This is a genomic window from Furfurilactobacillus milii (assembly GCF_009863985.1).
GTDB lineage: Bacteria > Bacillota > Bacilli > Lactobacillales > Lactobacillaceae > Furfurilactobacillus > Furfurilactobacillus milii_A.
Window position 1 is genome coordinate 1 of record NZ_WEZT01000040.1, and the last position, 57,671, is coordinate 57,671.

The 57,671-nt window shown below is 46.0% G+C and carries 49 protein-coding genes (1 of these 49 running past the window's edge); 29 read left to right on the top strand and 20 right to left on the bottom strand.

Annotated elements, in window-relative coordinates; translation table 11 throughout:
• Positions 1–174: 174 nt before the first annotated feature.
• Positions 175–1,047 carry a LysR family transcriptional regulator gene (locus GB992_RS10925; protein ID WP_161002465.1) on the bottom strand — a complete coding sequence of 291 codons (873 nt, stop codon included), beginning with the start codon at positions 1,045–1,047 and terminating at the stop codon, positions 175–177.
• Between the two features lie 110 nt (positions 1,048–1,157).
• Here GB992_RS10925 and GB992_RS10930 point away from each other — a divergent pair, with 110 nt between their 5' ends.
• Positions 1,158–1,646, top strand: coding sequence for a GNAT family N-acetyltransferase (locus GB992_RS10930; protein WP_161002466.1), 489 nt, complete (start codon positions 1,158–1,160; stop codon positions 1,644–1,646).
• A gap of 50 nt (positions 1,647–1,696) precedes the next feature.
• Here GB992_RS10930 and GB992_RS10935 read toward each other — a convergent pair whose 3' ends face one another.
• The 3 genes from GB992_RS10935 to map all read right to left on the bottom strand — a co-directional run bounded on the left by GB992_RS10935 (position 1,697) and on the right by map (position 4,931).
• Positions 1,697–2,488: an SIR2 family NAD-dependent protein deacylase gene (locus GB992_RS10935; protein ID WP_161002467.1), complete on the bottom strand. Its 792-nt coding sequence runs from the start codon at positions 2,486–2,488 to the stop codon at positions 1,697–1,699.
• A gap of 125 nt (positions 2,489–2,613) precedes the next feature.
• Positions 2,614–3,999, bottom strand: a complete 1,386-nt coding sequence (locus GB992_RS10940; RefSeq protein ID WP_161002468.1) for a DUF2252 domain-containing protein — start codon at positions 3,997–3,999, stop codon at positions 2,614–2,616.
• Positions 4,000–4,148: 149 nt separating this feature from the next.
• Positions 4,149–4,931: a type I methionyl aminopeptidase gene (gene map / locus GB992_RS10945; protein ID WP_017261265.1), complete on the bottom strand. Its 783-nt coding sequence runs from the start codon at positions 4,929–4,931 to the stop codon at positions 4,149–4,151.
• A 164-nt stretch (positions 4,932–5,095) separates the two neighbouring features.
• Between map and GB992_RS10950 the strand changes: the two genes are divergently transcribed.
• A complete protein-coding gene (locus GB992_RS10950) occupies positions 5,096–5,971 on the top strand; it encodes an aldo/keto reductase (protein WP_161002469.1) in 876 nt (291 codons plus the stop codon).
• A gap of 480 nt (positions 5,972–6,451) precedes the next feature.
• Positions 6,452–7,192 (top strand): hypothetical protein, encoded by a 741-nt coding sequence (locus GB992_RS10955; protein ID WP_161002470.1) that lies wholly within the window; start codon positions 6,452–6,454, stop codon positions 7,190–7,192.
• Positions 7,193–7,271: 79 nt separating this feature from the next.
• Here the strand turns inward: GB992_RS10955 and GB992_RS10960 are convergent, their stop codons facing one another.
• The gene (locus GB992_RS10960) at positions 7,272–7,730 is read right to left on the bottom strand and encodes a MarR family winged helix-turn-helix transcriptional regulator (RefSeq protein WP_161002471.1); all 459 of its coding nucleotides are present in this window, start codon (positions 7,728–7,730) and stop codon (positions 7,272–7,274) included.
• 575 nt (positions 7,731–8,305) lie between these two features.
• Between GB992_RS10960 and GB992_RS10965 the strand changes: the two genes are divergently transcribed.
• The 7 genes from GB992_RS10965 (at position 8,306) to relB (ending at position 14,944) form a co-directional block, all read left to right on the top strand.
• A complete protein-coding gene (locus GB992_RS10965) occupies positions 8,306–9,253 on the top strand; it encodes an L-lactate dehydrogenase (protein ID WP_161002472.1) in 948 nt (315 codons plus the stop codon).
• Positions 9,254–9,599: 346 nt separating this feature from the next.
• Positions 9,600–10,985 carry a class II fumarate hydratase gene (locus GB992_RS10970; protein WP_017261255.1) on the top strand — a complete coding sequence of 462 codons (1,386 nt, stop codon included), beginning with the start codon at positions 9,600–9,602 and terminating at the stop codon, positions 10,983–10,985.
• A 242-nt stretch (positions 10,986–11,227) separates the two neighbouring features.
• Positions 11,228–12,646, top strand: a complete 1,419-nt coding sequence (locus GB992_RS10975) for an anion permease (RefSeq protein WP_161002473.1) — start codon at positions 11,228–11,230, stop codon at positions 12,644–12,646.
• A gap of 310 nt (positions 12,647–12,956) precedes the next feature.
• Positions 12,957–13,202 (top strand): type II toxin-antitoxin system Phd/YefM family antitoxin, encoded by a 246-nt coding sequence (locus tag GB992_RS10980; RefSeq protein WP_161002474.1) that lies wholly within the window; start codon positions 12,957–12,959, stop codon positions 13,200–13,202.
• Positions 13,195–13,521: a type II toxin-antitoxin system RelE/ParE family toxin gene (locus tag GB992_RS10985; protein ID WP_161002475.1), complete on the top strand. Its 327-nt coding sequence runs from the start codon at positions 13,195–13,197 to the stop codon at positions 13,519–13,521. The genes GB992_RS10980 and GB992_RS10985 overlap by 8 nt, the downstream gene beginning before the upstream one ends.
• 170 nt (positions 13,522–13,691) lie before the next feature.
• Entirely contained in the window at positions 13,692–14,612 is a 921-nt protein-coding gene (locus GB992_RS10990) for an aldo/keto reductase (RefSeq protein ID WP_161002476.1), read from the top strand.
• Positions 14,613–14,695: 83 nt separating this feature from the next.
• The gene (gene relB / locus GB992_RS10995) at positions 14,696–14,944 is read left to right on the top strand and encodes a type II toxin-antitoxin system RelB family antitoxin (protein WP_161002477.1); all 249 of its coding nucleotides are present in this window, start codon (positions 14,696–14,698) and stop codon (positions 14,942–14,944) included.
• A 133-nt stretch (positions 14,945–15,077) separates the two neighbouring features.
• Here relB and GB992_RS11000 read toward each other — a convergent pair whose 3' ends face one another.
• Positions 15,078–16,019: a sugar-binding transcriptional regulator gene (locus GB992_RS11000; protein ID WP_161002478.1), complete on the bottom strand. Its 942-nt coding sequence runs from the start codon at positions 16,017–16,019 to the stop codon at positions 15,078–15,080.
• A 240-nt stretch (positions 16,020–16,259) separates the two neighbouring features.
• On the opposite strand from GB992_RS11000, the gene citC reads away from it, so the two are divergent.
• The 5 genes from citC (at position 16,260) to GB992_RS11025 (ending at position 21,437) form a co-directional block, all read left to right on the top strand.
• Positions 16,260–17,318: a [citrate (pro-3S)-lyase] ligase gene (citC, locus tag GB992_RS11005; protein ID WP_161002479.1), complete on the top strand. Its 1,059-nt coding sequence runs from the start codon at positions 16,260–16,262 to the stop codon at positions 17,316–17,318.
• Positions 17,308–17,601 (top strand): citrate lyase acyl carrier protein, encoded by a 294-nt coding sequence (gene citD / locus GB992_RS11010; RefSeq protein ID WP_017260632.1) that lies wholly within the window; start codon positions 17,308–17,310, stop codon positions 17,599–17,601. Before citC ends, citD begins: the two co-directional genes overlap by 11 nt.
• 1 nt (position 17,602) lies before the next feature.
• Complete coding sequence (gene citE, locus GB992_RS11015) at positions 17,603–18,517, top strand: citrate (pro-3S)-lyase subunit beta (RefSeq protein ID WP_161002480.1); 915 nt, start codon at positions 17,603–17,605, stop codon at positions 18,515–18,517.
• Positions 18,507–20,045, top strand: coding sequence for a citrate lyase subunit alpha (citF, locus tag GB992_RS11020; RefSeq protein WP_161002481.1), 1,539 nt, complete (start codon positions 18,507–18,509; stop codon positions 20,043–20,045). The genes citE and citF overlap by 11 nt, the downstream gene beginning before the upstream one ends.
• Before the next feature lie 501 nt (positions 20,046–20,546).
• The gene (locus GB992_RS11025; RefSeq protein WP_161002482.1) at positions 20,547–21,437 is read left to right on the top strand and encodes a LysR substrate-binding domain-containing protein; all 891 of its coding nucleotides are present in this window, start codon (positions 20,547–20,549) and stop codon (positions 21,435–21,437) included.
• Positions 21,438–21,826: 389 nt separating this feature from the next.
• Here the strand turns inward: GB992_RS11025 and GB992_RS11030 are convergent, their stop codons facing one another.
• Entirely contained in the window at positions 21,827–23,677 is a 1,851-nt protein-coding gene (locus tag GB992_RS11030) for an FAD-binding protein (protein ID WP_225439141.1), read from the bottom strand.
• A 169-nt stretch (positions 23,678–23,846) separates the two neighbouring features.
• Between GB992_RS11030 and GB992_RS11035 the strand changes: the two genes are divergently transcribed.
• Positions 23,847–24,773: a LysR family transcriptional regulator gene (locus GB992_RS11035; protein WP_161002484.1), complete on the top strand. Its 927-nt coding sequence runs from the start codon at positions 23,847–23,849 to the stop codon at positions 24,771–24,773.
• Here the strand turns inward: GB992_RS11035 and GB992_RS11040 are convergent.
• On the bottom strand, positions 24,770–25,675 hold the full coding sequence (locus GB992_RS11040) for a LysR family transcriptional regulator (protein ID WP_161002485.1): 906 nt from the start codon (positions 25,673–25,675) through the stop codon (positions 24,770–24,772). The two genes, GB992_RS11035 and GB992_RS11040, sit on opposite strands and share 4 nt — an antisense overlap.
• A gap of 124 nt (positions 25,676–25,799) precedes the next feature.
• On the opposite strand from GB992_RS11040, the gene GB992_RS11045 reads away from it, so the two are divergent.
• Genes GB992_RS11045 through lpdD form a run of 3 tightly spaced genes read left to right on the top strand, consistent with a single transcriptional unit; the run spans position 25,800 to position 28,312 of the window.
• On the top strand, positions 25,800–27,275 hold the full coding sequence (locus GB992_RS11045) for a UbiD family decarboxylase (RefSeq protein ID WP_161002486.1): 1,476 nt from the start codon (positions 25,800–25,802) through the stop codon (positions 27,273–27,275).
• Positions 27,276–27,284: 9 nt separating this feature from the next.
• Positions 27,285–27,890 (top strand): UbiX family flavin prenyltransferase, encoded by a 606-nt coding sequence (locus GB992_RS11050; protein WP_487954846.1) that lies wholly within the window; start codon positions 27,285–27,287, stop codon positions 27,888–27,890.
• On the top strand, positions 27,887–28,312 hold the full coding sequence (lpdD, locus tag GB992_RS11055) for a prenylated flavin chaperone LpdD (protein ID WP_161002488.1): 426 nt from the start codon (positions 27,887–27,889) through the stop codon (positions 28,310–28,312). Before GB992_RS11050 ends, lpdD begins: the two co-directional genes overlap by 4 nt.
• 550 nt (positions 28,313–28,862) lie before the next feature.
• Here the strand turns inward: lpdD and GB992_RS11060 are convergent.
• Both GB992_RS11060 and GB992_RS11065 read right to left on the bottom strand, forming a co-directional pair.
• A complete protein-coding gene (locus GB992_RS11060) occupies positions 28,863–30,092 on the bottom strand; it encodes an ABC transporter permease (RefSeq protein WP_161002489.1) in 1,230 nt (409 codons plus the stop codon).
• Positions 30,085–30,978 carry an ABC transporter ATP-binding protein gene (locus GB992_RS11065; RefSeq protein ID WP_161002490.1) on the bottom strand — a complete coding sequence of 298 codons (894 nt, stop codon included), beginning with the start codon at positions 30,976–30,978 and terminating at the stop codon, positions 30,085–30,087. The genes GB992_RS11060 and GB992_RS11065 overlap by 8 nt, the downstream gene beginning before the upstream one ends.
• A 187-nt stretch (positions 30,979–31,165) precedes the next feature.
• Between GB992_RS11065 and GB992_RS11070 the strand changes: the two genes are divergently transcribed.
• Complete coding sequence (locus GB992_RS11070) at positions 31,166–32,014, top strand: aldo/keto reductase (RefSeq protein WP_161002491.1); 849 nt, start codon at positions 31,166–31,168, stop codon at positions 32,012–32,014.
• A 447-nt stretch (positions 32,015–32,461) separates the two neighbouring features.
• On the opposite strand, the gene GB992_RS11075 is transcribed toward GB992_RS11070, so the two are convergent.
• The 3 genes from GB992_RS11075 to GB992_RS11085 all read right to left on the bottom strand — a co-directional run bounded on the left by GB992_RS11075 (position 32,462) and on the right by GB992_RS11085 (position 35,371).
• Positions 32,462–33,103: an NAD(P)H-binding protein gene (locus GB992_RS11075; protein ID WP_161002492.1), complete on the bottom strand. Its 642-nt coding sequence runs from the start codon at positions 33,101–33,103 to the stop codon at positions 32,462–32,464.
• A gap of 82 nt (positions 33,104–33,185) precedes the next feature.
• Entirely contained in the window at positions 33,186–34,580 is a 1,395-nt protein-coding gene (locus GB992_RS11080; protein WP_161002493.1) for a DHA2 family efflux MFS transporter permease subunit, read from the bottom strand.
• Positions 34,581–34,681: 101 nt separating this feature from the next.
• Positions 34,682–35,371, bottom strand: a complete 690-nt coding sequence (locus GB992_RS11085) for a YoaK family protein (protein ID WP_161002494.1) — start codon at positions 35,369–35,371, stop codon at positions 34,682–34,684.
• Positions 35,372–35,676: 305 nt separating this feature from the next.
• On the opposite strand from GB992_RS11085, the gene GB992_RS11090 reads away from it, so the two are divergent.
• The 5 genes from GB992_RS11090 to GB992_RS11110 all read left to right on the top strand — a co-directional run bounded on the left by GB992_RS11090 (position 35,677) and on the right by GB992_RS11110 (position 45,060).
• A complete protein-coding gene (locus tag GB992_RS11090) occupies positions 35,677–39,453 on the top strand; it encodes a MucBP domain-containing protein (RefSeq protein ID WP_161002495.1) in 3,777 nt (1,258 codons plus the stop codon).
• A gap of 154 nt (positions 39,454–39,607) precedes the next feature.
• A complete protein-coding gene (locus GB992_RS11095; protein ID WP_161002496.1) occupies positions 39,608–40,957 on the top strand; it encodes an amino acid permease in 1,350 nt (449 codons plus the stop codon).
• Positions 40,958–41,199: 242 nt separating this feature from the next.
• Positions 41,200–43,827: a cation-translocating P-type ATPase gene (locus GB992_RS11100; protein ID WP_161002497.1), complete on the top strand. Its 2,628-nt coding sequence runs from the start codon at positions 41,200–41,202 to the stop codon at positions 43,825–43,827.
• Positions 43,828–43,940: 113 nt separating this feature from the next.
• Complete coding sequence (locus GB992_RS11105) at positions 43,941–44,477, top strand: phenolic acid decarboxylase (RefSeq protein ID WP_161002498.1); 537 nt, start codon at positions 43,941–43,943, stop codon at positions 44,475–44,477.
• Between the two features lie 43 nt (positions 44,478–44,520).
• A complete protein-coding gene (locus GB992_RS11110; RefSeq protein WP_161002499.1) occupies positions 44,521–45,060 on the top strand; it encodes a PadR family transcriptional regulator in 540 nt (179 codons plus the stop codon).
• A 173-nt stretch (positions 45,061–45,233) separates the two neighbouring features.
• Here GB992_RS11110 and GB992_RS11115 read toward each other — a convergent pair whose 3' ends face one another.
• Positions 45,234–45,674, bottom strand: a complete 441-nt coding sequence (locus GB992_RS11115) for a hypothetical protein (RefSeq protein WP_161002500.1) — start codon at positions 45,672–45,674, stop codon at positions 45,234–45,236.
• 90 nt (positions 45,675–45,764) lie between these two features.
• The gene (locus GB992_RS11120; protein ID WP_161002501.1) at positions 45,765–46,355 is read right to left on the bottom strand and encodes a TMEM175 family protein; all 591 of its coding nucleotides are present in this window, start codon (positions 46,353–46,355) and stop codon (positions 45,765–45,767) included.
• Between the two features lie 145 nt (positions 46,356–46,500).
• On the opposite strand from GB992_RS11120, the gene GB992_RS11125 reads away from it, so the two are divergent.
• On the top strand, positions 46,501–47,895 hold the full coding sequence (locus GB992_RS11125) for an FAD-binding oxidoreductase (RefSeq protein WP_161002502.1): 1,395 nt from the start codon (positions 46,501–46,503) through the stop codon (positions 47,893–47,895).
• Between the two features lie 583 nt (positions 47,896–48,478).
• Here GB992_RS11125 and GB992_RS11130 read toward each other — a convergent pair.
• From GB992_RS11130 to GB992_RS11140, 3 genes are all read right to left on the bottom strand, one after another.
• Complete coding sequence (locus GB992_RS11130) at positions 48,479–49,432, bottom strand: DNA/RNA non-specific endonuclease (protein WP_161002503.1); 954 nt, start codon at positions 49,430–49,432, stop codon at positions 48,479–48,481.
• A 119-nt stretch (positions 49,433–49,551) separates the two neighbouring features.
• On the bottom strand, positions 49,552–52,266 hold the full coding sequence (locus GB992_RS11135) for an HAD-IC family P-type ATPase (protein WP_161002504.1): 2,715 nt from the start codon (positions 52,264–52,266) through the stop codon (positions 49,552–49,554).
• Between the two features lie 556 nt (positions 52,267–52,822).
• On the bottom strand, positions 52,823–53,389 hold the full coding sequence (locus tag GB992_RS11140) for a TetR/AcrR family transcriptional regulator (RefSeq protein WP_161002505.1): 567 nt from the start codon (positions 53,387–53,389) through the stop codon (positions 52,823–52,825).
• A gap of 106 nt (positions 53,390–53,495) precedes the next feature.
• Here GB992_RS11140 and GB992_RS11145 point away from each other — a divergent pair, with 106 nt between their 5' ends.
• The 3 genes from GB992_RS11145 to GB992_RS11155 all read left to right on the top strand — a co-directional run bounded on the left by GB992_RS11145 (position 53,496) and on the right by GB992_RS11155 (position 56,398).
• The gene (locus GB992_RS11145) at positions 53,496–54,065 is read left to right on the top strand and encodes a YbhB/YbcL family Raf kinase inhibitor-like protein (RefSeq protein WP_161002506.1); all 570 of its coding nucleotides are present in this window, start codon (positions 53,496–53,498) and stop codon (positions 54,063–54,065) included.
• Between the two features lie 25 nt (positions 54,066–54,090).
• Positions 54,091–54,840, top strand: a complete 750-nt coding sequence (locus GB992_RS11150; RefSeq protein ID WP_161002507.1) for a sulfite exporter TauE/SafE family protein — start codon at positions 54,091–54,093, stop codon at positions 54,838–54,840.
• A gap of 187 nt (positions 54,841–55,027) precedes the next feature.
• Positions 55,028–56,398, top strand: a complete 1,371-nt coding sequence (locus GB992_RS11155) for an FAD-dependent oxidoreductase (RefSeq protein WP_161002508.1) — start codon at positions 55,028–55,030, stop codon at positions 56,396–56,398.
• Between the two features lie 77 nt (positions 56,399–56,475).
• Here the strand turns inward: GB992_RS11155 and greA are convergent, their stop codons facing one another.
• On the bottom strand, positions 56,476–56,943 hold the full coding sequence (gene greA, locus GB992_RS11160; protein WP_161002509.1) for a transcription elongation factor GreA: 468 nt from the start codon (positions 56,941–56,943) through the stop codon (positions 56,476–56,478).
• A 61-nt stretch (positions 56,944–57,004) separates the two neighbouring features.
• On the bottom strand, positions 57,005–57,671 hold the 3' portion of the coding sequence (locus GB992_RS11165) for a glycosyltransferase family 2 protein (protein WP_161002510.1). The gene runs 83 nt beyond the window's last position; 667 of the gene's 750 nt are visible here — the last part of the coding sequence; its start codon lies off the right edge, out of view — the gene reads right to left on this strand; the stop codon is at positions 57,005–57,007.

Below are 57,671 nucleotides of genomic sequence, written 5' to 3' on the forward strand. Positions count from 1 at the left end.
AATTAACCAGCGACCGCTTAAAATACTCGACTGGCAAACACCGTATCAGGTTATGCTGACAAATTTGTCCAAAAATTCGGATTAAATTTGCAATCTACCATATAACAGAATAAAATTCAAAAAAGTTGGGTAACAGTATCACCACGGGATGTGGCGGCGCTGTTACCCAACTTTTTAATTACGCCAATTGCTCAATGTGACGTTCACAAAAGCATCAATCAGTGTCTGTTGGCGTGCTTGTTTATGTGTCAGCATGTGGGCATGAATTTCGTTGTGGATTGGACTGTCAATGGCGACTAACTGACCATTTTGAAGTTCCTTTGTAATGGTTGCTGTTGGCAGATACGAGTAGCCAATGCCGCTTTCGACCATTTCTTTAATGGCGGCGATGCTCCACAGTTCCATGATTTGTGGGCGGCGATGAAAGTCACCCCATAGTGAGCGTTCAAATTGATTACGATAGCTGCAGTCGGGCTCATTGATAATAAATGGTTCATGGCGCTCACTGATGAGTTGCGCAAACGTTTTATGTTTGTCAGCGGCTGTGACCAAAGTTAGAGATTGTTCTCCCAAGTCATGTTCCACCAGTGCCGTAGTGGTTAAAGACGGCCACATCATGAAAGCAATATCGGCCTCGCCATCTTGTAGCCGCTGTTGATTATAGGAACAGGTGGCATTGGCGATTTGTAGGTCAACGTCAGGATATTGTTGACGGAAGTTTTGGATAATGGTGGGTAGGTGAGTGACAGTCAGGGATTCTGGAGCAGCGATGCGTAGTGTACCGGCAACCGATGACTGGTCGGTCAAATGTTTAACCTGTTGGAAGTCTGCTAACAATTGGTCAGCCAGTGGTCGCAAACGTTTGCCAGTATCTGTTAAGAAAAGTTGGCGTCGTTCATATTTAAAAAGACTGCCACTTAGCTCTTGCTCCAACGCTTTCACTTGAGCTGACACCGTTGATTGGGTGTAGCCGAGCGTTTTGGCAGCCTTGGTAAAACTGCCTGTATCAAGAATGGTTTTAAAAGTCGTCAGTTGGCGAATTTCCATGTTTGTTTACACGCTCCATCGTTATTTTCGATTGATAGTATTTAAAATATCAATTTTACGAATGAATAATTCACGTGTAAGCTTAAATCATCTTGAAGGGAGTCACAAGCATGAATATTGAACCGTATCATACAAACGCTCGGCTAACGGCGGGTCTAGTAGATTTGATTGAATTTTGTCAAAACGATGAAGCTCATCTTGGTATCAAAATGATTGAACAACCAGATGTTTTTGAAATTGAGCATCATTATCAGGCCAATGGCGGCAATTTTTGGGTTGCGCTAGATGGCGATAAAGTGGTCGGGTCGATCGGTTTACTGAAAGTTGGTCAACAAACAGCCGTTTTAAAGAAGCTATTCACCTATCCAGAATATCGTGGTGAACCACATCGGTTAGGGCGCAAGCTTTTCCAAACATTGCTGACGTATGCGCAGGCACAGCCTGACATCGACAAGCTGGTCCTAGACACACCAATGGGAGAGCACCGTTCGCACTTCTTTTATGAAAAGCAGGGTTTCAAACGTATTTCCCGGGAAAAGTTGACGGTTGATTATGAATTTCCTGATCGCGATTCGCTCATTTATGAACGTGAACTCTAGGCGTTAAATAGCTGTTCAATCAGTGTTAGCGATAGTAAAAATTGCAGATGTTAATTTAAATTGAGCCGCAACTGCATTGCTAAAGCGGCGAATGCTTCATCAGCTGTTGATGATATTCTGAAGTCTGCGAACTGTGTGAACCAGGTGGCATGGGGATTGATTTCGATAACATGTTGCGGCGAGCAATGGCGATAATATCCGTTTGACCCAGTCACAATTGTGAGGTCGCTTTGAGACAGCAATTCATCGGCCAATTGATCGTTTAAGGGTACGCGCCATGCGCCATCGGTCAAACGTTGGCGTACATAAGCATTGGCTTGTTTAAGGTTGGGCGGTAAGGTACCACCGAGATGACGGAATGCGGGTTCTGGGGACAAAAGGCCATGGCAAACGGGGCAACGTGGAATATCTGAATGCAGTGCCTGAAGATTAAAGACACGACCACATTGAAGACAAAAGTTAACGTTAATGCTGCCCCAAACTTCAATTACATGATAGCTACCAGCGAGTTGGTGCAAGTGATCAACGTTGGTGGTGACAACGCCGTCAATGAGATGTTGTTGTTCTAACTGAGCAATAATTCGGTGAGCTTTAGTGGGACCATATTTGTGAATCGGATCCAGCATTTCCCGATGAAAACGCTGATAAAAGGCGGCAGGGTCTTCTTCCAACCAAGTTTGGGAGAACAAACCAAACTGGTTGACGGCGGATTCCATGTCGGGAATATGGCTTGGCACAGAGATCCCAGCCCCAGTTAGGAATGTTGGGTGGTGAGCCGCAGTCAGTTGTCTTGCGAGTTGGTCGATTTGTCGATCAAATACTGTTTGTTCTGGTTCCAGCATAAGCTCACCTTCCTTACTTAGTCTCATACTGTCAGTGTAGCGAAATTATTCTGCAGAGCGAGTGAACTCGTTTAAGTCGACAAAAAAATGATATTTACGTGCAAACGCAAATATCATTAGCAACATTATTTTGTTGTGTCGATTGGTGTCTGTTCTTTGGGGTGGTTTTTTAAGAAGATAGCGTAGTCCTTTTCCACTTGTGGAATATAAGCTTCGGCCCAATCTGTCATTGCCCGGTCAAATTTCTTAGAGTCACCGATATAACCGGCAATCATTGGACCAGTTGGTGTTTGACAATGATCTACTGCCAACAAACGACCACACGATTCAGCATAGACGTGAAACTGGTCTTCATTTAGTGTGTCAAGGTCGACAGATGTTTTCATGTCTCTGAATTGGCGAACATAAAAACTGTGCTTTTTACTTTGGAAATAACCTAAAAAAGGATCAGATGCGGATTGTAGAATTTTCTGGCTGTCAATAATTCGGCGGCCTTCGTTTTCCTCAAATGTTGAGGTCAGCGCCAGTTGACGTTCGGCACCAGTCTTTCTAGTTGGCAAAGCTTCCTTGATCTGTAATACAAGATGGCTGCCATCAATACTAGTGAGCAGAACCAAATAACAACGTGAGCCAAAGCTACCGACACCCACACAGTGACGTGCGACATCAGTGACGTGATATTGCGATAATAACAATGCAATGTCGGTCCGCACGGTGGAACGATAATCGGCAAGGTAATCGATAATATTACGCGTGACATCATCATTGGTGTGACGCGTAATTTTTGCGTTATCCACGAAACGTAAACCGGCGTCGGTCGTTTGCGTGAACTTTTTAACGACTTGTTCCGAGTTCCGTTTGCCAGCTTTATCCAAGAAGTATTGAATCATGTCGGCCGTTGGATCGCCTTCTGGAACAGCCCGAAGAATGCTGGCAACATCGTTTGCTGGATAGAAACGGTCAATTGTCGACCGTTTGATACTGGCTTCAATGCCCGCCCGATAACTTTTGGCCACGTTCCGTGTGATTTTATGAATCTTTTTATCTGTGTAACCATTCTCGCGGCCAGCTAAAATAACGCTCACTAACAGTCGTTTGACGTCGCGTTCCCAGGAGTTCACGCCAGCTTCATCGAAATCGTTCAAGTCAAACACTAATCGTCGTTCGGGAGAGGCGAAGAAGCCGAAATTTCCAAGGTGTGCATCGCCTGAAATGATGACGGGAATGTGAGTACTAGCTTGGTGGTTGAGGTCAAACGCCATTAGCTCGGCAGTACCACGAAAGAACGTAAAAGCTGATACGCCCATTCGCCGATACCGTTCAGGCAGTAATTCAGGAACTAGCATATCTGAAATCCGCCGCATTAAGAGCGTTGGATCGCGTTGCGTTTGTTTGAATGTGCCGAGTGCATCAAAGGGGACCTTTTCACGTAATTTGTCGCCCATGTGCTCTAAGTCCGTTTGGCTGCTATTGACGATGATGTTATTGATGTCTAGACCGCGATTTGCCATGAAAGTTAAGGATGCCTCCTGAGTAAATATTGGTTTGATTATACTCCGTGGTTCGGTATAGAAACAAACATTGCTAAATTTCGCCACTAAAAAGGGCTATCCAACTAGTGGCGGTTGGATAGCCTCAAAACGAAATTATAAATACTTCTTTATAGATACTTAGCGTCAGCTTCATGATCCTGACTCGACAAGATCTTTGGACCATCTTTGGTAATAGCTAAGGTGTGTTCATACTGGCAGCTCAGGCTGCCATCAGCTGTACGAACAGTCCAGCCATCGTCTGCGACGGGTGCACAGCGCCAGTCACCAACGTTAACCATGGGTTCGATGGTAATGGTCATGCCATCACGTAAACGTAATCCTTTACCAGCTTCACCGTATGCAGGAACCATTGGATCTTCATGCATTGTAGGCTGAATGCCATGGCCGACGTATTCGCGAACGTCACCGTAGCCCATTTCGTCTTCAACGTAGTGTTGAATAGCATAACCGATGTCACCGATCCGGTTACCAACAACTGCTTGGTCGATACCAAGATACAAAGCCTTCTTAGTAACTTCCATCAACTTTTTAACTTCATCGCTGACATCGCCAACCGCAAAAGCCCAGCAAGAATCTGACATGTAACCATCCACACTAATAACTGTGTCGACTTTGACCAGATCACCGTTCTTTAATAACAGGTCTTTACGTGGGAAAGCGTGACAAACTTCGTCGTTAACACTGACACAAGTAGCAAAGTCATACCCTTCGAAGCCCTTTTCTTCGGGCTTGGCGTTGTGTTCTTCAAAGTAACGTACGGCAAACTTTTCGATGTCCCAGCTAGAAATACCGGGCTTGATGATGTCACGTAAACCGATGTGCATACCGGCCAACACAGCGCCAGCTTTACGCATACCCTCGATTTCACGAGGTGATTTCAATGTAATCATGACTATTTTCTCTTCCTTTTGTCTTTGATAACTATACTTATTTAGTATAACCATTTTAGGATAAAAAGAGTAGCGTCTCGCTTGAAAAGGCTTGTCGCTCTTACCTTTTGCATTTCTGTAGTGAGTTCACTATGATGAATATTGAGAGAACAAAGGAGCGAATAATGATGAGTAGTGAAATTTCAGGAATTAATGATACGACGACATTGTCAAACGGCGTTGAGATGCCACGTTTGGGATTGGGTGTCTGGCAAGCTGAGCCGAAGGATGCTGTGAATGCCGTGAGTTCGGCCATTCAAATGGGCTATCCAATGATTGATACCGCTAAGGCTTATGGCAATGAACAACAAGTTGGTGAGGGAATCAAACAGGGGTTGGCAGCCGCCGGTAAAAAGCGGGAAGACTTATTTGTAACGACCAAACTTGCCAACTCTGATCAAGGGTACGAGTCCACGTTGACTAACTTCGATGCCAGTTTGAAACGCCTAGGCTTGGATTATGTGGATTTATATCTCATTCACTGGCCAGTTGCCGGTAAGTGGGCCGAAACTTGGCGTGCGTTTGAAAAAATTTATCAAGATGGTAAGGCACGTGCCATTGGGGTCTGCAATTTTTCTGAACAGACGATGAAGTCATTGATCGCGTTAAGTGATATCACGCCAATGGTTGACCAAGTCGAATTTCATCCATGGTTGCAACAGCCGTCTCTGAAGAAGTACTTAGCTGATACAGGTATTCAACAGGAAGCATGGTCGCCACTCGGTGGGACTGGTGGTTCCTTAATGAAAGAACCAGTAATTCAGGCCATTGCTAAGAAGCACGGTAAATCAGCTGCTCAAGTGTTGATTCGTTGGGATTTACAGAATGGATTGGTGACGATTCCGAAATCTGTTCATCCAGAATACATTAAGCAAAACGCCAATGTGTATGATTTCAGTCTGGACGATGATGACATGAAACAATTGGCTGCTATGGAGCAGAACAAACGGACTAGCTACTGGCTAACCAGTTTCGATTGGTACTTTGGTGATGAAAAATAGTTTGTAGATATTACGTGCCACATTCGTTAAGCGGGTGGCGCGTTTTTGTTTGCAGTTCAAAAAAGGTATTGTGGATTTAGTACGGTGGATGCCGCTTGCGGTTGGTAACATTGACACACTTGCCGTGGGACCGGTTCAAGCCGGAAGTACGCCGTCTATCACCTCGCCGCCAAGCCTCGTGAAGACCGCGAGTCTTGGCGTCCGTTCGTGTTGTAAATCCGAGAGAACCATTCGGATTAGCAACACCTTCACGGCTCGGTGTCAATGTTGCCGCCCTCCAGCCGATGAAGTAATAGTCTCCGAGAAAGCAGTATTTATCAGTAAGTGCAGACAATGCACCTGTTATTATGGTGGTGGGTCAAGACCGCTTTTCCTTGCTATAAAGATGTGGCCAGATGATTTATTGGCTGCCGACTTGTTTACAACCACAGCAGACAGCTGTTTAATGAAAACTATCATTTCTAGGACTGGGGTTCTTTTATGTTCAAAACACGGATTGGTTTAATTAGCACGATTGATCGGCTTAGACTTCCTGCTAAACAGCTTAGTCAGGTCTTAACGATAATTGAACGAGAATTTGACAGTGCCGTTATCACGGTTACAAACACTACGAATCCGAGTGTGTTGACGCTCATTCAAGAAACTACCGTGAGCTCATTTTCGGTTCCTCGTAACGGTGCAGCCAATGGTCGTCGTTTAGCGGTTTCAAAGTTTCTCGAAGTTAGTAGGCTATCTGATAACTCATTGATTCTACATATTGATTTCGACAAGCTCGCCACAATGATTATTCGAAGACCTGATGCTTTTCACCAACTGATTAGGAAGATGCGACTTGGGGTTTCATTTGATTATGCCTGTGTTAATCGTTCATCAGAAACTATGCAAACGTATCCGAAGGCATGGACAGACACGGAAACGTGTACGAATAAGTGTGCCCAGGCATTCTTTGAGTTATCAGATTTCACCGACTTTACATCTGGTGCTGCAATTATCAGGCAGAAATTTTTATCATTTATAAGTGAAGCATCAAACGCCAAGATGATTGATGCTGAGTGGCCACTTATTGTTAAGCGGCATAATGGGGAAATAGGCAGCGTAGAAACTTCAGGTTTGCCGTTTACCCAATTGAATCGCGAGGTGACGCAAAAGCCTCTTTGGCAACGCTATGCTGACCGAATCAGGTTAGTTCAACAGATTATTGAACCGTTAACTCGAGAATAAAAAATAGACGCTTGAAATTGAGAAGTAGTTATACACTACACTCAATTTCAGGCGTCTATTTAGTTAAAATGTTGGTTAATTATTTTTTGCGATTAAACTCTGTAAAACCGTTATCTTTAGCAGTTTCGATTGTTTTGACCAATGTTGGCATAAAACCGTCACCCAGCTCTTTGTCGAGAGAGTCGATGATTTCCTTTTCGTGTTCACGAAAATCGATAACTAGCTTTTCACCCTTTGAGGTTGGCGCTAAGAAATGACGACGGCGGTCTTTAGTATCGGTCTCCGAACGTATGTGCTTTTTTTTCATCAGCCCAGTGATTGCTTGAGAAACGGCTGATTCAGAAACGTTAACACGGTCTGACAAATCAGTCAGGTTTGTTTTAATGTCAGTTACGATTGCTACTAAAACACCCAATTCACTGTTGTTTAAATCATATTTAGCTGCGTATGCACTGAAACGTTGATACAAAATACGAAAATCACGAATGACAACAGTTTCAAATTGAATGAAAGTGTCATTATTGTCTAGTTCACTCATGATATAATTTCCCTCCATTGCCGGAATCTGTAAACCACTAAAAATTTTAACGACTTTATTATATCAGGTTATCGGTGCCGTGGCAGTCTTTTTAAGACTTATTTGACATACTTTCTCTACCAAGTGATTTTTATCCAGAATTCAGGTCGATTTGAGGAAGATTTGTGAGACTAATTTTAAACAATTAGCACCAAGAAAAAGGTTAAGGGCAGTCATTCTTTCCAACAATAAATAGCGTAAATGTATGATCGTTAAATAAATCAACTAATATCAAAATACCGAGTGGTTTATTGCAATGATCAGCTAACTAAAGCACACTTCAAAAAGTGCATCACCTCACATTATCAAACATAATCACCATCTTTACACTTGACTATAATCTGGTCGGCAGGTTACGCTACTCCTGATCGATTTGCAGATGATAGTGATGTGATCGATGATTAACCGCCGTTTGAAATGGCCGCCCGCTGCGCTTTACCGCCATGAATTGCAGCGAGAATGGCCGGTTGAATTCGTGTTCTACAACACAATGACGATAAAACGAATTGCCCTTGATAAAGAAAGGAAGCAAAATTTTGGCTAATCAAATTAAACATACAAAAGTTGTTCTTGTTGGTGATGGGGCTGTTGGCTCCTCATATGCGTTTGCAATGATGCAACAGCAAGTTGCCGATGAACTAGTAATTGTTGATATTCAACAAGATCACATCAAAGGGGATGCCCTTGACTTAGAAGACGTTCAACCTTTTACGTCGCCATTGGATGTCCATGCAGGTAGTTATGCCGATGCTGGTGATGCAGACTTAGTTGTCATTACAGCCGGTGTTCCGCGTAAACCGGGTGAAACGCGCTTGGACCTTGTTAATAAGAATATGAAGATCTTGGAATCCATTGTGACACCAGTTGTTGACAGTGGTTTCAAAGGCACTTTCATCGTTTCTGCTAACCCTGTTGATGTGTTGACGGCAGCCACACAGCGTTTGTCAGGATTCCCGAAGAACCGAGTTATCGGGACTGGGACGTCCTTGGATAGTAGTCGTTGGCAAGTTGCATTAGCCCACAAACTGAATGTCGATTTGCGCAGTGTTAACGCGGACATTCTCGGTGAACATGGGGATAGCGAATTTGCTGCCTATTCCGCTGCGACAGTTGACGGCCAGCCATTGTTGGATGTTGCCAAGAAGGCAGGCGTTTCGCAGGCTGAACTTGAACAGCTTGAACAAGAAACACGCACTAAGGGTGGTAGCATTATCAAACTGAAGGGGGCCACATTCTACGGTGTCGCTACCAGTTTGATGACATTGAGCCGTGCGGTATTACACAATGAAAATATTGTGTTACCTGTTGGTGCACCAGTTGATGGTCAATATGGACTGTCCGATATGTACATTGGCACACCTGCACTGATCAACGAAAATGGGATTGCCAAAGTTCTTGAAGTCCCATTGACTGATGAAGAGCAGGCCAAGATGGCTGCTTCAGCTAAGCAACTTAAGCAAGTGCTTGATGACGCAATGAACTAAAAATAATTTTTATGAAACGTTGCCGTATATGGTGACGTTTTTTAGTTTGCACAATGAAGTTTGTCCAAAAAATTTGTAAACATCATTTTCGTTTCGATTTTCACAATGCTTACTAGCTAATGTAAATGGGCGAAAACAAGTCCTTTCGGCAATTGTAAAGCACTCATCAGCAAGCTATTAATGTTTTTAATGGCAACCGCTTCGTTTGACTATAATTATTTGCACCTAGTAAACTTACAAACGTTAAGTGAATGAGGTCACAAACTGGATTAAACGTTACACCGACCTCGCTTTTTATTTGTTTATGCTTGTTACTAAATACACAAAGAACTGGAGGCACATTTTGATGTCAGATTATCGTGTTGAAGAAGATACCATTGGGCCAGTTAAGATTCCTAGCGAAGCACTATGGGGACCACAAACCGAACGGAGTCGCAACAACTTCCCAACAGGGCAATTCATGCCAATTGCAATTATTCGCGCCCTGTTACAAATCAAAAAAGCTGCTGCCGAAGCCAATCAGGAATTGGATCAAATTAGTGCAGAAAAGGGTCAACTCATCATTCGCGCCATCGATGAGTTACTGAGCTTGAGCGACGAAGACTTACGTAAAGACTTCCCACTTCGTGTTTACCAGACTGGTTCTGGTACGCAAACGAACATGAACACAAACGAAGTCGTGGCCCACGAAGCTGCTAAGTTGGATGACTCAATTGAAATCCTCCCTAACGATGACGTGAACCATGGCCAGAGTTCAAACGACATTTTCCCAACGGCGATGAATATCACCGCTAGTGTTGCCGTTAAAGAATTGGAAGATTCTGCACAACACTTGATCGACGAACTGAAGGTTAAGCAGGACAAGTACTGGCGGACAGTTAAAATCGGCCGGACTCACTTGCAAGACGCAACGCCATTGACGTTTGGACAAGAAATCAGTGGTTGGGTCAGCATGTTGGAACATGATCTTGGCTACTTGAAGAGTTTAGACGGTACATTGCTTGAATTAGCGATGGGTGGTACTGCGGTTGGTACTGGTTTGAACGCTGCGCCTGGTTTCGCCGATGACATTGCTGCCCGGATGAGCAAGGTTTACGGGCCTGCTTTCACAGCTAAAACAAACAAGTTCTATGGTTTGGCTGCACACTCCAACCTTGACGTTGTTCACGGTGCGATGAAGACCTTGGCTGCTGATCTGATGAAGATTGCTAACGATGTACGTTTCTTAGCTAGTGGCCCACGTGCTGCCTACGCTGAATTGAACATCCCTGCTAACGAACCTGGTTCATCAATCATGCCTGGTAAGGTTAACCCAACGCAGGCTGAAGCAATCACGATGGCCGCCGTTCGAGTAATGGGTAACGATGTCGTTGTGACCATGGCTTCTTCACAGGGTAACTTCGAAATGAACGTGTACAAACCAGTACTGATCGACGCTTTCCTTGAATCAGCTGAATTGTTACGTGGTACGATGACCGGCTTTGCTGACAAGATGATCCATGGCTTGACAGTTAACGAAGAACGCATGGAAGAATTGGTCGACAATTCATTGATGACGGTTACGGCTTTGTCACCACACATTGGCTACCACGACAGTGCCAAAATTGCTCAGCAAGCTGACCAAGATGGAACCACATTACGTGTTGCTGCCTTGAAGTCTGGCAAAGTTACTGCTGAACAGTTCGACGAATGGGTTGATCCATTGAAGATGACGAACATCGACCGCAAGTAAACGACAGTCGAGTTATTCGTTTGAACAAAGTACTATCAGTATTAAAAAACATTTCTTGATTAACAATGTGTTGTACAACTCCTGAGGACTAGATTTCAGGGGTTGTCTGCGCGTTTAGGGATATACCGTAAATATCCATGTTGGTTAGGTTGGCGCTGACATCGCAAGATGCACGCACCTTAGAATGTGAAGAAACGGCTTTCGTCGATTAAGCGTCGGTGAGGGCACGAAAGGGATAAAACATGAAGCTTGAAAACGTTAAGTACAAAAATTTTCTGTGGCCAGTGTTAGTTGGACTGATCATTTGGTTCCTTGCACCAATTCGCCCAGACGCTGTTAGTTTAGCAGCTTGGCATATGCTCGCCATCTTCGTTGGGACGATTATTGCCTGTATCACTCAGCCAATCGCAATTGGTGGGGTTGCTTTAATCGGGGTTACACTGACAGTCCTGCTTGGCATCGTGCCAATGAAGGATGCCACAACGGCCTTTGGTAACAACACGGTTTGGTTGATCGCGATGGCGTACTTCTTGTCACGCGGGTTCATCAAGACTGGTTTTGGTCGGCGGGTAGCGCTGATCTTCGTGCGTTTGTTTGGTAAACGGACATTAGGCTTGGCCTACTCACTAGTCGGTGTTGACTTGGTTACTGCCCCTGCCACACCAAGTAACACGGCCCGTGCCGGTGGGATTATTTTCCCAATTATCGAATCACTAGCAACAACGTTTGGCTCTCATCCTAAAGATGGAACTGAACGTAAGATTGGTTCTTTCCTTGTTTATACTGAATTTCAAGGGGACATCATTACTTCAGCAATGTTCCTGACTGCGATGGCACCAAACTTGGTTGCTGTTGCAATGGCTGGTAAAGCTGGCGTTCACATTACGTGGATCAGCTGGTTCTTAGCCGCTCTGGTGCCTGGGATTATTAGTTTGATTTGTGTGCCATACATTATTTACAAGTTATATCCACCAGAGGTTAAGGAAACACCAAACGCCAAGGACTGGGCTGACAAAGAATTAGCTGACATGGGACCAATGAGCACGCCTAAAAAGATCATGATGAGCGTCTTCTTGATTGCCTTGCTACTTTGGATCGCATCAAGTTTCATCGGTTTGGATGCAACCTTGGTTGCCTTTATTGCAGTTTCACTATTGTTACTGACGGGTGTGTTATCCGTTCAGGACATCTTGAAGGAAACTGGTGCTTGGAACACATTGATTTGGTTCTCAATCCTGATCTTTATGGCAAACGAACTGACTCAATTAGGTTTAATCAAATGGTTGTCTTCATCAATCGGTACGGCACTGCATGGTGTTAGCTGGATGATGGTGCTGGTCATTCTGTTTATCTTCTACTTCTACACACATTACTTGTTTGCTTCTGGTACTGCCCACGTTACGGCAATGTACGCTGCACTTCTAGCTGTTGCATTGGCTGCTGGAGTGCCTCATATGTTAGCCGCAATTATGTTGGCCTTTGCAGGTCCACTGTTTAGTTCCACTACGCACTATGCAAGTGGCCCAGCCACGGTACTGTTTGGTTCTGGCTTCGTGAAGCAGTCCGATTGGTGGCGTCTAAACGCCATCCTAGGTGTCTTCTACATCGTCGTATGGCTAGGCGGTGGTCTGCTTTGGACCAAAGTATTGGGTATGTGGTAAAAATTAGAGCGTGAACACCCCCGCTTTAGAGCCGAGAAATAACGTAAGACGTCTCATGTGAAGGTGTACTTTGCCTTTGCATGAGACGTCTTGGGTTATGCACAGGCTCTAGGGGTGTGAGCGCGTTTGCGTTGTAATAGTAAAGAAGTTATCCAAAATCTTTTGAACTTAATACCAATCAAGAAGAACCGAAATTGTGCTTTTGACGATTTCGGTTCTTTTCGTCCAATGAACCTCAACTCAATCTGCTGGAAATTTGCAGCATAACGATGCTACAATGCTGTTATGAATAAGCAAGGAGGCAACAGCGATGACAAAATCACTTCCAATGTCGGCATTGCGAAACTATAACAACGTGTTTGACGAAGTGCGCGATGGCACAACAATTCGGTTTACGAAAAATGGTAAAGACGCGGGCGGTGTCTTGGTCAATACGCAAGAGTGGGAACATGTACAAGCTGAAATAAGACTTTTAACAGAATTAAATAGAGCGGATCGTAATTTTGGCACGGGAATTTCTCGTGATAAGTTCCGTCAGGAGCATCGACATGAATAATGCTTATGCGCTCTTTTTTTCTCAGTATTATGACGATGATTATCAACAAATTGAATCGGGTTTGGCGATGTTTGGCTATCAACGCGCGTCGATTAATACGATTTTAAATAAGATCGATCATACTATCGATCTGCTGCAAAGCAATCCATTTTTAGGGCCTAGATTAGATAAAAACACAACGATACCAAATAATTACAGATACCTAGTGAGCGGGGACTATTTACAGTTTTATCAAGTCTTTCCAGGGACTAAAACAATTCGTGTTTATCGTCTCTTGAATGTACATACTGATTACTTAGCAACACTGGGCTTAAATTAATTCGGGTAAAATGTCCCCAGGAAGACGCACTATTGTCAGCGAGAAGGTATTTGTCGAAGTATATAAACCGGCTATATGGCAGTTTGAGCCCAATCAAATTGTTTTACCTTCACCGCAAACTCCCTTATGATGACCGTGTATATATCACACAGCAAGGAGGACGTTTACACATGGCAAAAACAGTCACAATTGGCAAAAGTAACGTTACGACAACTAAGTTAGGTTTAGGCACAAACAAAGTCGGGGGTCATAACCTGTTTCCTGGTTTAAAGGATGAGGATGGCGCGGCTGTCGTTAAGGCCGCTTTAGACAGTGGCCTTACATTACTCGACACAGCATTTATGTATGGCCTTGGCCGGTCAGAAGAAATTATTGGCGACGTTTTACAGAACTACGATCGCAGTAAGGTTGTCCTGGCAACGAAGGCCGCTCAAGACAGCGATAATGATTTAAAGAATAACAATACCCCGGCATTCCTGAAGAAGTCCGTTGATATTGCGCTGAAACGTTTGAAGACTGACTATATTGATATTTTCTATATTCATTTTCCAGACGAAACGACACCAAAGAACGAAGCAGTGGCGGCGTTAAACGAGGTCAAACAAACTGGTAAGATCAAGGCAATCGGTGTTTCCAACTTCAGTTTGGATCAGATCAAAGAGGCTAATAAAGACGGATTAGTCGATATCGTGGAGGATAATTACAGTCTGGTCCACCGAGAGGCAGAAAAGGAATTGTTCCCATATCTGGAGGATAACAAGATTTCATTTGTCCCATACTTCCCGCTAGCATCTGGTTTGCTGACTGGTAAGTACGGTCCTGACGATGCGGATAAGTTCAAACAATTCTCGGCTGAACAATATCAACTGATTATGAAAGGGTTGGATGTTGTCCGCGGGATTGCTGACAAACATGACGCGACTGTCGCTCAGACGATTTTGGCATGGTACATCGCCAATCCGGCTGTTGGTGTTGTGATTCCGGGTGCTCGCAAACCTGAACAAGTCGACAGTAATGCGAAGGCGTTGACCGTTGTTTTGTCTGACGAAGAATATAAAGCAATTGATGACGCCTTTAGTGCGTTTAAATAGAGCATAGTGAAAAAGTCTTTCGAATAAGACTTTTTTTCTTACTATTTTTGGACAATGTTTTGCAAAGGGGAGGGACAGTTTATATGAAAAATGTGCAGCGCAATGACACGACAATAACGATTAGGATTGCAAAAAATGATAAGGATTTTTTAGAAGCGTATGCTAACTCAAAAGGAATTGGCGTCGGTAAATTTATGCGCGACTTAGCTTCAGAAAAAGTAGAAGATGAGTATGATTGCGAAGCGTTTGTTGAAGCTGAAAAAGAATTTAAAAAGGATGCAGTCGTTTATTCTCAAGAAGAAGTGGAAAAAGAGCTGGGGTTTACTGACTGATAGAACTCAATGACAATAAGCATTTTAGGCTGGTTTATACGGACAAAAAAGTGAACGAACATCGTTTCTAAAACGATAGTCGTTCACTCTTTTGTGTTTTAATAATTTTTCAAATGAAATAGCAAATTTACCCTTAATCCATTTCCAACAGAACACGATTAGCCACAGCTTCGTTTGTGATAACATCAGTCAAAAAGCCACCGCGTAATGCGCCCAGCAATGCGCGACTCTTAAATTTGCTTTTCACAATACCGACACGGCGGGGAACTGTTAGTAGTTCGTCCATTGACACGCCCATGGTTTTATCGTGGTTATTCAGTAAATTACCGTCGACGTCATATGGCCGTCCAAACAGTACGCCGGCAATCTGTTGATCATCCACGTTTTCAAATAGGTCGCTGAAATGCTGCTTCCAAACGGGGATGGTGTTGATTGAGGCAAGTGTGCCAATGCCGGCAAACACCATGTCCATCCGGGCAGCGGATGATAACGCTGGCACTAAGGCAGGTTCACTTCGTAAAGTTTCACGAATCTCATCGTTGTTGACATAAAGCGGCGCTGGCAGGGTGACGTACTGAGCATCAAACTTGGCAGCTGCTTTCAGGACAAGCGGCACCGTACTGGCGGCCGTGTTCAGCTTTAGGTTTTCACCAACAAACTGTGTGAAGATAAGGTTTTCGCGAACTTCCGTTTGAAACCGGTCAATGATGTTCCACACGGTGTCACCCCACGTCATCCCGACAACGTGACAGTGACGGATTAGTTCCTGAACTTCAGCCGCAGCAAAGTCAATGACGTTCGCTGAGTCTTTGTCCGGTGAGTCGCTGTCTTTTAGAATCATCATGTTACGGATGTTGAATTTCTGCTTGAAGGCAAGCTCCATTTCGACGTTGCGGGAAACGGGGGTATCGATACTGATTTTCACCAACCCTGAGGCCAGTGCCTCATCCAGCGATTTACTGATGAGGTAACGACTGAGGTGGTATTTTTCCGAGATATCTGTAATAGGCAGTTTGGATAGGTAATAATCCTGCGCAATCCCGGCTAATTGTTCACGATGTTTGACATCATCCATGTGCGGTTACTCCGTTCTATAGACTTCTATTGTCTATCTCATCACAGAATTTTAAAAAATGCAAGTGCGGTTTAAAATGTGCAAAAGGTTAAATTGATGTTTTTAAGTATTTCAAAAAAAGGCTTTCAATTTGCAATATTAACACGATCCGAGTAAAATAGCACTTGTAGAACACGATATCTGGTTCGTTACTTTTTCATGGCATGTGACGAACTGCACGAAAAGGGTGGTACATGGCGAATGAATAATGAAATTGTTGATTTGCACTTGAATGACCCACAGGTTCGCAAAACGTGGGAGGATTTTCTGACCTCGTTAGGCATTACGGATTTTCAGTCGCAGGAAACAGATGCGATTGACTTCACGCTTGGCATTTACGAAGGCGACAAGTTAGTGGCAACTGGGTCTGCTGCCGGAAATATTTTAAAATACATCGGCGTTTGCAACAAAGGTGTCGATCAAGGATCGCGGTTTAACACAATTGTCTCTGCACTCATCAGTCGTTTGTTCCAACAGCAGATTTTCCATCTGTTTGTCTTCACTAAGCTCAAGTACTCCGACAGCTTCCAACACGTTGGGTTCCATGAGCTGGCACATTCAGATGTTGCCGCGTTGTTGGAAACTGGAGACAGTAGCATCGATGACTATCTCAAGGCGATACCACGAGTGGATGACCAAACGAATAAGCGGGTAGCCGGCATCGTAATGAATGCCAATCCGTTTACTCGGGGTCATCGTTATTTGGTCGAACAGGCAGCCGGTGAAAATGACGTTGTTTATGTTTTTGTCGTTAACACGGATGCTTCTCTGTTCACAACGGCCGAACGGTTTGAACTGGTCAAACAGGGAACAGCCGATTTAAAGAACGTCATTGTTGTGAATGGCGGCGACTACATGGTTAGTTACGCCACGTTCCCGGCTTACTTTTTACCGACGCCCGACCAACAAGTGGACTATCAAACGACCCTTGATGCGCGCATTTTCCGTGATCGAATTGCGCCAGCGTTGAACATTAAGACCCGTTATTTAGGAACGGAGCCGCTGTCGCGAACGACCGGGATCTATAACCAGGTTTTGCAACGTGAACTTCCGCCGCAGGTAGCTGTTAAAATCGTCGATCGAAAAACGACCGATGACGGGACGATTGTCACCGCAACAGCCGTTCGTAAGGCAATTGCAGATGATCAACTTGATTCATTAGCTGCCCTGTTACCACCTAGCACGACTAACTTTATTAACCAACATTTAGACTCACTACAGTTTCGTATCAAGAAAGGAATGAACATTAATGGAAATTAAGCAGACCGCACTTGCGGGCACGCTGGAATCTTCCGACATTCAAATTATGTTGTCGAAGGGCACAGACGGTATCACCATTGATTTGGAATCGGACGTTGAAAAGCAGTTTGGTGATCAAATTCGTAAGGTGATTACGGATACGTTAGCTGAATTCAACATTGATAATGTCAAGGTCAAGGCTGTCGACAAAGGCGCTTTGGATTGTGTTATCAAGGCACGGACGATTGCCGTTGCCCAACGCGCATTACAAACTCAAGATCAACCAGCATGGGAGGCATTCTAATATGGCTGAAACTGAAGAACGCTTACGCCGGACAATGATGTTTGTTCCCGGTAATAACCCCGCAATGGTTAAGGATGCTGGTATTTACGGTGCTGACTCCATTATGTTTGACCTTGAAGATGCCGTTTCGATGGCTGAAAAGGATGCCGCTCGTGCATTAGTTTACGAAGCATTGAAATCACAAGATTATGGCAACGCTGAACTGGTTGTCCGGATCAATGGCGACGACACGCCTTATTACCACAATGATATTAAGGCAATGGTTAAGGCCGGCATCGACGTTATCCGTTTGCCAAAGACCGAAACTGCTGAAATGATCAAAACGTTGGAAGCAGATGTTTTAGCTGCTGAAAAGGAATTTGGTCGTGAAGAAGGTTCAACTCACTTGATGGCCGCTATCGAAAGTGCCAAGGGTGTCTTAAATGCTCCAGCAATTGCTGCCGCTTCTGACCGCATGATTGGGATTGCATTGTCTGCTGAAGACTACACGACCGACATGAAGACACACCGTTACCCAGATGGTGCCGAATTAGAGTTCGCCCGCAACATGGTTCTGCATGCTGCTCGTGCGGCTGGCATTGCTGCGTTCGATACTGTCTTCACCAACATGGATGATACTGAAGGATTCTACCGTGAAACGCGTTACATTCACCAACTTGGTTTCGACGGTAAGTCACTGGTTAACCCACGGCAAATTGCTATGGTTAACGAGGTCTACCAACCAACGGCCAAGGAAATTGCAAACGCTAAGAATGTTATTAACGCCATTGAAGAAGCTCGGATCAAGGGTTCCGGCGTTATCTCAATGAATGGTCAAATGGTTGACCGTCCTGTTGTTCTCCGGGCACAACGGGTTATGCGTTTGGCAAAAGCTTCGAACTTAGTGGATGAGGAGGGCAATACCATTGAAAAATAATGTAAATCGCGAGTTGCCAGATGATGTGATGAGCGCCTTAGACTACAAGCCATATGAAACAACTAATATCGGTAACCCAGATATTCAACGGGTTGCGCCTTCTGTTCACGTGCAAACGGGTGACGACAAGTTGGTCGACTCCATCGAAGACGTTGTTAAAGCAACGGTCAAAGATGGAATGACGATTTCATTCCATCACCACTTCCGTAATGGAGACTTTGTGTTTAACAAGGTGATGCGGGTTATCATCGATGCCGGCATTAAGAATCTGACATTGGCGCCATCTTCATTGACTGGTGTTATGAACGACATGGTTATTGAGGCCATCAAAGCTGGCACAGTGACCAACATCACGAGTTCAGGGATGCGTGGCTCATTGGGTGACTTCGTGTCACACGGTAACTTGAAGAACCCAGTTATCTTCCGTTCACACGGTGATCGTGCCCGTGCGATTGAACATGGTGACATTAAAATTGACGTTGCTTTCCTTGGTGTGCCAAATGCCGACAAGCTAGGTAATGCCAACGGGATGGACGGTAAAGCTGTCTTTGGTTCATTAGGCTACGCTTTGATGGACGCACAGTATGCCAACAAAGTGGTGCTGTTAACGGATAACTTGATGCCATACCCGAACACGCCAGCTTCAATCAAACAGACGCAAGTCGACTACGTGGTTCAAGTGGACCAAGTAGGTGACCCAGACAAAATTGGTTCTGGAGCAACTCGTTTCACAAAGGATCCTAAGGAATTGAAGATTGCGTCAACAGTTAATGATGTGATCGTTAACTCCCCATACTTTAAAGATGGCTTCTCATTCCAGACTGGTTCTGGTGGTGCTGCCTTGGCAGTTACCCGTTACCTGCGTCAGGCTATGATTGACAACAAAATCAAGGCATCGTTTGCCTTAGGTGGCATCACCAAGCCAACGACAGACCTGTTAAACGAAGGTTTGATTGACCGCGTGATGGATGTGCAGGACTTTGACAAGGGTGCTGCCGATTCCATGCACACCAACCCTAAACAACAGGAAATCGACGCTTCATGGTATGCCGATCCTGATAACAAGGGTGCAATGGTTGATCAACTGGATGTTGTTATCCTGAGTGCTTTGGAAATCGACACGAAGTTCAACGTTAACGTTATGACTGGTTCAGATGGTGTCATTCGTGGCGCCGTTGGTGGCCACCAAGATGCTGCGACTGCCAAACTGACGATTATCTCTGCACCGTTAGTTCGTGGCCGGATCGCAACGGTTGTGCCAGATGTAACGACGGTTGTAACGCCTGGTGATTCTATTGATGTTCTGGTTACCGAATACGGCATCGCCATCAACCCTAAGCGCAAGGACCTACAAGAATCATTAGGTCATTTAGCTGGCGTGCCTGTGTACACAATCGATGAATTACAAAAGATGGCCGCTGCCAAAGTCGGTACGCCAAAACCACTTGAATTTACCGACCGCACAGTTGCCCTTGTGGAATACCGCGATGGTAGTGTGATTGACGCGATTCATGAGGTAAAAGATTAGAGCGTGAACACCCTGGTTTAGAGCCGAGCAATAACATAAAACAAGCGTTGCAAAGGTGAACTTTCCTTTGCGGCGCTTGTTTTGAATTATGCACAGGCTCGTGGGGTGTGAACGCGTTTTGGCTATGTAACAGTGTCAAACGACCATTTTAGATCGGCTTCGCACCGTTCCGTCACCCAAGGATGCCGTTCCATGGGACTGGGTTCAACCTGCTAGCGCAGTTTTCGCCCTCGATTCAAAGCCGGAATGCACGTCTTTGGAGTCGTCCAGCAATTCTAAGCGGTCAAACCCACCGCCAAGAATTGCTTTCACGGAACTCTGTCCTTAGCTGACTGCACGCCGTTTGCGACAGTTTTGCTGAGTTGACACCTAACTTTTTCACGAAACTGTGTACAAAATCGTATTTTCCCACCAGCCATGCGAAATGGCTAACCGACATTTGAGAAGTATGGTAGTCTTTAGATATTGTGATTAACATTCAACGGAAGGGGCGCAAACGACGTGAACACGCGCGACTTGGCCTATTTTTCATCATTAGTAGAATTGAGAAACTTTACGGTGGTTGCGAGCCGGTTTAATGTCAGTCAACCGACCATCACGGTGGCTATTCAGCGCCTCGAAGGTGAGTTTGGCGCGCCATTAGTTCAACGTGATCGCGCTCATAATAAACTGGCTATTACGCGTGCGGGAATCTTGCTGTATCAACGTGCTCAACGCATCTTAAAGGACTTAGACCTGGCACACAGCGAGGTTTCTCGCGCCAATCAATCGACCATTCAGTTTGGTATGCCACCAATTATCGGCACGATGTGGTTTCCATTAATTGCAGGCCAGTTGTTTTCAAAAGGGCTGCTAAATTACACTCAAACGTTGGAAGTTGGCTCTGATCAGCTGTTGAAGGAGTTAGAGTCCGGCAACATTGACGTCGCGCTGCTCGGATCGGTTCGCCCACTTCACGAGGAAAATCTCGATATTACATTGTTGGCATCGCATCCGTTTAAAGCAGTTGTCAGCAAGGAACATCCGTTGGCAGATGCTGGCCATATTTCGTTTGAACAATTGGCACGGGATAATTTTATTACAATGACAGGGAAGTTTGTTCACCCACAAGCGTTGAAGGCCTACAGTGAATATGCTGGTTTCAAACCGAATGTCATTTATAGCACGCCAACATTGTCGTTAATTAAAGGGTTGGTTAGGGCTAATTTAGGTGTTAGTTTACTGGTTGACGATGCGGTTCAACCTAGCGACGACGTGGATGCGTTGACGTTGGACGATCCATTACCTGAGCGGTTTAACATGTCGCTAGTCGTGCGCAAAGCGTTTTTGCCGAACAAAATTCAGCAAGAATTCATCAGCACACTGTTTGCGCTCAAACAAACGGTGGCATGAGAAGGCTAACAGCTTAAATGTCGTCTACGGCTGTAAAGAACTTAATTGGCTACTGAACATTTATGCATGTTCAGTAGCCAATTTTTTATAGTTTACCTGTTATACGAGTGAAGCGGACTAGAGACAGAGATCTGTGTCGACAACACTTATGGCCTGGTTTGGGGCCATTTAGTGTTGTGGGACGAGTTCTGAAACGGGTTTTGGCTCAGAATCGAGGTTGAAAACCGCGTTTTTGGCGGGCCGAGACTGGTCCTCACGGAACGGCGTCTCTGGTCTGCGCAACGTCATTATATACTGGTAATACACTGAATCAGTAATAAATCGAAACCGCCGCAACACTCGTCTTATTTGAGTATTGCGGCGGTCTTTTTAGATTAAAAATCGGAAAATTAATGAGTTACTTTTGAGAGTGCATCCTTCACGGCGTCTTTAATAGCGCGGCTAGATACTGATGCACCCGAAACAGCGTCAACATCATAAGTGTTGTTAGCGACCATGCGTTGAGGCAAAACCTTCACAGCCTCGCCGCCAACTTCACCGGTTTCACTTTGTTGAACGACTTCAACGTTCTGCAAGCGATCACTATTATAAGTGATGCGAACGACGACCTTGCCACCAATACCGGTTGAACTGCTGCCAAGGTATTGGTTGGCGCCAACTTTGATATCCTGAGGCGTTTCGTCAGCGACTAGGTCGTTACTGCCAGTTAATTGGGGTTTACTTTCGGTTTGACTAGCACTAGTAGAAGCATCGGTTGCGGATGCGGTTGTTGTATCGTTGCTATCAGATTTAGGTTTAGCCGCATTTTCACCGGCAATTTTTCCGAAAATCAAACATTCAGCAAGGTTTCCGCCGCCTTGATACTGGTTAGCTGAAATGCCACCCAGTTCACCAGCACCGTACAAATGAGGAATTGGTTGCTGATTGGCGTCCAAAATCTCAGCATTGACGTTACGACGTGGACCACCTTGTGTATTTAACACGTCGTGAGTTAGTTCAATGGCGTAGTAGGGACCATCATCAAATGTTCGCATGGTTTTAGGATCACGGTTGAATGCATAATCTCTGCCCTGTTTGGCAAACGTATTAAAGTCATTGACGGTCGCGGATAAGATTTCAGGATCAGCATTGATCTTATCTGCTAAGTCCGCTACGGAATCTGCGCTTACGAGGTCGTCTAAAAATTTAGGGTATGGCAGTTTTTCTACATCTTTAAATTGATCATACTGAGATTGGTCAAAGACTAGGTGCGGGTGGACGTTGGTCCGTGGAATTCGCCATGTGCCGTGGTCATAAATGTGGCCGTGACGGTTCGGTTCATCTTCTTTAAAGTAACGGCTACCATCATCTGCAACAGTAATAATACTGCCGGAAAACATGCTGTCACCGGGTGTAAGCAACAATCGAGCCCGTTCGCCTTGTTTAGGTTTGAATGCCATACCACTGAGAAAACCAAGTGCTTCGTAATTATTCATATGCCACATATCGGCACCGACTTCCTCAGCCATACGTAAGCCGTCACCACGGTTGTACAAAGTACCTAGCACGCCAAGATGACTGGCACCTAAGTAGTCTTGAATATCTTTTTGACTGTTTTCAAAACCACCAACAGCTAGTACGACACCATTCTTGGCTTGAATATTGTATGTGTGCCCTTGGCGTTTGATTTGTGCTCCTGTGACAACTTTAGTTTCTGGATCTTGCAACAAATGCAATGCTGGTGACTCAAGCCAAACGTCGATTTTATCAGCGCGGTCCATAACTTTTTGGCGTAAAATTTGCCAAAGTGCGGCGTCAAACATGCCTTTATGAACTGTTGTGAAATCGTATGAATGGACACCTTCGTATTCCGGGTATTCAAACACTGCTTTATCCAAAGGCAATGGTGCAATCTTTGCCAAATCTTTCTTAGCACTGACTGGTTCAACGCCAAGGTATTTGCGGACATAGTCACGCATGTGGACCATACCGTCGACATAAGTATCAATCATATCTTCGTCAAGTTTCATCGGTGCTGTTAATGCTTTGTAGTATTTTTTAGCTCCGTCAAAATCATCGCCAGTGCCAAGAAGTTGGGCAGAATAACGGGTGTTACCACCTTCATGTCCGTTTGGAGCGGCGTCGGTTAGCAAAACTCTGGCACCAGCGTCGGCAGCAAAACGTGCGGCAGTGGCACCTGCACCGCCAAATCCGAGAACAATCGTGTCATATGTGGCATCCCATGAAGTCGCGTTAGTCATTAATGTCATCCTTTCGAATCCTTGTGCAGTTATTAACAATAACCACATTATGTAACCGATAACATTGAAAGTGAAATGCCAAAATCAGACGTGGGCTATTACAAAACAGTAATGATTTACCACTTATCATGATAAAATAAACGAAACACAGTCATGAAAGTGAGCAACGATGAAGAAACGATTGGTTGATCTTTTAGCGGCAGTTAACCGGTATGACACGATGACGGCGATTGCCCAAGGACTATACATGAGTCAGCCGTACGTCAGCCGACAGATTGGTGAGGCTGAAAAAGAGTATGGCGTTCGGTTGGTTGATCGAACATTGCCGATTCATTTAACGTATGCTGGTGAGCGATTGCTGTCGTATTTGCAACAGGAACAACAGTTACATCGAGCGATGGATACTGAAATGGAAAGCTTAGGAAAGTTTGAGTATGGTTCACTCTCGTTGGGTATCAATCAACCTTTAGCGTCCAGTTGGTTTGCCGAACTACTTCCCGAGTTTTACAAACGGTTTCCACAGATGCACTTATCTATTCAGGAAGTTACCACTTCGCGCGCAGAAAATATGTTGCCAGATGGGCAGTTGGACATGTTTATTGGCAAAACATTTTATCAGCCGCGAGTGGTGACGAAGCCATTAGGCACTATGAAATTGGCGTTATTGGTGCCAGCCACGTCTCGGCTTTATTGCAAGGACACATTTTGGCGGCAGGCCACCGCGGACACGATTAGTCAGTTAAATGGTGAATATTTTATTCGTATCGGCGGTGAATCACGGTTTCAGGAACTGGTAGACCATGCGTTTCGCGACAATGGCATTCATGTTAATGACCGAATGGAAGTTAGTGACTCTAGGATCGCCGTCAGTTTGGCGTTGAAACAGTTAGGGTGCGTCATTGTCAATGTGAATAGTGCAAAGAAATTGTCGGCGAATTTACCCATTAACGTGTTTGAGTTTTCGCCGGAGATGATGAATTTAGATTGTAGCGTTGCCTACCGAAAAGCATTAGTACCGTCAGAACCGTTAAAATTCTTGATTCAAACGTGCGTTAAGAAGGCTGATGTATTGATGGAACAAGGATACGAGCTCTAATGTTGCGGTTGCGACTTGATAGCGCTTTGGATATAGCGCAATAGTTGCTGAACGGCGGCATTATGGCGATTGGAATCGTAAACAAACTGTAGGTGGCTTGTAACTGGCGTCGTTAGTGGCCGCATCACTAGCTGGTCCGTCATAAAGGGGCGCACGGATTCTTTGAACAGTAGCGTGCATTGTTGGGAGTTGGCGACAACGCTTAAAATAGTTTCAATATGAGTACTTTCAAAATGAATCGACGGGGTGAAACCAGCTGCCTGACATAATTTAATAAGGGTTTCATAAACACCGGAACCCTGAGGAAGTGACGTGAACGCATTGTCGGCTAAGTCGGCAGGCGCAATCGTCGCTTTTTTTGCGAGGGGATGGTTCGCCGGCAACACGACCACTAACTCGTCGTCGAGTAGATTGACTTGACTTAAGTGATGATGCTGAAGGTAGGCCGTATTTAAATCACGAATAATGATGGCATCCAGTAATTGTGATTGCAGTGCTGAAACGATGCGCTGTCCCTCAGTTTCCTGAAGTTGGACACTGACGTTTGGATAATCCTGCATAAAATTGGTTAGGGCTTGCATGAGCCCATATTGAGACATGATCGGGACACTACCGATGCGGATGCTGCCGCGTCGCAAGTCTTCGACTGTAGTGACTGCCTCACGCATTTCATTGTACTGACTGAGCAGTTGCTGAGCGTAGCGGTAAAAAGTTTCACCACTTTCCGTGATTTGAAGGCTCCGCCGATTGGTCGTGCTGATCAGTTCTGCATTTACTTCTTGTTGGATACCCTTCAAACGTTTTGAGAGGGCTGACTGGGTCATTTGCAAACTGACGGCAGCGTTAGACACATTTTGAGCTTCATAGGTCGCAATGAATGCCCGTAAATCATCGATTGTCATGCAATTTTCCTTTCTATTCCATTTAGGAATAACAATACAACAAACGCGATTTGTTCACAACGTGTTTCCAACGTAAGCTAATCATTGTAAAACAAGGTTGAAACGTGCGAAGGGAGCGATCGTAATGGCAAACGAACCATATGATTTGAGAAAAGTATTAAACGAACTGAAAAATGAACCGGGTCAGTATCATGAAACAGATGAACTGGTTGATCCTAACGCAGAGTTGTCTGGTGTCTATCGCTACATTGGCGCGGGCGGTACCGTGATGCGGCCAACTCAAGAAGGTCCAGCAATGATGTTCAACAACGTCAAAGGATTCACAGATACGCGCGTTTTAATTGGACTACTGGCCAGTCGCAAACGGACTGGATTGATGTTTCATCACGATTATCAAACATTGGGTCAATTTTTGAACGATTCTGTCGAGAATCCTGTGGCACCAGTTATGGTGAATGAAAATCAGGCGCCTGCTCATGAGGTGATTCATCGGTCAGATGAGGACGGTTTTGATATTCGTAAGTTAATTGCCGCCCCGACAAACACCGAGTACGACGCAGGACCATACATCACGATGGGACTGGTCTACGGTTCAAATATGGATAAGACCATGAGTGATGTTACGATTCATCGGATGGTACTGGAGGATGAAGACACTATCGGTATTTTCATTATGCCCGGTGGCCGGCACATTGGAGCCTTTGCGGATGAATATGAAAAAGCCAACAAGCCAATGCCGGTTACCATTAACATCGGATTGGATCCAGCGATTACATTAGGGGCAACGTTTGAACCGCCGACCACACCACTTGGCTATAACGAGCTGGGCGTTGCGGGGGCGATTCGCCAAGAACCTGTTCAGTTAGTTGATGGGGTTAGTGTTGATGAAAAAGCGATTGCGCGTTCTGAATTCACGATTGAAGGCTACATCATGCCAAACGAACGGATGCAGGAAGATATTAATACGCATACTGGCAAAGCCATGCCTGAATTTCCTGGGTATGACGGGGATGCCAATCCTGCAGTGCAGGTTATCAAGGTTAAAGCGGTGACACATCGTAAGGACCACCCAATTATGCAAACCGTTATTGGTCCAAGTGAAGAACATGTGAACTTGGCAGGTGTGCCAACAGAAGCCAGCATTTTATCGCTGACTAATCGTGCGATTCCGGGGAAAGTTTTGAACGTTTATAATCCGCCTGCAGGTGGCGGCAAGTTGATGACAATCATGCAGATTCACAAAGATAATGAAGCTGATGAAGGGATTCAACGACAGGCAGCTTTACTCGCATTTTCTGCGTTCAAAGAATTGAAGACGGTTATTTTAGTCGATGAAGATGTCGATATCTTTGATATGAACGATGTGATTTGGACTTTGAACACTCGTTTTCAGGCTGACCAGGATATCGTTGTGTTACCGGGAATGCGTAATCATCCACTTGATCCATCTGAACGGCCACAGTATGATCCGAAGTCTATTCGTATCACGGGGATGTCCTCCAAGATGATTTTGGACGGAACGGTGCCGTACGATATGAAGGATCAGTTTGTCCGGGCTCAATTTAAAGAAGTCAAGGACTGGCAGAAGTACTTGAGGTAATTACTAACGATCAACAGAGGTTGCAAACGACAAAAGGAGGCAAAAATGAAACGCATTGTGATTGGGATTACTGGCGCATCTGGAACAATTTACGCAATCGCCTTGCTCAAGGCGTTGAAGCAGTATGCAGACGTTGAAACGCATCTTGTCATGAGCACCTGGGCTAAGAAAAATCTGGAATTGGAAACAGATTTATCGCTCAGCGAGGTGCAACATTTAGCAGACTATACGTATAACATTAATGATCAAGGTGCAGCCATCGCAAGCGGTTCATTTTTGCATGATGGCATGGTTATTGTACCGGCCAGCATGAAGACGATTGCGGGCATCGCTTTTGGATATGGCGATAATCTGATTGCACGGGCGGCTGACGTCACAATGAAGGAGCAACGCAAACTTATCATCGTTCCACGTGAAACACCGTTGAGTGCGATCCACCTTGAAAACATGACAAAGCTGGCACGCCTCGGTGTTCAGATGATTCCACCAATCCCAGCTTTCTATAATCATCCCAAGACCATTCAGGATTTGATTGACCATCAGACCATGAAGTTACTGGATGCATTACACATTGCAAATAATGTTGATCAGCGTTGGGAGGGGATGGCAAAATGATGCAAAGTGATCGGCAGATATTTCAAACGACTCGGCAAAATTATACTATCCAAGCCGATGTACGTTTAATTGGCAAGGATGTGTTGATTGTAGTAACCGGTGGCGATCATCCACATATTGGTGACGTCACAACATTGACGGCCACTACGGAGTTGCAAACAGTCAAGTTTCCCAGTCATGACGGTCGGTTTCACAAGGACAATGTTGTTGGGGAACAGGTCGCTAAGGTGATCCAAGCTGTTTTACCGGGTAGTTGCACGATTACCTCTGGTATTCACGTGGATCATATTTCACAAGTTCAAATTGACGCAGCGGTGCCGATGGGTGATGACCTGGGCGTTCAAATCAAAACGTGGCTTCAACAACAAACGATTTCGACATCCGCACCAGTTTATTATTCAGATGGTGAAAATCCTCGATAAGGGTTATGCTCGACGTTCCGTGGAGTGGGGACGGCCGTTTCATGGGACCGGTCTTAGCCTGCAAAAACCGCAGTCTTCCACCTCGATTCGAAGCCGAAAATCACGTCTTCGAAGTCGTCCAGCTATACTAAGTGACTCAAATCGCCACTAAGTATAGCTACCACGAAACTCTGTCCCCACTCCGCTTCACTCACATAACGCACAGCGTAGCCTGAAGGTCTTCGTAATATTCCACAGGTTACGGGTAAATATCTAATGTCGAATGATGTGTCAGTGTGCAAGTCAATCACAATGTGAGCTGGAGGGCGTCAGTGTTGAAACTAACTGCGAAAGTGGTGTTAATTCGGTGGTTCTTGCCGAATTTACAGCACGGACGAGCTTGAAGACGTTGGTTTTGCGGCTTCAAGTCGAGACGCAAGACGGTTTATGGCTTGGGTCGGTCCACGCAGAGAGTTTCATAAACTGACAACCGGAAGCGGAAGTTAACATTAAAAAATAGGATTTGACTGCCGTATATCACGACAATCAAATCCTGTTTTTAGTAACATAACTATGCACGACGTTTGCGACCAAACTGGTACCAGTGCCTGCGATTGCTGTAATCTAACACGTGCTGCTGGTATACGCGGCAGGCGATCCAAGTCATGAGAACCAGCGCAATGGCGGCGATTGCCACACTCACCCAAACTTCTGAAAGTGCGGCGTTACCGACTGCGTAACGAACGGGCATCAGACTTTGAGAGAGAAATGGTACATAAGAACCGATTCGAATGAGTAGGCTATTACTATTCACTGCGATGAAGGAAGCAACGTAAGCCAGCATCCCCACCGTCGTTAATGGTGACAGCGCTTGGCTAACTTCTTCTTGGCGGGTGACCATGGAACCTAACATGGCAGCAATGACGGTGTACAACATGACACCGAGAACAAAGTAGGCTACTAGCACACTCACCATCCCCGGTTGAATCTGGCTAAAGGAAAAGTCACCTAAAAAGCTGATATTGTGGTTGAAGTATTGCATCCCAATCAAACCAGCAATTCCGGTAATGATGACTTGCAGGACGATCAGCGCCAGCATACCAGTCACCTTACCGAAGAATTGTGTCACCGGACTGACACTGCTGACCAATATTTCCATAATGTGAGAGCCTTTTTCAGTAGCAGTTTCCTGAGCAATCATGCTGGTGTACATTGCGATAAACATGTAGATCAAAAAGGTAACGACAAACGCGACGACCAGGTTAGCCCCTTGTTGGTTGGACTTTTGGCGGCGAACGACTCCATTTTGATAGGCGACGTTTTGTGTTTTATACGACGCTGGGGCAAACAGTTGTTGTAATTGTTTGGCAGTCAGTCCGAGCTGCTGGGCGGCCTGTCGTAGCTTTAATGTGTTCAGGTTATTTTTAAGCGTGTCACTGTCTAGCGAATTGCCATTGGTGCGTTGTCGATAAACGGCGCTAACCGTTTGACCGGTCGTGGTGACATTGAGGTAGCCATCGATTTTTTCGTGACTCAACCGTTTCTCAGCGACTCGTTCAGAGGAAATCGCTTTATTCACCCGGTAATCGCCATGTGTGGGTGATTCTACCAGTGCGTTACGCAAAGCCACGTTATTGCTGGTGATGGCAATGGTTGGCGTCTGATTGGTTTTATTAGTGATAAACGCAAACAACGCGATGACCGCAATGATTAATACTGGAAAGAATAGTGAAAACAGATAGGCAGGCGACTTGATATTCTTGCGAATAACTTGGCGGGTGACGACCATAAACTTATTCATGATTGGCCACCTCGATTCTGAAGATTTCGTCTAACGACGGTGGTTCTTGCGAAAATTCCGGGATGTAACCCTGGCTGGTGGCAGCCTTGAATAGGTCATGGCCAACGGCTTCATTGTCTAGCGTTAGTTCGTAGGCATTGCCGCGTTGCTGAACATCATTAACACCAGGAAAAGCAACTAATGCGGCTCGGTCTAGTGGTGAGCGCAAACGGACGCGGGTGTTGCCGAACTGTGACCGAATTTCATCTGGCGTACCGCTAAGTACGGTTTCACCGTTTCTTAGCATCAGTAGATGATCACTGATGCGTTCCACGTTTGCCATGTCATGAGAGGAGAAGATGATGCTGGCGCCATTTTGCTTCATTTCGATGATACTGTCTTCGAGCAGTTGGGCATTGACGGGATCGAGACCGCTAAATGGTTCATCAAGGATAATGAGTTTCGGTTGATGAATTAATGTGGCAATCAACTGAACCTTTTGTTGATTCCCCTTAGACAGGTCCTTAATCTTATCTGTCAGTTTGCCCTTAACGTTAAATCGCGCCATCCACTGTGGGAGAGCTTTTCGTGTAACGGCAGGTTGTTGCCCACGAAGGGCAGCAAAGTAGACTACTTGGTCCTGGATAGACATACGGGTGTAGAGGCCACGTTCTTCAGGCAAGAAGCCGACCGTATTGTAGTCAGCTTTTGTCAGGGGATGACCCTGCCATAAAACGGTGCCACTATCAGGTTGTAGAAGGTTTAAAATCATCCGAAACGTGGTGGTTTTGCCAGCGCCGTTTTGACCGATCAGGCCCATGATTTCGCCTTGTTGAATGGTAAATGCTTCGTCCTCAACACCTTGTTTAGGGCCGAATCGTTTTGTTAAGTTTGCTACAGTTAGCATGCGATTACCTCGTTTGGAGTGCGTCATTACCGTGAACATTAACACTGTCAGTATATGAAAAAATGCCACGAATGAACAGAAAATTTGTCTGTTTAGATGGGTTATGGCTTGCATTCGAGTGGGTGGAAAGCGCTAGTATATAGTCACGGTAGTTGTTAACTGCCTTTTATTAAATGGAGGTATGAAAATGGCAACAGTTACAGATACTTATAAGTTAAGTAACGGCATTGAGATCCCTAAAATCGGCTTTGGCACATGGCAGATTCCTGCTGGTGACGTTGCCTACAATTCTGTCGCAAACGCCCTTAAGGTTGGCTATCGGCACATTGATACAGCGAAGGCATACGCAAACGAAGCGAGTGTTGGCCAAGCCATCCGCGATTCAGGCATCGATCGCAAGGACATTTTTGTCACATCAAAATTGCCCGGCGAGACGAAGACATACGACGGTACATTGGCGGATTTTGATGCAACATTTAAAGCTTTAGATATCGATTATTTAGATTTGTACCTGGTTCACGCACCGTGGCCATGGTCACAAATTGGCACTAACCACGATAAAGAAAATGTTGATGTTTGGCGCGCCATGCAGGAAATCTACAAGAGTGGTCGAGTAAAGGCCATTGGTGTTTCAAACTTCAATGTACACGACTTACAAAACGTGATGCAGGATGCTGAAATTGCGCCGATGGTCGACCAAATTCAGTACTACGTTGGTTTCACGGAGCCAAAGATTGTCGACTTTGCTAAGAAAAATAATATTTTGGTTGAAGCCTACTCACCATTAGCAACTGGTGGTTTGCTGAACAACGAGGATGTGGCCGCAATGGCTAAAAAGTACGGCGTTAGCGTCGCCCAACTAGCTTTACGGTTCTGCATCCAAAACGGCTTGCCACCGTTACCTAAAGCTACGAGTGCCGCTCACATTGAGGCGAATAAAGAACTCGACTTTACGATTCAAGATGAGGACATGGACAAGTTGAACAACATGCCTGATACTGCACCATCACATTTTCACAATGCAACACAAGGTTAGGTTGAAACCTTGTTAACTAGTTAAATAAAAGGGTCGCTGCGCAAACAATTTATGTTTGTACAGCGGCTCTTTTTCGTGTCTGGCGTCTGCCGCTCCGTCAAATTGAGACGGACCGTTCCATGGGACCGGCCTCAGCCTCCTGAAAAGCGTAGTCTTCTGCCTCGCTTCAAAGCCGAAGCCCACGTCTTTGAAGCGTCCAGCAATTCTAAGCGGCAAATTGCACCGCTAAGTATTGCATTCACGGAACTATGTCTCAATTTGCCTGCGCTAACTTTAGGGGAACCAGTTTTTGGGCTGATAAAGAACGGATATGTGCGCTCGTTAAATGATATAAGGATGAATTTTGCATATTTATGTGGAACTCGATTTATCATCGTTGCCACTATTTAAATTCACTCTGTTATTGCGATGCTCTTTATTCAAGCACTGTCAAAAAAAGTCTAAACATCAGTAGCCGGCCGGTGAATCTGCCTCAGTGTTTGGCTGGAAGACAGCAATGCTGGCACGGTTATCACGGGTGGGATCGGTGATTAGCTTGATGACATAATCGCTGACGCTGGCGCGCGAAACAATGGTGTTTGTAACTGTAGTGCCACTGGCTGAGGTGTCATAGTCAATGGTTGTGTCATTGGTCATCCAGGCACAACGGATCAACGTATAATTCAAAGTTGAATTTTTGATCACGTCAGCCGCACGAACGGATACGGACATTAAGTCACCGACGGCCTGGTTTTCCCATTCTTTAAACACACCGGTTAGTTCGTTCTCGATACCGATGCCAGTAATCCATAGTAATCTCGAGACGTGAGCTTTTTCCATAGCAGCAGTGATGACTTGTGCCTGCTGCTCATGTTCCGTGTCACCGCCAAGGGTTTCAAAGACAATGTCTTGATTAACCATGGCCCGATTTACCGCAACGGCGTCAGTTGCATCGCCCTCGATAACCGCTTCACGAGCAGGATCAGTAACTGTCAGGCGTGATGCGTTTCTTAAGAACAAGGTTAAGTGGGCATCCGTCTCGTTTAGCAAACGTTCGGTGATCTGGCGGCCGATCGTGCCGTTAGCCCCTAAAATTAAAACATTTTGCATCGTTAATACCTCCCAAACTCAGTTATTTCAACTAAGTGCCGTCAGTATAGAGCCTTCGAGTAACTGTAACGCAAATGAATGTCTAAAGTTTTTTGTGATTTAGCCGCAGACCGTGAACCAATACAAAGAAGTTAATCAACAAGAGTACCGCCAGCACAATAAAACCACGATGCGTGCCTAACTGAGTGCGGAATGTAAAGGAGTGGGCGCTACCAGCCTGTGTCAGCGCGACTACCGCAGACACAATCGCCGTTCCGACAGCCCCGGCGAACTGCTGAACGGTGTTGTAAATAGCGTTACCATCACTTTGTTGCTGGTCTGACAGTGATTTCAGTCCGGTTGTCATGATGTTGCCGAATGCTAGGCCGGTGCCAAACATATAGAGCAGATACCAACTTAAAATGATGCCTGGAGTCAGAGAGCTTGTACCAAACATCATGCCGCCCAACGCGACTAACTGACAGAAAGCGCCTGTCAAAATCGGCCGTGTTGGACCGAAATGGTCGAGAATTGTGCCACCTAGGGGCGCAAACAACGCACCCAGCGCAGCCCCAGGCAGGACGACCAATCCAGCAATTAAGGCACTTTTACCGTTTACGAGTTGCAGGAAGTTTGGCAGGAGAAAGGATAATCCCAGCGCACTGATTTGAACGAGGAAGAATGCCAAGAGGTACCAACTGAAAACGGGTTGACTAAAAACCGTCAACTTAATCAGTGGCTGGTCAATGCGTTTGGAACGCCAAATGAACGCTGCGAGGGCCAAACAACCAATGACGATACCTAAAATAACAGGCCACGGTTGGGTCGTCACGTGGGCCATATTGCTGAGACCAAGGATAAAGCTGATGAAGGTTAGCGCGACTAGTCCCCAACTGAGAACGTCAAAATGGACCTTTTCTGTTTTATTGACTTGCTGAATGGTCAGTAACCCGGTAATCAGCGAGAGTAGCAATAACGGGACGAGAAACATAAAAATGTCCCGCCAGTTGAGGTTGCTGACAATCAGGCCGCCGTATGTCGGTCCTAATGCGGGCGCAACTGCAGTGACTAGGGTACCAATACCCATAAGCAGCCCAATTTTGTCCATTGGTGCCTGCTCTAAAATGATGTTAAACATCAACGGCAGTGCAATCCCAGTTGCAACACCCTGAATGAGGCGTCCTAGAAGAAGTACGCCAAATGTCGGGGCAAACGTATCGACGAGCAGGCCAGCAATAAACAGCAAGTTGGCCGTTAAAAAGAGTGTCCGCGTTTTGAATCGTCGTTTGAGGAAGGACGAAATCGGGACAAACGTCGCAACAATGAGCAGGTAGCCAGTGGTTAACCACTGAACGGTTCCCGTACTGATGTGAAATTGCCGCATCAATACGGGAAAAGTAATATTCATGGCCGTCTCGACAACCACACCGGCAAATGACATTAGACCAGTGGCGAAAATGGCAAGGATCAAGCGACTATTGAGCGTTCGTTGTTGCAAAAAAAGACCTCCTTAAGGTGCAATTAAACGTTACTTCGTTTATATCACAGTCCCGGAAGGTCTCGCTAGAACGAATTTATAAAACCTTTTATGGCAAGCAATTAATCACTGAAATGAATGTTCTTTTGATGAAGTGCAACGGAGTAGCCAACGATGATCAATAGGATGCCAACCGCAGCAAACCAAATCGCGTGAACGTTGAAGGAAAGTTGCAAGAGTGCAGAGATGATGGCACCTGCCGCAAACGCAACCACCAACTCTAGGTAAAGCAGCGCGCTTATCAGTTGGCTACGGTTATGATGAAAATGAAACTCACCGATCGCAATCATGGTCATCTTAAGGTTACCGGTGGAATAAACGCTGTTGTAGCCGTGACCTTCAATGGCATTAAAGGCCGTCGTTTGCATGGCCATGACCATTGCTAACGGTGGTACCGCAAAAATGTTAGACACGCTCCGTGGTTCGAACCCAATGATGATACAAACCATCATTTCGAGTAAGAGGGTGGGGATGCGCCAATAGTGTGTGTTGTGGCGATGCTTAAATAAACTGACAGCCAGTACGCCCAGTGAGAAAAAGAGGATGGCTGCTACCTTTGTCATGAGGCTAGGCAGATTTCGTTTGGCAACGTCGACACTCAGAAAAATGATGTTACCAGTCTGCATGGCCGCCAATGAGCCACCGCGCTGTTCAAATGTATAAGCATCGATAAAACCACCGACCATTGTGAGAGCTACGGCAAGCCGGCGAAGCTGGTAAATCTGGGGAACACCGTCTTTATCTAGGGGCATAATAAACTTCTTTCCGATTTCGTATAAGGAATAGTTTAGCACAACCGCATAAGATTAAAATTCAATGATAAAACGTGAACTAAAATGCAAAAAAATTAATTGTTAATTATTTGAACAGCTTGAGGCACTTAATCCATATGTGAGTAATGATTGACGGGGTGTATTGTTCAAAACTTAATTGTGGGAGTATCTCAAAATGTTGCAATATCAGCATTTTTCACGAGTCACATCAATTGTTGGTAAAACTAATTATTCTTATGATTACGATAAGAACTGTAGCAAAAGCAATAGATGGAGGCGACGAAATGATGATGGAAATTGGTACGCATTCAAAATGGGTGGCCAAGATGGCTCATGGTTTTTCTGCCACACTGATTATGTTTGGAACACTTGGTGGACTAGCATGGAGCCCACCAGCGTCCGCAAAGGCGGAAACGAAGACAAAGCAACAAACTGAGCGTAACGAAGGGACAATCAATGTTTCTGCAAAGGACTTCTTGGAGCGATTTAATCTGAATGGGTCAGCGAAATATAAGTATGATGAGGCAAGTGATACGGGAATTGTAACCCTTACTGAAAACGAACTTGAACAGGCTGGTAATTTTACGTTAAAAGATCGGATCGATCTTGATAAGAGCTTTGAACTGACTGGTTCGGTTAACCTCGGTAGTGATCCAAAGACTACAGGAGCTGACGGTATTGGGTTTGCCTTCCACCCTGGCGATACGAATGCGGTGGGATATCGTGGCGCCAACATGGGAATCGGTGGATTGCAAAATGCCATTGGTTTTCAGCTAGATACTTTCCATAATAGCTATTCAGCCCCAGATCCCAATGGAAAATACCCCAATTATCAGTTAGGGTGGGAAGCCGATCCAAACGTCAATCCATATGGGGCGTTTGTTACAACGGATGGTGAAAAGGGCTGGGCCACGATTGACACAGATACGGTGCAGAAGTTTGATGGTTCAAAGAATATCGATGGTAAATTTAGACCTTTCAAAATTTCTTATGATGGAAAAACACGTTTGTTAACGGTTCAGTATGATGCTGCTGAAGGCGCAAAGTATTGGACATACACGATTCCTAAGGGCGAGCAGTATCAACAGATGGCGATGGCCGTCAGCGCTTCCACTGGGGGTTCGAAAAACAAACACCAGTATAAATTTGATAATTTTAAGTATGAGTCTTGGTCTGGTATTAACGTACGATATGTTCCTGAAGATAAGGATGGTTATCATGACATCGCCGATCCTGAAAGCATGTCAGGGCCAGATGGACAAGAGTACCAAACAGAACAAAAAGACATTGCTGGTTACAAATTTAAAGAAATGGGTAAAGACAGTTTGCCCGCTAGCGGAACGTACAGCGGTACTGGTGGCACGGTCATTTACGTTTATGAATCGACTCAGTCGGACTCGGCTGGTGTTAAAGTGATTCACAAAACGGAAGATGGCAAAATTCTGAAAACTGAAAATGCCACGTACGGAGAGGATTCGAGTGGTAAGCCTTTGCCACCAATTGTTGGTAATCAATATTTTACGCAGCAGGGCACATTTGACGGGTATGTCTTCGTTAAAGTAGATGAAAGCGGCTGGGCGCCAACAGGTTTCTTGGAGAAAGACGAGGGTATCGTGACTTATATTTATCGCGATAAGAATGCGCCAGAACCCGCGATGCCAGTCACGGTTAACCACGTTGATAAGAGCACAGGCAATTTATTGAAAGAAGGATTGGCGACATTTCCAGATGGCTTGTTTGTCGGTCAACGATATACATCGGAAATTGGTGAGTTTCCTGGTTTCAAGTATGTTGGCATCGACGAAAATGGATTGAAGCCTACAGGAATTCTGGACAACAAAGGTGGCGCTGTGACCTATTACTATGAGCCGGAACCAGAGCCTGCTGGAGAAGTGAAGGTTCACTACCAAACTGAAGATGGTAAATTGTTAGGTAGTGCGGATGCCCATTATCCAGACGGTCAACATGTCGGCAAACAATACACAACGAAGCAAAAAGAGTTTGATGGCTATGAATTCGTGAAAGTGGACGAAGAAAAGGGCCTAGCAGCAACTGGTACATTGACCGCTGACGGTGGTGACGTTTACTACGTTTACAAGGCAGTAGAGCCAGATCCCGAACCCGCTGGAGAAGTGAAGGTACACTACCAAACAGAAGAAGGCAAGACGTTAGGTAGTGCGGATGCCCATTATCCAGACGGTCAACATGTCGGAAAGCAGTACACAACGAAGCAAAAAGAGTTTGATGAGTACGAATTCGTGAAAGTGGATGAAGAAAAGGGTTTGGCGGCTACTGGTACATTAACAGCCGACGATGGTGACGTTTACTACATCTACAAGGCAGTGGATCCTGAGCCAGAACCTGCCGGCAAAGTTACCGTTCATTATCAAACGGAAGATGGTCAGTCATTAGGTAGTGCAATGGCCGGTTACCCGGATGGTCAACATGTCGGTAAACAGTACACGACCGAGAAACGTGATTTTGATGGGTACGAATTCGTGAAAGTCGATGAGGAAAAAGGCTTAGCGGCTACTGGTACATTGACAGCCAATGACGGAGATGTTTACTACATCTACAAAGCCACCGAAACGCCTGATCCCGATCCCGAACCTGCTGGTAAAGTGATGGTTCGTTATGTCACCGATGATGCTGAACCTAAGGAGTTAAAGGATTCCGAAGAGGCCAAGTATTTAGATGAACAGGTTGTTGGTGGGCGTTACCAAACGACTAAGTATACGTTTGAGGGATACAGTTTCAAAGAGGTGTCCAGCGATGGCCTGCCGGAAAGTGGTTACTTGACCGTTGAGGGTGGCACAGTGACGTATGTTTATTCGAAAGAAGATGACCCAGCAAAATGTGGGCGGGTTCACGTGACTCATCAGACGGTTGATGGCGAGAAACTGGATAGTCACGAAGCAGATTATCCAAATGGTCAGGCAGTTGGTGAACGGTATGAAACCAGTCCACGTGATTTTCGGCCACTGACCTACCTGTTTACGACGGAGGACAGTGACCCTGCGACGGGTACGTTAGAAGAAGCGGACAAACAGGTAACGTTCGTTTATGGCGACGCTGATGACAACTTGCCAAATGTGAAGGTTGAATATAAAACGGAAGATGGCGAGTTGCTCGGCAGTGCCGTAGCAACATATCCAGAGGGTCAAGAAGTGGGTAAACCGTATCAAACAGTCCAACGGGGCTTTGACGGATATAGCTTTGTTAGGATAGATGCCGCTGGTCTAGCCGCTAATGGAGACATTCCAGAAGGCGGTGGCACGGTAACTTATCTTTATCGGGCTAATCCAACAGATCCAACACCGGGTGAACCGGACCCTGATCCAGATCCAACAGATCCAGAGCCATCACCCGTACCAGATCCTAAGCCAGATCCGGAACCGACACCGGAACCATCCGATCCGACAGAACCGTCAAATCCAGGAGATGAATCCAGTTCCGGTAGTTCGGAATCAGGCAACAGTAGTTCTAACACGGATAGTTCTGATGCTGAATCAAACGGTAACGACGTCAACAACGGTTCTAACATTGGCGGTGGAAACGGCAATGCCAGTAACTCTGATAGTTCGAGTGTAGCTGGCAATGGATCAGGGACAACAACTTCAAATTCTTCATCGTCAGCAGGTAATCAGAATGCTGACACTGGAAAAGAAAATTCAAATAATCAGCAACAAGCAACGACCGGTAACACAAACACTGATAACCAGTTAACTAACGGTCAATCACAAAACTATCCAGTAACCGATGTGCTGGGTGAAGTTCAACAATCGGGGCTGGTGAGTGAAGAATCAAGTACTGAACAGGCAACGTCTTCTGTTGAAGAAGCGACTGCCACAAATGATTCAGGTCAAGCACTAGCGGGTAATCAACCGGCAATGGCACAGATTGATCCCGGCGAACCAGCAACTAAATCATCAGCTAAAAAGGATTCAGGTGGTTTACCATTCGTGGGTCAACGTACAGAAGCGCTAGTTACTATTGGCGTTCTCGCATTGCTAGTAACGTTTACAGGATTCTACATGTTTAAAAAACGGTTTAAAAAGTAATCTCCGAGCTTAACTGAAAGTACTGACTGTAATTGGTGTACCAAGTGACAATTACGGTCAGTGCTTTTTGATAGGTTGCGTCTGAAAACGAGTTAGCGTAGAGTAAATTGCATCTCTTTTTACAAAAAAATGAACGGATAAGAAAGGAAACCTCATGGCACAAACACCGCCCAAACAACTTGCTCGTAAGCTAACACATCGTCACATTCAAATGATTGCGTTGGGCGGCACGATTGGTACTGGCCTATTCTTGGGCTCTGGTAGCGCGATTCACCAAGCTGGACCGGCCATCATTTTAGCCTATGCCATAGGTGGCTTCTTTTGTTATTTAATGATGCGTGCTCTGGGTGAGTTGTTGCTGTCTGATTTCAAGAAAACCTCTTTTTTAGACTTTATTCAAACGTATTTGGGCAAACGCGCAGGTTTTGTCATTGGCTGGATTTACTGGTTGTGTTGGCTGAGTCTGGCCATGGCCGATTTAACGGCAACTGGTATTTACTTAAAGTACTGGTGGCCGGGCTTGCCCCAGTGGCTACCGCCACTGATAATTATTGGCCTTCTCGTTTTGATCAACCTGATGTCCGTCGGTGCGTTTGGTGAGCTAGAATACTGGTTTGCGATGATTAAGGTGGTCACCATTGTGGCATTAATTGCCGTTGGGGTCATTTTGCTAGCAACACAAGTAAACGTTAATGGGCACACGGCTAATTTAGCGCGATTGTGGCAGCATGGTGGTTTCTTCGCCACTGGCTGGTCGGGCTTCTTGACTTCATTTACACTGGTCATTTTTGCCTTTACTGGGATTGAAATGCTGGGGCTGACTGCAGGCGAAACAGCCAATCCACAGACAGAATTGCCGCGTGCTATCAACAGCCTGCCGATTCGGATGATTCTGTTTTACGTTGGCGCGTTGTTTGCGATGATGATCATCTATCCATGGCAACAGTTGCCAGTTCACAGCAGTCCATTTGTACAAGTATTTAACGGCCTAGGAATTAAAGCGGCCGCTGGTGTGATTAACTTTGTGGTATTGACTGCGGCTCTATCTGCGGCCAACAGCGCCCTGTTTAGTACGAGTCGGACGTTATTTGTCCTGGCCAATATGGGTGGTGCACCGAAACGACTCAAAAAGGTTAACCGGCTTAACGTACCTAGACCAGCGATGCTCGTTTCTGCCTTCATTCTATTGCTGACCGTACTGTTAAACTACTTACTGCCAGGAACCGTCTTTACGTTAGTGGCCAGTATGTCGACGATTAACTTTATCGTTGTATGGATGGCACTGATTGTGTGCCATCTACGTTATCGCCGACAAACGAAGCAGCCAAGTCAATTATTTGCGATGCCGCTGTTTCCTATCAGTGATTGGATAACGTTGGTCTTTTTTGGTCTCGTCATCGTTGGACTGTTTTTCGATTCTCAGCGTTGGTGGATGGTGTTCGGTGCCGGCGCTATCATACTGGTGTTGACGCTAATCAGCCGGGTTGTCGTGAAAGAATCCTGATTATCATTGAGTTTTAGTTTATAAATTAATGTGAGACATGATTGTGACTCAGTTTGATACCGTTGTAGTGGTGGGAACCGCCAAACGGCAATCAACGAGTCGCAATTTTTTTATGGCTTTCATAGGCGTTAACTTTGCGAGGGTTCATAGGCGTTTGTTAAAATTATTGCAACGAGTCGTGCATGACAGCGGTTATGTAGCGATCGATTCCACCGAAGTTAGACTGAGAAAGGACTGAGGCGATGAACCAGATTGCACACGCTAAAGAAGAACGGCGTGACTTTATCCATCAGGGATTAAGCGCCAAAGAAGTTAAGGACCGTCAAGCACTTGACGGTAAGAATGAATTGCAGGAACAAAAACCACCGAGTATTTGGCGGAAGCTACTTCAACAGTTAACGGAAATTACAGCCATTATTTTGCTGGTTGCCGTTGGGATATCCACCTATATGGCAATTGCGCTCGATGGCGGTTGGACTAAGCCGATCGTTATCGGAGCGATCGTCATCTTAAACGTTGCGATTGGGCTATATCAAGAGCAAAGCGCAGAAAAGGCGTTGGCAGCATTGAAACAAATGAGTGTGCCGACTGCTAAGGTGCGTCGCGATGGTACCGTCCAGGAGATTGCGGCAGCTGACATTGTCGTTGGCGACGTGGTGCTTCTCAACGCCGGTGACCGGGTACCAGCTGACGGTTTGCTGGAAAGTGTAACCGCACTAGCTGTGGATGAGGCCATTTTAACGGGTGAAAGCGAAGCGGTTGAAAAGTCACTGACCGGTAACGGTAAGGATGTCGAATCAATCGGTGATCAAGTTAACCGGGTATTTGCCGGGACGTCGGTTACTCGCGGATCAGGGACGATGATTGTCACGGCCATTGGGATGGCGACGGAGCTCGGTGAAATTGCTGGTTTATTGAATAAGACCAAACTAAAGCAGACGTTGTTGCAAAAACGGTTGTCACGTTTAGCGCTAACCCTAACTGGTGTTGCCATTGCTGGTGGGGTGCTGATCTTTATGCTCAGCATGACACAGCAGCTGGGCAGCGTTGCTGACAATTTGATGATGGGTGTCTCACTAGCTGTAGCGGCAGTTCCGGAAACGTTGCCAGTGATTGTGACCATCAGTTTGGCGGTCGGTGTCCAGAAAATGGCCAAACGACATGCGATTATCCGTCAAATCAGTGCCGTTGAAACAATCGGGAGCATTGATGTGATTGCTTCAGATAAGACGGGGACCTTAACCCAGAATCAGATGACAATTACGCGACTGTGGGTGCCTGGTGAGCAACCGGCCGACATTAGCAGAAATGGTGAACTCGATGTCTCTGCCACTCGACTATTACGTTATTTTGGTCTGGCTACGAATGCCACTATCGTCACCACGGATGATGGCGAACAGACCACTGGCGATGCGACCGAACTGGCTATCGTTCGATTAATGCAACAACACGGTTTGTCGAGAAATAAATTTGAACAAGAAGCGCCACGTGTGGCAGAACGGCCGTTTTCATCGGATGTGAAGTCTATGGCAACGCTCCATGAACTGGCGGAAGGTAAGTTTCTACTGATTGTCAAAGGGGCTGTAGATCGTTTACCGGTTAAACTTTCCCAAACAGAACGCCAACGTTTGGACGACGTACATGATGCGTTTGCACATGACGCACTGCGGGTGCTGGCCGTTGGATACCGTGTCTTTGACAGTGATCCAGGGCGTGACTGGGAGAAGTTAGAAGGAGACCTAACCTTTGCAGGGATTATTGGTCTGATTGACCCACCACGACCTGAAGCCGCACCAGCCGTTCAACAAGCACGTGAGGCAGGCATCAAGCCAGTGATGATCACGGGTGACCACAAGGAGACTGCCAGAGCGATTGCCGAGCAAATTGGGATTTACCGCGATGGTGACCTAGCCGTTTCTGGCCGTGAGTTGAATGCTTGGAGTGATGAAGAACTAGCTGACAAGGTTGAACAGGTCAGCGTGTTTGCCCGGGTGTCACCTGAAGACAAAATTCGGATTGTTAACGCTTGGCAGAGTCATGGCAAAATCGTGGCAATGACCGGTGATGGGGTCAACGATGCGCCCGCATTAAAGGCTGCAGATGTTGGTGTGGCAATGGGTATCACAGGAACCGAAGTAGCGAAAGGCGCCGCCGATGTCATCCTGACTGATGATAACTTTGCTACGATTATTGACGCCGTTGATTCTGGACGGACGATTTACCAAAACATCCTTAAGGCTGTCGAATTTTTGGTCGGCGTTAACTTCGCCCAAATCTTCTTAATGATCGGTAGCGTGTTAATGGGTTGGGGTGCGCCGCTGATTGCAGAACAATTGCTACTCATTAACGTGCTGGCCGACGGGATTCCTGGTTTCTACCTGGCCCGCGAACCAGGTGAAAGATCAGCGATGAAGCGCCCACCGATTCCAAATGAGCAGAGTATTTTCGCGAACGGCCTTGGCAAACGAATGGCGTGGCGGGCCGGTATCTACACGGTACTTACGCTAGGCATTTACGCATTGGGCCGCTTTGGCTTAACAGATAACAAAGCCGTCGTTGGTTCCACAATGTTGTTTCTTGTCTTGGCACTGGGGTCAATGATTGATATTTACCCAATCAAACGGCGTGAACCGATGACATGGGCATCAATTAGAGCGAACCACTCACTCAACCTCGCATTGGGCATTGCAGCCGCAATCATCATTTTGATTGCACTTATTCCAGCGTTGCAAGGGGCGTTTGGATTGACGAGCTTAACACCCGTACAATGGCTGATCAGTCTTGTCGCTGCACTTGTGCCAACCGCGATCCTAGAAGGATTAAAGCGGCTGGATTGGCGCAAACGTTCAGACGCAGTGGTCACAGAATAGCCATAGAAACTCACTAATTTTATGATTAGTGAGTTTTTTGTTGACTTTGTGTCGATAACGACATAATATGATCAATGTCGTTACCGACAATAATAAAAAAGAGGCAATTAATTATGACAAAAAAGTTTGTAACACTAGATGATTTCTTGGGCACTCACTTTATTTACACGTACGACAATGGCTGGGAGTACGAATGGTACGCTAAAAACGACCACACCGTTGATTATCGGATTCATGGCGGAATGGTTGCAGGCCGTTGGGTAAGGGATCAGCAGGCTGACATCGTGATGTTAGTGCCAGGCGTTTACAAAGTCACCTGGACGGAGCCAACCGGGACTGATGTGGCGTTGGACTTTATGCCAAATGATAATAAAATGCACGGGACGATTTTCTTCCCTAAGTGGGTTGAGGAACATCCAGAAATCACGGTGACCTTCCAAAATGAGCACATTGATTTGATGGAAGAATCACGTGAAAAGTACGAAACGTATCCTAAGTTAGTGGTGCCAGAATTTGCGTCCATCACATATGTAGGCGAAGCAGGTCAAAACAACGAATCTGTTATCAATGAAGCACCATACGATGGGATGACTGATGATATTCGCGAAGGTCGCTACTTTGACGACAACTACCAGCGCATTCGCAAGTAGTTTATAATAGTTTCAAACAAACGATAGATTGTGAGTGTGCGTTATGCCGAAACCAAGAATTTTGCCAAACGTTATTTTGGGGTTATTAGATAATCATCCCAATATGTCTGGCCGTGACATCGAAAATGAATTTCAAACAGAAATTGGCGAATTCTGGCAGGCCTCGCATAGTCAAATTTACCCAGAATTAAAACGGATGTTGACTGATGGCTGGATCAAAATCGCCACTGAGTACGTGGATGAGGATGCCAAGGTTATTCGCTACGAGATTACAGCAGATGGTCACGACCACCTGTTGGATTGGTTGCACGAACCAATTACAGCCGAAAATGATGCGTTGAGTTCATTGAAGCTCTACTTTATTCATGATCGTCACAGTCCAACATTGGCGAAAATATTGCGGACGCAGGTAGAACTGCACACGAAAAAATTGAGCCATTTGCGACAACGACAACAACAACTTTTTTCCAAGGATGCTCAGATTGATCAACAATATGGTCACTTTTTGATTTTGACCCGCGCCATTGAACGAGAAGAAAACAATGTTGATTGGTTACAACGAACACTAGCTGGGTTGAAGTAACTAACTGGGGACTGAATCAAGGCTGATTGTTAGAACTAGATAAGCATGTAGATAACGAAACAGACTTTATGGGGAATGTTGGTCCTCATAAAGGCTGTTTGTTTTGTTTGAAATCGTCTATGACAAGTACTTGGTTTTATAACTGGCTAGTAACGCGGTCGCCCAGAATACCTCTATTTCTGCTTACGAGCCTGTCGTTGAGCTTGTTTTTGAGCCTGCTTGCGTGCTTGCTGTGTTTGACGCTGCAAACGTGGATCCTTTTGACGCTGTTCTTTAAACCAAGATTCCCATTGTTGTTTTTGAATTTGGGTTAACCGACCGCCTTGCCGAAGTTGGTCCTGCAATTGGGGATCATCGCTTTGGTCTAGCCACTGTTGCCAGTAGTTGCGACGACGGGAATTTGAACGCGGTGTTTTCGGTGCACGGGGTGAAGGCGACGGTTTAACATTGGTTGCCTTGGCCTGTGCAGACGTTGCGGCAGGTGTTCGGACGGGCGCTTGTGTTGAAACAGGCTGGTCGATTAGGCTATCAGCGTCAGCATCGTCGACCGGTGTTTGCAAAGCTACGTCAGCGTTGTCGACTGCTACGGGATTCTCTGCGTTTGCTTTTAGCATGGCTGTGATTTTTTCTTGCTGTTCTCGGAAGGCTTTGCGGTCAGCCGTGGAGAAATCAAGGAAGTCTTTGCGCTGATCCGGCGTTAATTGCTAAACGTCGTACATTTCCTGACGATCACTGCTACTGCTCAGAAAATTCCAGATTGGGTAGGCGAGGAAGAAAATGATGGCCCATGTGGGTTTGAAGTAGGCGAGGATGATGGCCGCAATGCTGATGGCCATTTGGATCCGGTTATTAAAGCCGAATATTTTGATGTAGACCTGCGCCATGTCCGACTTGTTGGTGTATTCAAAATGAATGATCGACTGGGTGAGAAAACGGAAAAGGACGCTGACAACTGCGGATAAGAGGCCGTAAGCCATCACGGTTACTCGGGTCGTATTAGTGGCCATCATGCTGGTGAACAGTGGCATCAATGACAATGCCGCGAGAAACACAAAGTCCATAATCAGAATGCGATAGGTCATCGAATTAATTTCGTCAAACGCCGTGGCGTGCGAGTACCACATGTTAGCGACGTAGAAGAAACTGATAAAGTAGATGCCAATTTCCTTTGCTAATGATAAATAGGCGGACGGCGAATCTGTTACGACGCCGTGCAAATCAAGTACCATGATGGTGATAATAATGGCGATGATGGCATCACTGAATGCATCAAGTCGCACTTTAAGCTTATCCATAACTGCTCCTCGATAAGAATAGTTTAGTTTGATTGTACACGTTTATGCTGTTCACAAATCGATAAACACAAATGTTTGCCATTTGAGATGAAGAAATTTATGGTAATCGTGTAAGTAACTAACAATTTGTAAGGAAGCGACTTAGATGGCAGTATTCAGTGCATATTCACAAGATGAAATCTTAGATGCTTTAAAGCAAGCAACGCCACACGCTGACGTGTACACGGACGCAGATAGTTTGGCCAAACACAAGAACGATCCTAATGGCATTGGTGATGCAGATGGTGACTTGTTAGCCTACGTTGAGGTGGGCGATACGGATGATGTGAAGGATGTTTTGAGCGTAGCCCGCCGCTTTCATATTCCAGTCGTTCCGCAAACGACGGCGACGAGCACGGTTTCCGGCTCTGATGCAGAGGCCGGTGCCATCATGTTATCAACGATTCGCATGAATAAAATTTTGGACATCAGCCGTGAGGATTCAGTGGCAGTTGTCCAACCAGGCGTGATCAACCAAACGTTGAACGATGAAGCCAATAAAGTTGGTATGTTTTATGCACCCGACCCTGGTTCACGGCCGATTTCTGCAATTGGTGGTAATGCTTCAACCAACGCCGGTGGGATGAGCACTGTTAAATATGGTGCCACTCGTGATTCTGTTTTGGGTTTGAAGGTTGTCTTAGCTTACGGCCGTGAACTCAAGTTAGGCGGGCGGACGTTTAAACAGGCGTTTGGCTATGACCTGACGCACCTATTCGTTGGTTCGGAAGGCACGCTAGGGATCATTACTGAAATCACAGTGAAGTTATTCCCAATTCCGCTTGGTCACGCGGTGATGGGGTTGGCTTTCTTCGATAACATGACCAAACTGTCAGAGGCAGTAACGGAAGTGCGGGCATCTGGTGTCTATCCGGCAATGTTGGAAGCTTTGGATGCTAATACTGTTGCGGCTTTGGATAAGTATGAGGGTACGCATTACGCTGACAATAGTGGTGCGATGCTGATCCTTCGTTTGGACGTCGGTGGTGATGAAGCGTTAAAGGTTACTGAAAAAGTGTTGAACGATCATGGCGCACAACACATTCACGTGACTTCCGACGATGCCGAGATGAAGGCCATCGAAAAGTTGCGACAAGACATGTTACCAGGGGTCTTTGCCGGACACAATCACGTTATGGAAGATATGGCCGTGCCAATGTCTAAGTTGGCACCAATGATGGATTACGTCAGCGAAGTAGCCGATCAACTTCACGTGCAAATCTTTACCGCCGGCCATGCTGGTGATGGTAACGTTCACCCAAGTATCGTTTGGCCTAAGGAGCAAACGGAGGTGCCGGAGAATGTTATCAAGGCACTGCAATTGATGTTTCGCAAAGCCTTGGCACTCGGTGGGACGATTTCTGGTGAACACGCGGTTGGTATGTTGAAGAACCAGTGGGTCAACGAAGAACTCGGCGATGATGTTGACATGGTTCAACACCAAATCAAGTCGTTGCTTGATCCGATGGGGATTCTGAACCCGAAACGGAAAATCAATTAGGCACACAATTGCTACACCTTTGATGCGACTATAGAAAACGACCTACACAGGTAATGTTCCAAACCTCGTGCAGGTCGTTTTTTTGATTTTGATGTTGCTTGCGGTTGTCAACAGTGACACACTCGCCGTGGGACCGGTTCAAGCCTCTTGAGAACCAGAGTCTTTCACCTCGCCGTGAAGCCTCCAAAACCGAGTCTTCACGACCGTCCGTAACCTAAATTCGGAAAACCACCGAATTAACGTTACCTTCACGGCTCGGTATCACTGTTGACGCCCTTCAGCTAGAATAACTGCAAGTCTACTGTACCGTCTCAGTTTGCATTGAACTAATCTTTTCAATTATGGGCGTGGAACAGATTAGCTGTTTTATCATGTGCAATGTGAGCGGAACTGACGTGAAACAGAGTTCCGTGTCTGTAACACTTGGCGGCGAGAATTTGGCCGCGTAGTGTTACGGGACGACTTCTGAGACGGGCTGTGGCTCAGAATCGAGGTGGAAAACCGCGGTTTGTGCGGGTTGAGACCGGTCCCAGGGAACGGCGTTTCAGGTCAGTGGAGCGGTGTAATGCATTAATGACACATGTTAGCTTTGTGTCCAACTACCATCGGCATAGTTGATGGTGGCGCCATTCTGAGCGTTGAATACGTAAACGTTAATGTTGAGGGCTTGGCCGTCATCCGTCGTGCTGACTGCCTGGACATGAGTGCCACGAGGAACGAGTTCGTTGCCTTGGTACAGAGGGGTGACAACGTAATAAACGGGGATGTTTGGCCGTTCTCTGACAAAGTCACGAATTGCGGTTTCAGCGTAAGCCATCCCACCAGCAGTGCTTTGGCTACGTCCGTTTGTACCAACGTTTTGAGCACGAGTGCCAGTCGTTAAGTTGTTGCGCTGCATGATGGCATTGCTACTGGTGTCAGGCCCGCCAAGATTACCAACTAACGACCAAGCCAGTGTGTGGGAACGGTTGTAGAAATAACCGCGATAACCATTTAACTGGGCAATGCGATTATTGCCTTCGTAGCCTGTTGGATCGGCGCTTTCAGCAAAGGAAGGTCGCTTCATTGCGGCTGTGGCACTGACACTGTTGTAAGTGACCAACGCTTGACCGGCTTGACTACGGCCCAGCGTATCCGGCGAGTCAATCGTGTACCAGGCTTGTTCATGGTTGTGCTCTAAGGCATCATGAATTTGTAAACTGGTTAAGGTTGATTTGCCCAAACTGACGTAGTTTTCTGGATACTTATTTGCGTCAAATTGTAATGCCAGTAATTGACTGTCCGTCGCGTCACGAGGCACATCGGCGGTAGTTGGCGTTGTTTGTGTGCTGCCTGAATTACTACTGAACCAGTTTTCAGCTTGCTTGGTCCAGTGACGGTAATGACGGCGCATTGTGGTGACTTGGCGGGGGCCATGGGTAAAGGCCTTGACCTCGGTGTTATTAGTCGAAAAAAGGTAACCGAACACCAACACTGCAATGGTTGCCAAGACGGTAACAAGTTTGCGTTGCTTTAGTTTGAAACGTTTCTTTTTCATGATTCAATCCTTATTTTCTTTGTTCTTGTCTGCCACTTAATAGTTTACTCGCATGGCAAACGAAAAGCAGTACTGTCAACAAAATTGACGGTACTGCTTCTTTTGTAAATTAAGTGTTATTAGTTCATGCGTGGCTGTTTACGTTTGTGCCACTGCATCCGAATAATCTTGTCGGCTTCAGTAACGACTAACGTGACAAACCCGGAGCCAATCGCCAATCCCCATTGACTCCAACTCATTGGACCAGTCTTGAAGATATCCTGCATAAACGGAATGTATGCTTGCGCGAGTTGCAGCAACATCAGTGCAGCAATGACGACAAATGCCATTTTGTTCGTCCAGAAGTTCTTTGAGAAGGCCAGATGTGGACTGCGAATGTTGAACAGGTAGAACACCTTACCTAACACAATGACGTTAACGGTAATCGTGCTGGCAATGACTTGGCTGACGCCGTTATTGGTGAGCCAGTCAAACGCCCACAGTCCCATCGCCGCTATTAAGACGGACACATAGGCCATTTGGAACACGTCATGTTTGTTCATCAGGGTTGAACCAGTTTTCCGCGGACGTCGCTGCATAATGCCTTGTTCAGCCGGTTCGAAAATGAACGCAAACTGAATTGTGACGGCTGAAACCATGTTGATCCAGAGCAATTGCGTTGGGACCAATGGCAGTTTTTGTTGCATCAAAATACTGAATGCGACAATTAAACCTTCGGCAAAACTGGTTGGCAACAGAAAGGCGATGGTCTTCTTGATGTTGTCGTACAGTCGCCGGCCTTCACGAATGGCTTTTGTCATCGTCGTAAAGTTATCGTCGACTAAAATCATGTCGGCCGCATCTTTTGCTACATCGGTCCCTTTGATACCCATCGCAACACCAATATCGGCGCGTTTCAAAGCAGGCGCATCGTTGACACCATCACCAGTCATCGCCGTAATCTTCCCGTTTTCCTGGTAGGCTTTGATGATGGCCAGTTTGTTGCTTGGCGTCGTCCGGGCAAACACATCATATCGATTGATGTTGGCACGGAGTTCGTCAGGTGACATGTCATCTAGCTCAGCACCCGTGATGGTTTGGATGTTATCTGCCAAACCAAGTTGACGGCCAATGGCAGTTGCCGTGTCAGGATGGTCACCGGTGATCATTTTAACTTTGACCCCGGCAGTTCGCATTTCTTTTAACGCATCAATAACTTCTTCACGTGGCGGGTCAATAATCCCGACGATCCCGAGAAAGTCGACACCATCGCGCAATGTTTCGTGTGTGACTTCGCTAACGTCTTTGCCCACGAGTTTACGGCCCACTGCCACAACCCGTTTGCCTTGAGTAGTTAAGTCGTGAATGACGTCGTTCCAGTGATCGACATTAAAAGTCGGGTCAGCTGCCTGCGCCATTTCATAAAGTTTGTCAGGAGCACCCTTTACGAACACTTCATGTTGACCATCTTCACGGACACTGAGGCGGGCGATGTAACGATAGTCGGAGTCAAACGGAATGCGGTCCAACTCCTCAAACGCAGGCTCGTCCATGCCACAGCCTTTGTGGTATAGCGTGAGAAAGGCACCATCAGTCGGTTCACCATTCAGGATCCACTGGCCATCTTCTTCTTGTAGCATGGTATCGTTGGCTTCGAAACCACTGATTAACAGTTCCTTCAAGATTGGGTCATCCTGAACGTTAACTGGTTGACCATTTGCCATAATCTGACCTTTAGGTTGATAGCCAGTTCCTGTAACTTGATACTGATGATTCTTAGTAATGATATCCTGAGCTGTCATTTCGTTCTTCGTTAACGTCCCGGTTTTATCCGTGGCGATAATGTCGACAGCACCTAGCGTTTCTACGGAAGGTAACGTCTTAACGATTGCTTTGTTGCGCGCCATCGTGTTCACGCCCATTGCGAGAATGACGGAAGTTGAAGCCGGCAACCCTTCAGGCAGGGAACCTACAATCATGGTGATGATTGCTAGTGCGAGGGTTGGTAACGCATATAAGTGGCGCACCCAACCAAAGATAAACAGTGCAATGGCAACGGCGATGATGAAGTAGGAAATCCAGGTTCCCAAACGATCGAGTTCCTTCATCAATGGCGTTTTGGTTTGTTTGACATCCGTTACATCATCGGCAATTTGACCAAGTTCAGTGTCGTGTCCAGTTGCCGTGACGATCCCAGTAGCACTCCCATTAGTTACGGCAGTGCTGGCGTAGGCCATGTTTTCACGCTCAGCTAGCGGTGTTTTACTGTCTTTCAGTGGATCAAAGTTCTTAAGCACAGAATCTGGTTCACCGGTCAAAGCCGATTCTTGAATCCGCAGATTATCAGAATCGAGAATCCGCATGTCGGCAGGGACATTGTCACCCGCCTCCAGATAGACAATGTCACCGGTTACTAACTCGGTGGCCGGCACGTCTGTCCGTGCACTGTCCCGAATAACCGTGGCTTCGGTAGACAACATCGACTTGATTTTATCAAGCGCGTTGCTGGCATTGACTTCCTGAAAGTAGCCAATCAAGGCATTAATAATGACTACCAAACCGATAACGACGGCGTCGGAATAGTGACGAATGAAAAGGGTAAAAGCAGCCGCAAATAGCAGAATGTAGATGATTACGTTGTTAAACTGACGCAGGAATATCAACCATTTTGGTGTGACATGAGCCGTCAGTTCATTTGGCCCATTTTTTGCCAGTCGGTCGGCTGCAGTTTCGGCCGTTAGCCCTGTTTCGAGATCACTATGAAAGTGATCCAAAACCTCGGTTTCCGTTTGTACATAGACGGGACTCGGTTTGGGGTCAGGTGCATCAGGTGCGGTATTTGGGTTCTGTGACATTAAATGAAGACTCCTTCTGAATTAAGTTAGTTTTAGTGAGAAAAGTATATCATGTCAGCTTGCCATCATTAAAGCAATATCGTTTCGAAATATAATGGCTAAAGAGTAAAACCTTATTGGTGATTTAAGGTTCTGTTTGTGGTGACTTGTCGCTTGCGGTTGTCAACAGTGACACGCTCGCCGTGGGACCGGTTTAAGCCCGAAGTTCACGGTCTTTCGCCTCGCCACAGAGCCTCGTGACCCGCGAGTCTCTGTGCCCGTCCGTGCTGTAAATTCGAGAAAATCATTCGAATTAACACCACCTTCACGGCTCGGTATCACTGTTGACGCCCTCCAGCTAATCTAGCAGTAAAATTTACAAAAATATCCTTTCGTCCCAATATCTTGGCGGATGAAAGGATATTTCTTAAAAGAGTGGAGCTGAGTTGAAACAGAGTCCGAGGTTGAAGACCCGGACTTTGGGGCTGAGACCGGTCCCAGGGAACGGCGTTTCAAGTCAGCGTAACGGGTACGATGTGGTACTTTTGCCAGTGCAAAGGCAGGTCCACACAGATATCTATTTTTGTGACTCATCGAACAGCCGCATCAAATTGTCGACGAAACTGTCATCGCGATCGATAGCAGGATTCGTAAACCAGCCGACACTTTCGCTGACAACTTCACCGATGATCATGGCCCGGACACCACGGGAGATGGATAGTTGTTGTACGGGATCGCTGACAAAATCGCCAATGTATCGTTGCATCATTTCGGATAAATGACGTGTTTCGTTGAAAGCTGACAGGTGGTCGGGCAGTCCAGACGTTCGCATCACCGCTAGTGATAGGTCCAGGTTTTGGCGACCATAGTTACGGATGGTAGTGGCCATTTTGATCAGTGCCTCCCGACCATTTAAATCGAAGCAGGCCGTTTGGACTTCTTGATTAAGGGTTGCGAAAAAGTTTGTTGCCACACCAAGCAGCAGGTCGTTATGATTTTTGAAGTAGAAGTAAAGGGCCTGCGTTCGACAGTTAAGTGCCTTGGCGATGTTACCAAACGTAGCGGCGTCCGCGCCGTCAGCTTTAATTAGGTCTGTGGCCGTTTGAATGATTTTTTCAGCAGATAAATCGCGTTTTTGAACCATGAATTAATGACTCCTTCATAGAAAGTGGTTTGTTTATATTTACATTTTACAACATGTAAATTATACTTACAAAGTGTAAAATAAAAAGAGATGTGAGTTTTGAATAATGAAATTACGATTTCCGTTTTCAGATAGGATAATTCCTGATCAGTATGGTGGCAATGCGATTTCTTCGGAAAAGGTCGAAGGGGTGACCCCAAAATCATTTCCGTTTGAGATTCTTGACATAAGTAGTGCTACCAAGGTGGTGGCCTGGAAGCTGATTGACTACGATACGGTGCCTATGTTTGGGTTTCCGTGGACACACTGGCTGGTCGCTGATGCGCCTGTTGAAGGTCAGTCCTTAATTGTGCCGGCAGATTTTAGTTGCCACACGAACGTGCCTCAGGGTGAAAACAGTTTGCACTCTATCATTCAGGATTTACGGGCACCGTGGTGGAAATTGCGTGCTCAACACACGTGGTTGGAGCAGCACTACGCCGGTCCACGGCCAAAATCAGGAACACATCACTATCAATTGACTGTTTATGGGTTCGCACAACCGTTGGGATTGCAACAAGGCTTTTCCTTAGCCGACTTGATGGCGCATGTGAACGACGAGGACATTACGGAAATGGCATTTCAAAATTTGCTGTACACCAAGGTTTCGACCAACAAACAGAGTGAGACTGATTAATGTTGTTTAGAGAGAAGGATAAACCATGTTGTGGATTGAGTTAATTATTACCGGTTTTATTATTGGTACGCTGGTGATTTCGATGGGTGGCGGTGGTGCGGCCATCTATTTAGGCGTATTAACGGGCGTCTTTCACTTGCCGGCTGCTGTAGCGGCCGCAACCTCACTATTTACGGCATTTCCATCGCTATGTGTCGGCGCCTACAGTCATTATCGCACGGGAAATGTAGAAGCTAAAGTTGGTAATCGGATGTTACTGGCAGCGTTGCCTGCGACCATTGTTGGTTCTTTGTTATCACCGTTTATACCGACCAAAATCTATACCTGGGTGATCGCGATTATCTTGGTGCTGCTCGGCGTCCAAATTATTGCACGTCAGTATTTGCCACACCGGAATAAAACGGCCAACGGTGATACCAAACGGATTCAAGCAATCGCATTCGGTATCTTAAGTGGCCTAATGGTTGGTGTTGCCGGGTTAAGTGGTGGCGGTCCAATCTTAGCTGGCTTATTACTAATGGGGTTAGATACCGTGCATGCCGCTGCGACCTCCTCATACGTGTTAGTCGGTACGACGCTGATCGGGTTGCTCTTTCACATGTCCAGTGGCCACGTGGATTGGTCCATTGGTTTTGGTCTCATGATTGGGGCAATCATTGGTGCAGCTTTAGCCCCAATTATTATTAACCGGTTAAACAAACGGGTGCTAAACTTGGTCTTGCAGCCAATGATGGGATTGTTATTAGTAGTCATGGGCTTGAGGATGATTCTTTAATCCGTTTGCCTGAATTAAGAAAAAATAAGTTGCAAAAAATTTAAATTGGCCGATAGCATTGATGTTATCGGCTTTTTTCGTGTTTGAATTCGTGAGCGGGTCTTGCATCATAACTGTGCAAGTTTTACAGTATGTGTGTTAGAAGAATTAGAATGATTCTAAAACATACGATGGAGGTTAACTATTTATGAGTAAAACAAAAATCGTTATTGTCGGTGCATCACATGGTGGTCACGAATCAGCAATTGAACTGTTGGATAAGTATCGGGACGTGGATGTCACGATTTATGAAGCAGGTGATTTTGTCTCATTCATGTCATGCGGGATGGAATTATTCTTGGAGGACAAGGTAACCGCGCAAGAAGACGTCCGTAACTTTAAACCAGAAGACATTACCAGCAAGGGTGGTCACGTCTTCAACAATCACGAAGTTACGGCCATCAATGCTGACAAGAAAGAAGTCAGCGTGAAGGATGTTAAGTCTGGTCAGACTGAGCAAGTCGCTTATGACAAACTGATTTTGAGCTCTGGTGTAACGCCAACGGTTTTGCCAGTTCCAGGGCACGATTTAGATGGCATCTACGCAATGCGTGGTTACGACTGGGCTAGCAAGATCAAGGCGGACACTACGGATGATAGCATTAAGAACGTTGCCGTTATCGGCGCTGGCTACATTGGGATTGAAGCTGCCGAAGTCTTTACTAAGGCTGGTAAGCACGTCACATTAATGGACATGATTGACCGCCCATTAGGCAACTATCTCAACGAAAATTTGACTGACGTTGTCACTAAAGAGCTGACCAGCAAGGGTGTTGAATTGGCTTTGTCTCAGTCGATTAAGTCGTTTGAAGGAGACAAGTCTGTTACTGGTGTAAAGACCGCTGACAAGACTTATCCAGCTGATCTCGTTATTTGTGCAGCTGGCGTTAAACCAAATACGGCTTGGCTGTCAGGCACAGTTAACTTAACGGACCGTGGTTTTATTGACGTCAACCCATACTTACAAACGAACTTGCCTGATGTTTATGCCATGGGGGATGCGATCCTGCCATTGTCTATCCCAGCCGGCAAGCCAACGCCAATCGCGTTAGCAACCACCGCTCGTCGTGAAGCTCAGTATGTGGTTGATCACATCTTTGAAGAAACGCCTGCTGTTCCATTCAAAGGAGTTGTTGGTGCGTCTGCATTAAGTGTGTTTGATTATCACTTTGCCGCTGCTGGTTTGAACACCACCACGGCTGCTAAAGTTGATGTGCCAGTTGCAACCAGTGCTTACAAGGACACTTTACGACCAGCCTATGTGCCAGCAAGTGCCGGCAACACGGATGTTTACACAAGCTTGACGTTTGATCCACTGACGCACCAAATCCTTGGTGGCGCCGTCCTCTCCAAGTATGACATTACTGCTCAAGGCAACGTGATTGCTTTAGCTGTTGCGCATAAACTGACATTGGAAGATTTAGCCACCGCTGATTTCTTCTTCCAGCCTGGTTTTGACCGTCAATGGAGTTTGCTTAACCTAGCCGCACAACATGCTTTGAGGCGTGCACGGTTCTAATATTTGAAACGTTATTTTAAATAATGAAAAAGCCAACGCGAGAAATTGCGTTGGCTTTTTTACAACCTAAATGAACTTTAACCCTTAATTTTCCTGATTGTAACCTGATAATCCCCGTTTGGTGCGTTAACCGTGACAGTGTCACCGACCTTATGATTGATCATGGCGCGTCCCAACGGTGAATCAAACGAAATTTTGTTGGCATCCAAATCTGCTTCAAATTTACCGACAATCTGGTAGGCGTCAGTATCGTTTTCGTCCTCGAATTGCACATCGACATGCTTGCCAATCTCAACCTGATCCGGGGTTTGTGGGGTGACAACCTCCGCGTATTGTAGCAACTTGTTAAGATAACGCAAACGGCTTTCTAGGTGACGCAAATCACGTTTGGCGGCGCTGTACTCGGCGTTCTCTGATAGGTCACCTAGAGCGCGGGCTTCCTGCAACTGTTTGATGCGGTTGGGACGGTCCAACTCCAAACGGGTGATTTCCTGTTCGATTTGGTGATAGCCAGCTGGCGTCATTGAATTTGCGGTTAACTGCATGCGACAAACTTCCTTTGGATGTGATTATTCCCCACAATTATAAGACAGTGGGCAGTCATCGTCATCCTGCATTCAGGTTTTCTCGCAACTGGTCAATGTGCGCGTCAACTTCCATCTCGCCGCGGCGCATAGCCATTGATGCAGTATGGATGGTGCTACCAGGCCGACTTACTTTGTTGTAGACGAGTGTTGGATTAAATAGAAAACGCTGTGCACCGGCTTCGTAGTCCGCAGTAAACAGCAAATCCTCAGCCAGTTTTAAATGGGTGTCAAAACGTAGCATCAAACGATTGATAACACTAACTCGGAATGCTTTATTCCAAGTATAGCCACCAATTTGGGTACCGTGTTCTGTGGCCTCGGATAACATGTCGTCTTGACTAATTTCGTGCCATCCGGTGATACCGGAAACGGCTCCGCGGGCGTAGCCACCCCAACGATAGCCGACAGTTACAAGGTCAACACCGGGTTGGCTCATACCGTCCACGAAAGTTTGCAGATAGTTTGGTTCACATAGGTCATCACCATCCACAAAGCAGATCACTGGTGCGCTCGCATGGTCAATGCCGTAGTTGCGGGCAGCCGACACACCACTGTGCTCTGGCAAATGCGCGGCAATGAAGCGAGAATCCTTTTGCGCCCATTTTTCGATAACACTATTTGACCCATCTGTTGAATGATCATCAACCATAATGACTTCGAAATCGCTTAATGTTTGGCGCGCTAAA

Bases quoted from the DNA above. Each gene is read 5' to 3' on its own strand.
- GB992_RS10930 (WP_161002466.1), top strand. From the start codon at position 1,158: ATGAATATTGAACCGTATCATACAAACGCTCGGCTAACGGCGGGTCTA.
- GB992_RS10935 (WP_161002467.1), bottom strand. From the start codon at position 2,488: ATGCTGGAACCAGAACAAACAGTATTTGATCGACAAATCGACCAACTC.
- GB992_RS10990 (WP_161002476.1), top strand. From the start codon at position 13,692: ATGGCAAAAACAGTCACAATTGGCAAAAGTAACGTTACGACAACTAAG.
- GB992_RS10955 (WP_161002470.1), top strand. From the start codon at position 6,452: ATGTTCAAAACACGGATTGGTTTAATTAGCACGATTGATCGGCTTAGA.
- GB992_RS10940 (WP_161002468.1), bottom strand. From the start codon at position 3,999: ATGGCAAATCGCGGTCTAGACATCAATAACATCATCGTCAATAGCAGC.
- citC (WP_161002479.1), top strand. From the start codon at position 16,260: ATGAATAATGAAATTGTTGATTTGCACTTGAATGACCCACAGGTTCGC.
- GB992_RS11030 (WP_225439141.1), bottom strand. From the start codon at position 23,677: ATGACTAACGCGACTTCATGGGATGCCACATATGACACGATTGTTCTC.
- GB992_RS11045 (WP_161002486.1), top strand. From the start codon at position 25,800: ATGGCAAACGAACCATATGATTTGAGAAAAGTATTAAACGAACTGAAA.
- GB992_RS11090 (WP_161002495.1), top strand. From the start codon at position 35,677: ATGATGATGGAAATTGGTACGCATTCAAAATGGGTGGCCAAGATGGCT.
- GB992_RS11000 (WP_161002478.1), bottom strand. From the start codon at position 16,019: ATGGATGATGTCAAACATCGTGAACAATTAGCCGGGATTGCGCAGGAT.
- GB992_RS11065 (WP_161002490.1), bottom strand. From the start codon at position 30,978: ATGCTAACTGTAGCAAACTTAACAAAACGATTCGGCCCTAAACAAGGT.
- GB992_RS11145 (WP_161002506.1), top strand. From the start codon at position 53,496: ATGAAATTACGATTTCCGTTTTCAGATAGGATAATTCCTGATCAGTAT.
- GB992_RS11070 (WP_161002491.1), top strand. From the start codon at position 31,166: ATGGCAACAGTTACAGATACTTATAAGTTAAGTAACGGCATTGAGATC.
- GB992_RS11035 (WP_161002484.1), top strand. From the start codon at position 23,847: ATGAAGAAACGATTGGTTGATCTTTTAGCGGCAGTTAACCGGTATGAC.
- GB992_RS11115 (WP_161002500.1), bottom strand. From the start codon at position 45,674: ATGCTAAAAGCAAACGCAGAGAATCCCGTAGCAGTCGACAACGCTGAC.
- GB992_RS10985 (WP_161002475.1), top strand. From the start codon at position 13,195: ATGAATAATGCTTATGCGCTCTTTTTTTCTCAGTATTATGACGATGAT.
- greA (WP_161002509.1), bottom strand. From the start codon at position 56,943: ATGCAGTTAACCGCAAATTCAATGACGCCAGCTGGCTATCACCAAATC.
- map (WP_017261265.1), bottom strand. From the start codon at position 4,931: ATGATTACATTGAAATCACCTCGTGAAATCGAGGGTATGCGTAAAGCT.
- GB992_RS11040 (WP_161002485.1), bottom strand. From the start codon at position 25,675: ATGACAATCGATGATTTACGGGCATTCATTGCGACCTATGAAGCTCAA.
- GB992_RS11095 (WP_161002496.1), top strand. From the start codon at position 39,608: ATGGCACAAACACCGCCCAAACAACTTGCTCGTAAGCTAACACATCGT.
- GB992_RS11075 (WP_161002492.1), bottom strand. From the start codon at position 33,103: ATGCAAAATGTTTTAATTTTAGGGGCTAACGGCACGATCGGCCGCCAG.
- GB992_RS11085 (WP_161002494.1), bottom strand. From the start codon at position 35,371: ATGCCCCTAGATAAAGACGGTGTTCCCCAGATTTACCAGCTTCGCCGG.
- GB992_RS10975 (WP_161002473.1), top strand. From the start codon at position 11,228: ATGAAGCTTGAAAACGTTAAGTACAAAAATTTTCTGTGGCCAGTGTTA.
- GB992_RS10950 (WP_161002469.1), top strand. From the start codon at position 5,096: ATGATGAGTAGTGAAATTTCAGGAATTAATGATACGACGACATTGTCA.
- GB992_RS11140 (WP_161002505.1), bottom strand. From the start codon at position 53,389: ATGGTTCAAAAACGCGATTTATCTGCTGAAAAAATCATTCAAACGGCC.
- relB (WP_161002477.1), top strand. From the start codon at position 14,696: ATGAAAAATGTGCAGCGCAATGACACGACAATAACGATTAGGATTGCA.
- GB992_RS11125 (WP_161002502.1), top strand. From the start codon at position 46,501: ATGGCAGTATTCAGTGCATATTCACAAGATGAAATCTTAGATGCTTTA.
- GB992_RS10960 (WP_161002471.1), bottom strand. From the start codon at position 7,730: ATGAGTGAACTAGACAATAATGACACTTTCATTCAATTTGAAACTGTT.
- GB992_RS10925 (WP_161002465.1), bottom strand. From the start codon at position 1,047: ATGGAAATTCGCCAACTGACGACTTTTAAAACCATTCTTGATACAGGC.
- GB992_RS10970 (WP_017261255.1), top strand. From the start codon at position 9,600: ATGTCAGATTATCGTGTTGAAGAAGATACCATTGGGCCAGTTAAGATT.
- GB992_RS10980 (WP_161002474.1), top strand. From the start codon at position 12,957: ATGACAAAATCACTTCCAATGTCGGCATTGCGAAACTATAACAACGTG.
- GB992_RS11120 (WP_161002501.1), bottom strand. From the start codon at position 46,355: ATGGATAAGCTTAAAGTGCGACTTGATGCATTCAGTGATGCCATCATC.
- citD (WP_017260632.1), top strand. From the start codon at position 17,308: ATGGAAATTAAGCAGACCGCACTTGCGGGCACGCTGGAATCTTCCGAC.
- GB992_RS11105 (WP_161002498.1), top strand. From the start codon at position 43,941: ATGACAAAAAAGTTTGTAACACTAGATGATTTCTTGGGCACTCACTTT.
- GB992_RS11110 (WP_161002499.1), top strand. From the start codon at position 44,521: ATGCCGAAACCAAGAATTTTGCCAAACGTTATTTTGGGGTTATTAGAT.
- citE (WP_161002480.1), top strand. From the start codon at position 17,603: ATGGCTGAAACTGAAGAACGCTTACGCCGGACAATGATGTTTGTTCCC.
- GB992_RS11130 (WP_161002503.1), bottom strand. From the start codon at position 49,432: ATGAAAAAGAAACGTTTCAAACTAAAGCAACGCAAACTTGTTACCGTC.
- GB992_RS11155 (WP_161002508.1), top strand. From the start codon at position 55,028: ATGAGTAAAACAAAAATCGTTATTGTCGGTGCATCACATGGTGGTCAC.
- GB992_RS11135 (WP_161002504.1), bottom strand. From the start codon at position 52,266: ATGTCACAGAACCCAAATACCGCACCTGATGCACCTGACCCCAAACCG.
- GB992_RS11100 (WP_161002497.1), top strand. From the start codon at position 41,200: ATGAACCAGATTGCACACGCTAAAGAAGAACGGCGTGACTTTATCCAT.
- GB992_RS11150 (WP_161002507.1), top strand. From the start codon at position 54,091: ATGTTGTGGATTGAGTTAATTATTACCGGTTTTATTATTGGTACGCTG.
- GB992_RS11060 (WP_161002489.1), bottom strand. From the start codon at position 30,092: ATGAATAAGTTTATGGTCGTCACCCGCCAAGTTATTCGCAAGAATATC.
- lpdD (WP_161002488.1), top strand. From the start codon at position 27,887: ATGATGCAAAGTGATCGGCAGATATTTCAAACGACTCGGCAAAATTAT.